This is a genomic window from Comamonas guangdongensis (genome assembly GCF_041079535.1).
GTDB lineage: Bacteria > Pseudomonadota > Gammaproteobacteria > Burkholderiales > Burkholderiaceae_C > Comamonas > Comamonas guangdongensis.
This window is the reverse complement of sequence record NZ_JBFYGN010000008.1, coordinates 167,914-225,584: the sequence shown is the minus strand read 5'-3', so window position 1 is coordinate 225,584 and position 57,671 is coordinate 167,914. Positions and strand designations below refer to the sequence as shown.

General features: G+C 63.1%; 45 protein-coding genes (2 of these 45 only partly in view). 24 read left to right on the top strand and 21 right to left on the bottom strand.

What is annotated here, in order from left to right; all coding sequences use genetic code 11:
• Window positions 1-797, bottom strand: partial view of a recombination-associated protein RdgC gene (locus AB6724_RS09760; protein ID WP_369338322.1) — the 5' portion only. The gene continues 232 nt to the left of window position 1, outside the view; 797 of the gene's 1,029 nt are visible here — the first part of the coding sequence; it begins with the start codon at window positions 795-797; its stop codon lies off the left edge, out of view.
• 261 nt (window positions 798-1,058) lie between these two features.
• Here AB6724_RS09760 and AB6724_RS09755 point away from each other — a divergent pair, with 261 nt between their 5' ends.
• Window positions 1,059-1,595 (top strand): Spy/CpxP family protein refolding chaperone, encoded by a 537-nt coding sequence (locus AB6724_RS09755; protein ID WP_369338321.1) that lies wholly within the window; start codon window positions 1,059-1,061, stop codon window positions 1,593-1,595.
• Between the two features lie 206 nt (window positions 1,596-1,801).
• The gene (locus AB6724_RS09750) at window positions 1,802-2,368 is read left to right on the top strand and encodes an acyloxyacyl hydrolase (RefSeq protein WP_439329847.1); all 567 of its coding nucleotides are present in this window, start codon (window positions 1,802-1,804) and stop codon (window positions 2,366-2,368) included.
• A gap of 1,425 nt (window positions 2,369-3,793) precedes the next feature.
• Here the strand turns inward: AB6724_RS09750 and dinG are convergent.
• Window positions 3,794-5,956 (bottom strand): ATP-dependent DNA helicase DinG, encoded by a 2,163-nt coding sequence (gene dinG / locus AB6724_RS09745; RefSeq protein ID WP_369338320.1) that lies wholly within the window; start codon window positions 5,954-5,956, stop codon window positions 3,794-3,796.
• Window positions 5,957-6,982: 1,026 nt separating this feature from the next.
• On the opposite strand from dinG, the gene AB6724_RS09740 reads away from it, so the two are divergent.
• From AB6724_RS09740 to AB6724_RS09720, 5 genes are all read left to right on the top strand, one after another.
• Window positions 6,983-8,128, top strand: coding sequence for an efflux RND transporter periplasmic adaptor subunit (locus AB6724_RS09740; RefSeq protein WP_439329846.1), 1,146 nt, complete (start codon window positions 6,983-6,985; stop codon window positions 8,126-8,128).
• A 20-nt stretch (window positions 8,129-8,148) separates the two neighbouring features.
• Window positions 8,149-11,262: an efflux RND transporter permease subunit gene (locus AB6724_RS09735; protein WP_369338319.1), complete on the top strand. Its 3,114-nt coding sequence runs from the start codon at window positions 8,149-8,151 to the stop codon at window positions 11,260-11,262.
• Complete coding sequence (locus AB6724_RS09730) at window positions 11,240-12,517, top strand: TolC family protein (protein WP_369338318.1); 1,278 nt, start codon at window positions 11,240-11,242, stop codon at window positions 12,515-12,517. Before AB6724_RS09735 ends, AB6724_RS09730 begins: the two co-directional genes overlap by 23 nt.
• A 72-nt stretch (window positions 12,518-12,589) precedes the next feature.
• Window positions 12,590-13,294 carry a response regulator transcription factor gene (locus AB6724_RS09725; protein ID WP_369338317.1) on the top strand — a complete coding sequence of 235 codons (705 nt, stop codon included), beginning with the start codon at window positions 12,590-12,592 and terminating at the stop codon, window positions 13,292-13,294.
• Entirely contained in the window at window positions 13,294-14,691 is a 1,398-nt protein-coding gene (locus AB6724_RS09720) for a sensor histidine kinase (protein ID WP_369338316.1), read from the top strand. Before AB6724_RS09725 ends, AB6724_RS09720 begins: the two co-directional genes overlap by 1 nt.
• 12 nt (window positions 14,692-14,703) lie before the next feature.
• Here AB6724_RS09720 and AB6724_RS09715 read toward each other — a convergent pair whose 3' ends face one another.
• Window positions 14,704-15,105: a YkgJ family cysteine cluster protein gene (locus AB6724_RS09715; protein WP_369338315.1), complete on the bottom strand. Its 402-nt coding sequence runs from the start codon at window positions 15,103-15,105 to the stop codon at window positions 14,704-14,706.
• A 232-nt stretch (window positions 15,106-15,337) separates the two neighbouring features.
• On the opposite strand from AB6724_RS09715, the gene AB6724_RS09710 reads away from it, so the two are divergent.
• From AB6724_RS09710 to AB6724_RS09690, 5 genes are all read left to right on the top strand, one after another.
• Window positions 15,338-17,050: a methyl-accepting chemotaxis protein gene (locus tag AB6724_RS09710; RefSeq protein ID WP_369338314.1), complete on the top strand. Its 1,713-nt coding sequence runs from the start codon at window positions 15,338-15,340 to the stop codon at window positions 17,048-17,050.
• A 180-nt stretch (window positions 17,051-17,230) separates the two neighbouring features.
• Window positions 17,231-17,848, top strand: coding sequence for a glutathione S-transferase family protein (locus AB6724_RS09705; RefSeq protein WP_369338313.1), 618 nt, complete (start codon window positions 17,231-17,233; stop codon window positions 17,846-17,848).
• A 312-nt stretch (window positions 17,849-18,160) separates the two neighbouring features.
• Window positions 18,161-18,370 carry a ribbon-helix-helix protein, CopG family gene (locus AB6724_RS09700; RefSeq protein ID WP_369338312.1) on the top strand — a complete coding sequence of 70 codons (210 nt, stop codon included), beginning with the start codon at window positions 18,161-18,163 and terminating at the stop codon, window positions 18,368-18,370.
• A 153-nt stretch (window positions 18,371-18,523) separates the two neighbouring features.
• Window positions 18,524-20,902 (top strand): DNA cytosine methyltransferase, encoded by a 2,379-nt coding sequence (locus AB6724_RS09695; RefSeq protein ID WP_369338311.1) that lies wholly within the window; start codon window positions 18,524-18,526, stop codon window positions 20,900-20,902.
• Between the two features lies 1 nt (window position 20,903).
• On the top strand, window positions 20,904-21,458 hold the full coding sequence (locus AB6724_RS09690; RefSeq protein WP_369338310.1) for a very short patch repair endonuclease: 555 nt from the start codon (window positions 20,904-20,906) through the stop codon (window positions 21,456-21,458).
• A gap of 19 nt (window positions 21,459-21,477) precedes the next feature.
• Here AB6724_RS09690 and AB6724_RS09685 read toward each other — a convergent pair whose 3' ends face one another.
• From AB6724_RS09685 to dnaA, 5 genes are all read right to left on the bottom strand, one after another.
• The gene (locus AB6724_RS09685; protein WP_369338328.1) at window positions 21,478-22,740 is read right to left on the bottom strand and encodes an McrC family protein; all 1,263 of its coding nucleotides are present in this window, start codon (window positions 22,738-22,740) and stop codon (window positions 21,478-21,480) included.
• A 24-nt stretch (window positions 22,741-22,764) separates the two neighbouring features.
• Window positions 22,765-24,243, bottom strand: coding sequence for an McrB family protein (locus AB6724_RS09680; RefSeq protein WP_369338309.1), 1,479 nt, complete (start codon window positions 24,241-24,243; stop codon window positions 22,765-22,767).
• 213 nt (window positions 24,244-24,456) lie between these two features.
• On the bottom strand, window positions 24,457-27,027 hold the full coding sequence (gene gyrB / locus AB6724_RS09675) for a DNA topoisomerase (ATP-hydrolyzing) subunit B (RefSeq protein WP_369338308.1): 2,571 nt from the start codon (window positions 27,025-27,027) through the stop codon (window positions 24,457-24,459).
• Between the two features lie 148 nt (window positions 27,028-27,175).
• Complete coding sequence (gene dnaN / locus AB6724_RS09670) at window positions 27,176-28,297, bottom strand: DNA polymerase III subunit beta (protein WP_369338307.1); 1,122 nt, start codon at window positions 28,295-28,297, stop codon at window positions 27,176-27,178.
• A 131-nt stretch (window positions 28,298-28,428) separates the two neighbouring features.
• The gene (dnaA, locus tag AB6724_RS09665; RefSeq protein WP_369338306.1) at window positions 28,429-29,835 is read right to left on the bottom strand and encodes a chromosomal replication initiator protein DnaA; all 1,407 of its coding nucleotides are present in this window, start codon (window positions 29,833-29,835) and stop codon (window positions 28,429-28,431) included.
• A 493-nt stretch (window positions 29,836-30,328) separates the two neighbouring features.
• Here dnaA and rpmH point away from each other — a divergent pair, with 493 nt between their 5' ends.
• The 4 genes from rpmH (at window position 30,329) to yidC (ending at window position 33,069) form a co-directional block, all read left to right on the top strand.
• Window positions 30,329-30,463 carry a 50S ribosomal protein L34 gene (gene rpmH / locus AB6724_RS09660; RefSeq protein ID WP_012207856.1) on the top strand — a complete coding sequence of 45 codons (135 nt, stop codon included), beginning with the start codon at window positions 30,329-30,331 and terminating at the stop codon, window positions 30,461-30,463.
• A gap of 64 nt (window positions 30,464-30,527) precedes the next feature.
• Complete coding sequence (locus AB6724_RS09655) at window positions 30,528-31,085, top strand: ribonuclease P protein component (RefSeq protein ID WP_369338305.1); 558 nt, start codon at window positions 30,528-30,530, stop codon at window positions 31,083-31,085.
• A complete protein-coding gene (gene yidD / locus AB6724_RS09650) occupies window positions 31,082-31,381 on the top strand; it encodes a membrane protein insertion efficiency factor YidD (RefSeq protein ID WP_369338304.1) in 300 nt (99 codons plus the stop codon). The genes AB6724_RS09655 and yidD overlap by 4 nt, the downstream gene beginning before the upstream one ends.
• A complete protein-coding gene (gene yidC, locus AB6724_RS09645) occupies window positions 31,378-33,069 on the top strand; it encodes a membrane protein insertase YidC (RefSeq protein WP_369338303.1) in 1,692 nt (563 codons plus the stop codon). Before yidD ends, yidC begins: the two co-directional genes overlap by 4 nt.
• A gap of 58 nt (window positions 33,070-33,127) precedes the next feature.
• On the opposite strand, the gene mnmE is transcribed toward yidC, so the two are convergent.
• A complete protein-coding gene (gene mnmE, locus AB6724_RS09640) occupies window positions 33,128-34,555 on the bottom strand; it encodes a tRNA uridine-5-carboxymethylaminomethyl(34) synthesis GTPase MnmE (RefSeq protein ID WP_369338302.1) in 1,428 nt (475 codons plus the stop codon).
• 145 nt (window positions 34,556-34,700) lie between these two features.
• On the opposite strand from mnmE, the gene AB6724_RS09635 reads away from it, so the two are divergent.
• Together AB6724_RS09635 and AB6724_RS09630 are read left to right on the top strand one after the other, a co-directional pair.
• The gene (locus tag AB6724_RS09635; protein WP_369338301.1) at window positions 34,701-36,215 is read left to right on the top strand and encodes a sulfatase-like hydrolase/transferase; all 1,515 of its coding nucleotides are present in this window, start codon (window positions 34,701-34,703) and stop codon (window positions 36,213-36,215) included.
• 198 nt (window positions 36,216-36,413) lie between these two features.
• The gene (locus AB6724_RS09630; RefSeq protein WP_369338300.1) at window positions 36,414-38,723 is read left to right on the top strand and encodes an NADP-dependent malic enzyme; all 2,310 of its coding nucleotides are present in this window, start codon (window positions 36,414-36,416) and stop codon (window positions 38,721-38,723) included.
• A gap of 69 nt (window positions 38,724-38,792) precedes the next feature.
• Here the strand turns inward: AB6724_RS09630 and AB6724_RS09625 are convergent, their stop codons facing one another.
• The 3 genes from AB6724_RS09625 to AB6724_RS09615 form a co-directional block, all read right to left on the bottom strand.
• A complete protein-coding gene (locus AB6724_RS09625; protein WP_369338299.1) occupies window positions 38,793-38,936 on the bottom strand; it encodes a lipoprotein in 144 nt (47 codons plus the stop codon).
• Between the two features lie 139 nt (window positions 38,937-39,075).
• Entirely contained in the window at window positions 39,076-39,858 is a 783-nt protein-coding gene (locus tag AB6724_RS09620) for a tyrosine-protein phosphatase (protein ID WP_369338298.1), read from the bottom strand.
• A 126-nt stretch (window positions 39,859-39,984) separates the two neighbouring features.
• The gene (locus tag AB6724_RS09615) at window positions 39,985-42,921 is read right to left on the bottom strand and encodes a DNA topoisomerase III (RefSeq protein ID WP_369338297.1); all 2,937 of its coding nucleotides are present in this window, start codon (window positions 42,919-42,921) and stop codon (window positions 39,985-39,987) included.
• 117 nt (window positions 42,922-43,038) lie between these two features.
• On the opposite strand from AB6724_RS09615, the gene AB6724_RS09610 reads away from it, so the two are divergent.
• The 3 genes from AB6724_RS09610 (at window position 43,039) to AB6724_RS09600 (ending at window position 45,464) form a co-directional block, all read left to right on the top strand.
• Window positions 43,039-43,545: an SET domain-containing protein gene (locus AB6724_RS09610; RefSeq protein WP_369338296.1), complete on the top strand. Its 507-nt coding sequence runs from the start codon at window positions 43,039-43,041 to the stop codon at window positions 43,543-43,545.
• A gap of 153 nt (window positions 43,546-43,698) precedes the next feature.
• Window positions 43,699-44,532 (top strand): biotin--[acetyl-CoA-carboxylase] ligase, encoded by an 834-nt coding sequence (locus tag AB6724_RS09605; protein ID WP_369338295.1) that lies wholly within the window; start codon window positions 43,699-43,701, stop codon window positions 44,530-44,532.
• Window positions 44,533-44,699: 167 nt separating this feature from the next.
• Complete coding sequence (locus AB6724_RS09600; RefSeq protein ID WP_369338294.1) at window positions 44,700-45,464, top strand: SPOR domain-containing protein; 765 nt, start codon at window positions 44,700-44,702, stop codon at window positions 45,462-45,464.
• A 102-nt stretch (window positions 45,465-45,566) separates the two neighbouring features.
• Here the strand turns inward: AB6724_RS09600 and AB6724_RS09595 are convergent, their stop codons facing one another.
• The 4 genes from AB6724_RS09595 to AB6724_RS09580 all read right to left on the bottom strand — a co-directional run bounded on the left by AB6724_RS09595 (window position 45,567) and on the right by AB6724_RS09580 (window position 49,492).
• The gene (locus AB6724_RS09595) at window positions 45,567-46,544 is read right to left on the bottom strand and encodes a tripartite tricarboxylate transporter substrate binding protein BugE (RefSeq protein WP_369338293.1); all 978 of its coding nucleotides are present in this window, start codon (window positions 46,542-46,544) and stop codon (window positions 45,567-45,569) included.
• A 162-nt stretch (window positions 46,545-46,706) separates the two neighbouring features.
• Window positions 46,707-48,149 carry a sensor histidine kinase gene (locus AB6724_RS09590; RefSeq protein ID WP_369338292.1) on the bottom strand — a complete coding sequence of 481 codons (1,443 nt, stop codon included), beginning with the start codon at window positions 48,147-48,149 and terminating at the stop codon, window positions 46,707-46,709.
• A 91-nt stretch (window positions 48,150-48,240) separates the two neighbouring features.
• Window positions 48,241-48,915: a response regulator gene (locus tag AB6724_RS09585; RefSeq protein ID WP_369338291.1), complete on the bottom strand. Its 675-nt coding sequence runs from the start codon at window positions 48,913-48,915 to the stop codon at window positions 48,241-48,243.
• A gap of 109 nt (window positions 48,916-49,024) precedes the next feature.
• Window positions 49,025-49,492 (bottom strand): winged helix-turn-helix transcriptional regulator, encoded by a 468-nt coding sequence (locus AB6724_RS09580; RefSeq protein ID WP_369338327.1) that lies wholly within the window; start codon window positions 49,490-49,492, stop codon window positions 49,025-49,027.
• Window positions 49,493-49,622: 130 nt separating this feature from the next.
• Here AB6724_RS09580 and AB6724_RS09575 point away from each other — a divergent pair, with 130 nt between their 5' ends.
• On the top strand, window positions 49,623-50,924 hold the full coding sequence (locus AB6724_RS09575) for a D-amino acid dehydrogenase (RefSeq protein WP_369338290.1): 1,302 nt from the start codon (window positions 49,623-49,625) through the stop codon (window positions 50,922-50,924).
• A 157-nt stretch (window positions 50,925-51,081) separates the two neighbouring features.
• Here the strand turns inward: AB6724_RS09575 and AB6724_RS09570 are convergent, their stop codons facing one another.
• On the bottom strand, window positions 51,082-51,567 hold the full coding sequence (locus AB6724_RS09570) for a MarR family winged helix-turn-helix transcriptional regulator (protein ID WP_369338289.1): 486 nt from the start codon (window positions 51,565-51,567) through the stop codon (window positions 51,082-51,084).
• A 137-nt stretch (window positions 51,568-51,704) separates the two neighbouring features.
• Between AB6724_RS09570 and recA the strand changes: the two genes are divergently transcribed.
• Together recA and recX are read left to right on the top strand one after the other, a co-directional pair.
• Window positions 51,705-52,823 (top strand): recombinase RecA, encoded by a 1,119-nt coding sequence (recA, locus tag AB6724_RS09565; protein WP_369338288.1) that lies wholly within the window; start codon window positions 51,705-51,707, stop codon window positions 52,821-52,823.
• A 189-nt stretch (window positions 52,824-53,012) separates the two neighbouring features.
• Window positions 53,013-53,489 (top strand): recombination regulator RecX, encoded by a 477-nt coding sequence (recX, locus tag AB6724_RS09560; protein ID WP_369338287.1) that lies wholly within the window; start codon window positions 53,013-53,015, stop codon window positions 53,487-53,489.
• A 49-nt stretch (window positions 53,490-53,538) separates the two neighbouring features.
• Here the strand turns inward: recX and AB6724_RS09555 are convergent, their stop codons facing one another.
• From AB6724_RS09555 to argC, 4 genes are all read right to left on the bottom strand, one after another.
• Entirely contained in the window at window positions 53,539-54,768 is a 1,230-nt protein-coding gene (locus AB6724_RS09555) for an MgtC/SapB family protein (protein WP_369338286.1), read from the bottom strand.
• Between the two features lie 17 nt (window positions 54,769-54,785).
• Complete coding sequence (gene yddG, locus AB6724_RS09550) at window positions 54,786-55,706, bottom strand: aromatic amino acid DMT transporter YddG (RefSeq protein WP_369338285.1); 921 nt, start codon at window positions 55,704-55,706, stop codon at window positions 54,786-54,788.
• 138 nt (window positions 55,707-55,844) lie between these two features.
• Window positions 55,845-57,257 (bottom strand): D-serine/D-alanine/glycine transporter, encoded by a 1,413-nt coding sequence (gene cycA / locus AB6724_RS09545; protein WP_369338284.1) that lies wholly within the window; start codon window positions 57,255-57,257, stop codon window positions 55,845-55,847.
• Window positions 57,258-57,655: 398 nt separating this feature from the next.
• Window positions 57,656-57,671: the final stretch of an N-acetyl-gamma-glutamyl-phosphate reductase gene (argC, locus tag AB6724_RS09540; RefSeq protein ID WP_369338283.1), read on the bottom strand. Its footprint extends 917 nt past the window's final position; only the last 16 of its 933 coding nucleotides appear in the window; its start codon lies off the right edge, out of view; it ends in the stop codon at window positions 57,656-57,658.

Genomic DNA, 57,671 nt, shown 5'->3' with positions numbered 1-57,671 from the left:
CCGTCGTCCTGGGACTGGCCGTCCATCACCGCATCCAGCAGCGCGATCTTCTTGAGCTGCAGGCCTTCGGTGAGCACAAAGCTCACGCGGTCGTCCCAGGTCATGGCCAGCTTGGTGGGCAGCTTGCCATGCTCGATATGCTGGCGCACCTCGTCGATGTCGAGAGGATGGCGCGCATAGCGCACCACGGCCTTGGACTCGTCGGCGGCCTTGAGCTCACATTCGCGATCGACGGAGAAACCTGCGGGCGGCTCCTGCGTGATCAGCCAGTGCGCCATCGCCGCCTGGGGGCTGGTCTGGGTATCCACCAGGGCCAGCGCAAAGCCCGGCAGACCTTCGACCAGCAGGCTCACCACCTCGTCGGCACGGCCCTGGGCGCTGGTATCGAGCACCAGGGTGCGCGCCTGGGGATCGATCCAGACCCACATGCTGCCCTGCTTGGTGAAAGCCATGGGCAGCAGATCCAGCTTGGCCTCGTCCTTGAGCTCCTTTTTCTCCTTCTTGCCGGGCTTGCGGCCCTCGGTTTTTTCGATGTGCTCGGCCTTCTCGTCGACCTTGCGGTTGAGCACGCTGGCCGGCAGCATCTTGGACTCGCTCATGAAGCGCAGCACCCACTGGCCGGCCACGGATTCGGCCAGCGGCCCATGCTGCTCGCCGCGCGGCGGCACCCAACCCACCGAGCGCTCCTGCGTGGCACCGCACTCGGCAAACACCGTCTTTTGCAGCGCCTCTTCGAGCTGCTGCAGATCGCCTTGCCAGCTCTCGGCAATGCGATAAACAATCATGTTCTTGAACATCCAACAAACCTTTGCTAAACCTTTGACCGGTACGCGATCCGCAAGCCGGAGCGCGCAGAAAAAACAGCTGCCCTCGCAGCCCATGGATGCATTGTTGCGCAGCCGCGGCCATGCAAACTTATCAATACTTTACAGAGCGTCTGCAAAACCTCACGTATCAGAAACATGAGCAGCCCACACTGCAGTCATCCGCTGATGCAGGCCCTTGAGGAGCAAAACCTAGCGGCCACCTCTTTCACTTCTTTTGCAAAGGAAACCGACATGATCCGCTTTCGCCAAACCCTGACCGGTGCTGCTGTTGCAACCGCCCTGCTGGCTTCGCTGAGCATGCCCAGCTTTGCACAGACCGCAGCGCCCACGGACAAGGCCGCCCCTACCCAGGCCGCCCCCGATCACTACAAGCACCAGCGCGGCGAACGCATGGAGCACATGAAAAAGCGCATCGAGAAGCTCAAGGCCGACCTGAAGCTGAGCCCCGCCCAGGAAGCCGCCTGGGCCAGCTATATCGACACCATGAAGCCCGCCGAGCGCCCGGCCCCCGGCGACCGCGAAGCCTTTGCCAAGCTGACCACGCCCGAACGCATCGACAAGATGCGTGAGATGCGAGCCAAGCGCAATGCCGAAATGGACCGCCGTGCCGATGCCACCAAGGCCTTCTACGCCCAGCTCAACCCCGAGCAGCAGAAGACCTTCGATGCCGCCACCCTGCGCATGCACCAAGACCATGGCCGCTTCTTCCACGGTCCCCATGACGGTGGCAAGCCAGGCCAGACGCGCCCCGCACCCGCCGCCAAATAAGCAGTCCTGAACTGCGCGAGATCCGCCCCCGGCCAGCAATGGCCGGGGGTTTTTCTTTGGGGCGTCTTACCTCACTCCCCTACTCTTTCCGACAAGACAGTCGTGCACAGGCTTCTAAATTCATATCCACAGGAGAGAACGGGAGCACCCGGGCTTCACAAGCCCCGGACTGCTGGATACATTAAAAACAGTTAAAGGTTTTTAATATGAATAAGCTGCACGTCACCTCATATTGCGCCACCAGCCTGTTTGCAGCACTGCTGTGCACCAGCGTTTCTGCACAGCCTGTGCAAAACTGGACACCCGCCATGTATCTGCAGTACGGCACTGCGGAACACGGCTCGGACGCCGCGACGCTAGGCGTCACCATTCCCTGGAAAAACTGGAACTACGCGCTGGGCCCGGGCGTCGTCACGGGCTACTGGGATGTCTGGGGCAGCCGCTGGTCGGGTGACTACCAGGGCAGCAGCCGCTCAAACTGGGTGGTCGGGGCCAAGCCCACCTTCCGCTGGCGTGCCGCGCAAGGCCAGTCCCCCTGGTTCCTGGAAGCCGGCATAGGCGTGAGCTACGCCACCAATCGCCGCTATGTGACCGACCACAAGGATTTTTCCACCCGCTTCAACTTCGGCAGCCACATCGGGGTCGGTTACCTGTTCGGCGAACAGCAGAAAAACGAAATCAGCCTGCGCCTGGAGCATTACTCCAACGCCGGCATCAAGGAACCCAATCCGGGCGAAAACTTTCTCCAGCTGCGCTTCGCACGCCACTTCTAAAGCCTCCCTCCCACAGACCAGCCACCCACGGGTGGCTTTTTTCATGTCTGCTGCCCCGCAAGCCACATGTGGATAAACATGGTGATAAAAAACCGGGAATTTCCATGTTTTCCACAGCTATGAAAGGCTACGCAAAGTTGTGCCCAAATGCGAGACAGCAGCAGCCCATGCCCGACCACAGGCTTGGAAGAATCTCAAGTTATTGATTTTTATTGATTTTTATATCTTATCAACACTTAAGTAGGGTACTTACTATTACTACTAATTAAAAAGATAAGACTAGCAATAACAACTTAGGCCCAAATTTTCACAGCATCCGGGTCGGCTCTGGATAAAAAAAAGCCCGACATGCATCGATATCGGGCATTCCGCAAGAACTCACATCGACCTCATCGCATGTGTGCAGTCCTGTCATCTACTGTTATTCACTACAAAAAATATAGCTAAAAATGCATGTATAGCTTGAAATAACGCTGATTTCTTTGATTTTTCAGGTATCCACAAAAAATGTGGATAACAGGATGCGAACTTTCATGTTGTCCACAAATTTGATGAAATCACGCAAGTTGTTCAGGATTCGAAGACAGCAGCAGCAGCTCTCTGTCTCCATGTTTATCACCCGAGAAGAAGCTTGATTTGCTTGGGAATTTGATAGTTATCAACAGGAAGATGCGATCCTTACTACTACGACTAAGTTTTTATAAGACTTCTAAAGAACAACCCAAGTCAAAGTCCGATCACGCTCCGAATTGCGTCAGCATCGTCATCAGGTCGCACGCATCAATTGCTCTGCTTCCAGGAATAGATCGCAGAAACGGGGCTTTACGGAAATTGGTTCGTCAACGTCCGGAAATTTGGCGTAAGATGCGCAGCCTTCGCGATCGGCATCTGGGGATAAGATTCAAATCCGAAGGTCGCGAACGCGTAGTTATCAACAGAATGTTATGAACAGCTGGGGGTAAGCTGCACTTCAAAGGGAAGGAGCTGGGCAAAGATCTGCCTCGCAAGCTCGTTCAAAAAAATTCAATGATCAATAAGTGATTGTTTTCAAAGAGATTTTTATGAATCTCTGAAGACAGAGCCTGCAGTGCGCAGGTGGCACAGGCTGTTTCTCGGCAGAACAGGATGGCATTGGCTCTGGTCGCGGACGCCTGGCTGGGCTATGGACCGCTGCATGAAGGTCTGGCCCTGCGGCTATCAACAGCCCGGAGATGGCCGTTCAGCGGGTGTGCGGATTTCCGGGGGGCATGCGCGGGTCGGGCCGGCTGCTGTTAGAAAAATTACAAAAGTCCGCGTCGGCGGACCGTCTTTCATGGCCCATGGGTGGACCGGCCCGCAAGCGCTCGAGCCCCGGGCCATGCAGGCAGGCCGATGCCGCTGAGGCAGGACGTTGGAAGAGACCCTGGACGCCTCTTCGCGCAGGTTTTACACAGGCTGTCGCTGCAATGTGAATGGCGGCAGGCCCTTGATGAGCTGCTGGCCATAGCTGGTGCCCGTCAGACGACGGTCGTAGCAATACACATGGGCCTGGTCTTCCTCGGTGCGGATGGCTCGCCCCACCCACTGCGCCAGGCGAATGGCCGTGGCCGGCACCACCAGCTCGTTGAAGGGGTTGCGGCCGCTGCTGCGCAGCCATTCGGCCCGCGCCTCGCCCACGGGGTCATCGGGCGGAGCAAAAGGCAGCTTGGTGATGAACAGCGACTCGCACAGCGCTCCGGGCAGATCCAGCCCTTCGCCGAAGGACTGCATGCCGAAGATGATGGAGGGCTCGCCCATGGCCACGGCCTCGCGGTGCCGCGCCAGCAGGGTTTGGCGCGGCAAGGCGGTCTGCACCAGCACCTGGTTGCGCATGCTGGTGGACAGAGCGTCCACGGCCTGGCGCATCTGCTCGCGCGAGGTGAACAGCACCAGGGCGCCGGCCTGTATGCGGCTCAGATCGGTCAGCAGGGCCTCGACCATCTCCTCGGTGAAGCGGGCGGCCTCACGTGGATCGGCGGCCGTTTCCCGGGCCACCAGAGTGCCCTGGCGGGCGTAGTCGAAGGGGCTGGGCACTTCGAGCGTGGTGACCGAGGCATCGCCGGCCAGCCCGGCTTCGCGCAGAAAGAAGTCGAAATGGCCGCAGCTGGTCAGGGTGGCCGAGGTCAGCACCGCTCCCCTCACCTGCGACCAAAGGTGCTGGCGCAGCGTGGAGCCCGGCTGTATGGGGCTGGCATGGGCCTTGACCACGATGAACTCGCCATCCATCTCCAGCGTGAACCATTTGGCGTGGGGCACGGGCTGAATGTCGTCGGCTTGCGTGTTCTGCTGCAGCAGCTGCTGCGTGGTGTTGTAGATGGCCTCCAGGCGCGGTGCCAGCGCCCCGACCTGCGCGTAAATGGTGGACAGCCGCCGCGCTTCCTCGGGCTTGTCCTTGATTTCGGCACGCAGGGCCTTGGAAATAGCGCGCAGCGCGTCCAGGAAGCCGTCCGCATGGTGGGCAATGAGGCCCAGAGGCTCCAGAAGCGCCTCTGGCAGCACGCCGCGGGCTGCCCGTACCCTGGCCGGCCCATAGCTGTCCTTTTGCGCTTTGAGGGCCTCTCCGTAGTGCTCCATGACCAGTCGCGCCAGCTCCTGCATCTGCTGGCGCAACTGGCCCGCATGTTTGGGCACGTCGGCCAGTTCCTCGACTTCGGCGACCTGGTTCACGCGCAGCGCACGGCTGGCCAGCTTGTCTATCCAGCCCAGGCGGCTCAGATCCATCTCGCCCGCGAACTGGTCCAGGGCCGTGGACGGCAGGTGATGGGCTTCATCGAGGATCAGCAGGCAGTTGTCCAGCTCCGGAAGCAGCTTGGAGCCCAGCGACGAGAGCAGCAAATCATGGTTGGCAACAATGACTTGCGCTGCCACCAGATCCTTGCGCCGCTCGTAATAGACGCAGTTGCTGAAAGCCGGGCAGTGCTTGCCCGTGCAGGAGGAAGACTCGGCCGCCACAGGGCTCCAGGCCTCGGCTTCCGGCGGCGTCTCCAGTGAGTCCCGGTCGCCGTCCCAGGCCTGGGTGGCCAGCGCATCGGCCATGGATTTGTAGAACTGCATGCGGGCCTGCAGCTCGTGCTGGGGGCGGCTGGCCTTGGCCTGGGCCTGTTCTTCGCCAAACAGGTCGTCCATCTCGTCCTGCACTTCTCCGGTGCTGGCCAGGCGCTCGAGCTTGAGCTTGCAGACGAAGCGGCCGCGCCCCTTGGCCAGGGCGAACTTGAAAGGCTGGTCCAGTTTTTGCGCCAGCGCCGGCAAATCCTTGTTGACCAGCTGTTCCTGCAGCGCCACGGTGGCCGTGGAGATCAGCACCCGCGTGCCGCGCGACAGCGCCATGCCGATGGCCGGAATGCTGTAGGCCAGCGATTTGCCCACGCCGGTGCCGGCCTGCACGACGGCAATGGCGCGCCGCGGATCCGGCTCGCCCTCATCCACTTTTCCGAGCTGGGCCTGGCTCAGCGTTTGCGCGACCTGGGCCGCCATTTTTCGCTGTCCTTCGCGGCTGCGAAATCCCGGCATGGCCCCAACCACGGCATCAAAGGAATTCAGGGCTTCTTGAGCCCACTTTTTTTCATGCATTTCAGCGTTTTTTGAGACGCAAAGACGCTGTGCCTTGGCGTTTTATATGTATTCGTACAGTGATACGTATTAAATAAGATGCTTTTTCTTATGCAATACGGCATACAAACAGCGGGATTTGTATGTTCTACAGAGGTGTTACGGATGCTCCATGCGGAGAACTTTTCCACCAGTTGTATGGACCTTGTTCATTGTAATTGTGGATTGTCTGAGGCGAGGTTCTTCAGAAACTTATCCACATGAAAAGGATGATTGAATTCTGTGCATAATGTGTAGATAAATATGTAGTCATGATTGTTGATATCGTTGTTAAATTTTTATGAATAAAAAACTTTTTCTAGATTTGATCTCTGTCTCCGATGTGGTTGAAGATTCGGGTTTTCCAGTGCTGTGAACAAGCTTGTTCAGCCTGGATATGGCTCTTGAGGTTGGAGGAATATCTTTGTTATCCACAGATCCGATGGCTTGCCGCATGGGCGGCTTGGGCCGGTCTTTTTTCCACCGCTGGTCGGGTTGGGGCATGCTCCCGCGTCCGAAGTGCTTTTTCGCCCGGTGAGCATGAGACCCCGCTCAAGCTATCCACTGCGTGGACAAGTCGACTGCTCTGTTTTTGATAGTAGATATCCAAAGTTCAACAATGGATTGGGTGCTTTTTTTCATGGAAATTGCCGGTGCGGGGATTCGCGAGAGGTAAGCCGGTCAATCAGAAAAACTGGCTACTTTTAGTACTCATGTATGAAAAATTACATGATGATTGCCTGTTTTTTGGGCGAATCGAGCTGGCAGGCCGCGTTTTGCTGAAAAAAACGGCAATCGAGGCCTGGCGGCGAGCGAAAGGCTGAGTTCCGGAGGTCGGGCGCTCCTGGCGCGTGCTTCCCGGCCGAGCCCGCGTTGGATGGCGGCCCTTACCAAACCGTAATGCAGGCGTCACCCACGCGCGCGTGAACGATTCCTAGCATGGCTGCCATCACCGGAAATGGGGCGGCGCCGCCCTTCACTTCCCGGTCGTGGAATAAAGGGTGAACGATGAACAAGAGCCTTGCGGGGTTGCCGAGCTGGACGCTGGCAAGAATGTCTATGGGTGCTGCCGCCATTGCGGTGGCTGGATTGATGGCCGGTTGCGACGCGTCCAAGGCCACGGAAGAGCCGCAGAAGCCGGCCGCCCAGTTGCCCAAGGGCTTTCTCCAGGTCAAGCCCGAGTCCGTGAAGATGCTCGAGATCGCGCCCGTGGCCGATCCCCAGGGCCAGCAGATGGCCTGGGCTCCCGCGCATGTGGCGTTTGTGGAAGACCGCGTGGCCTCGGTCTCCGTGCCCGTGGCGGCACGCGTGGTGGCCGTCAACGCGCATGTGGGTGACATGGTCAAGGCCGGCGATGTGCTGGCCACCCTGGTCAGCCCCGATGCCTTGCGTACCCGCTACGAGGTTGCCGCGGCCAAGACGGCCCATGACGTGGCCGTGGTGGAGGCCCAGCGCCAGCAGAACATGGTGGACAAGGGCGTGGGCGTGGAGGTCGATCTGCGCGCGGCCCAGGCCAAGCTGCGCGAGACCTCGCAGGAGCTGACCCGTGCCCAGGGCACGGCTGCGCTGCTGGGCTCGGGCGGCGGCGACCGCATCGAGCTGCGCGCGCCGCGTGCGGGCATCGTGGCCACGCGCAAGGCCGTGGTGGGCGATGCTGCCGAGCCCGGCTCCGCGCTCTTCATGATCGGCGATCCGCAGGCCATGAACGTGGTGGCCGAGGTGTTCGAGTCCGACCTGCCCGGCATCCGCCTGGGCAGCGCGGTGCAGGTCAACCTGCCGCAGCTGGCCAAGCCGCTCCAGGGCAAGGTGCGCCATCTGGGCGCCACGCTGGACAAGGAGTCGCGCCGCGCGGCCGTGGTGGTGGAGCTCAGCGAACAGAACCCGGCCCTGCGTCCCGGCATGCAGGCCAAGGTGGGGGTGCAGCTGTCCAATCTGCAAGAGATGCTGATCCCCGTCTCGGCGGTGCTGATCAAGGACGAAAGCCACAGCGTGGTCTATGTGCAGCATGAGAGCAACCGGTTCGAGGCGCGCACCGTGACCCTGGGCCGGCCCACGCGCGGCATGGTGCCGGTGATTGCCGGCCTCGAGGTGGGCGAGAAGATCGTGGTGCGCGGTGGCCTGCTGCTTGACGGCGCGGCCAGCCAGTTGCTGTAGTCGCGGCAGGAGTTTCAAGCATGCTGCGTTCATTCATTGCATTCGTCGTGCACCGGCGCCTGCTGGCCGTCTGCGCCACGCTGGCCATCGCCCTGTACGGCGTGTATTCCTATCTGCAGACCGCCATCGAGGCCTATCCCGATGTGACCAATGTGCAGGTGGGCGTGATCACCCAGGCGCCGGGCCTCGCACCCGAGGAGGTGGAGCGCCAGATCACCCAGCCGCTGGAGCGCGAGCTCAACGGCACGCCGGGGCTGATCTCGCTGCGCTCGGAGAGCTATTTCGGTCTCTCCATGATCAACCTGGTCTTCAACGACGACGCCAACAGCTTCAACGCGCGAGCCGAGGTGTCGCAGCGTCTGCCGCAGGCCAATCTGCCGGACGGTGTGACGCCCGAGATGGCGCCCGACTACACGCCGCTGGGCAAGATCTTCTACTACCGGCTGCAAAGCGACCGCCACACGCTGGCACAGCTGCGCACCCAGCAGGAATGGCATGTGGTACGCGTGCTCAAGCAGGTGCAGGGCGTGGCCGATGTGGTGAGCATAGGCGGCTTCGTCAAGGAATTCCATGTCGAGGTTGACCCCGAGAAACTCTACGCCCTGGGCCTGTCTCTCGACGATGTGAGCGAGGCCCTGTCCAAGTCCAACCGCAACGTGGGCGGCGGTCTGATGCGCCGCGGCGAGCAGTCCTTCATCATCCGCGGCATCGGCCTGCTGCGCACGCCGCAGGAGATCCAGGAGGTGGTGGTCACCATGCGCGGCAAGGCCCCGGTGACCATAGGCGATGTGGCGCGCGTGGCGCAGTCGCACACGCCGCGCCAGGGCTCGGTGGGCATGGACGACCAGAACGACGTGGTGCAGGGCATCGTGCTGCTCAAGCGCGGCGCCAATCCCTCCGTGGTGCTGGACGACATCCACGCCCGGGTCGAGACGCTCAACGGCGGCGGCCTGCCCGAGGGCATGCAGATGGTCACCAACTACGACCGCTCCGATCTCGTGGGCCATACGCTCAAGACCGTGCAGCACAATCTGCTGTTCGGCGCCACGCTGATCGTGGCCGTGCTGTGGCTGTTCCTGCGCAGCCTGCGCGGCTCGCTGATCGTGGCCACGGTGATTCCGCTGTCGCTGCTGGTGGCCTTCATAGGCCTGCACTGGCTGGGCATGCCGGCCAACCTGATCTCCATGGGCGCCATCGATTTCGGCATCATGGTGGACGGCGCCGTGGTGCTGGCCGAGAACATCATCCGCAACGCGCGCCAGCGCCGGCCCAAGACCGCCAACGACATGCGCCACATCATCGTGGACTCGGCTGTTGCCGTGGCCAAGCCCACGCTGTTTGCCATGGCCATCGTGATCGCCGCGCTGATCCCCGTGTTCTCGCTGCAGAGCATAGAAGGCCGCATCTTCCGCCCCCTGGCCATGACCTACAGCTTTGCGCTGCTGGGCGCGCTGGTCTTTGCCATGGGCCTGGTGCCCGCGCTGTGCGCGCTGCTGCTCAAACCCAAGCATGTGATGGTGGAGGAGCCCAAGATCTTCGACCGCGCCCACCATGGCTATCAGCACTGGCTGGGCGGGGTGCTGAACGCGGCCGGCCGCCGCTCCACCGTGCTCATTGCCTTCGTGGCCGTGCTGGCCGTGGCCGGGGTGTCCGCCAAGTGGCTGGGCACGGAATTCCTGCCCGAGCTCGACGAGGGCGACGCCTATGTGCTGGTGCAGATGCCGGCCTCGATCTCGCTGGAAAAAGGCCAGGACGTGCTGCGCGACGTGCGCTTGCGCCTCAAGGTCTTCCCCGAGGTGATCTCCGTGACCACGGAGCAGGGCCGGCCCGAATCGGGAACCGACAACGAGACGCTGAATCTGGCCAAGGTGCTGGTGCGCCTCAAGCCCCATGGCGAATGGCGCAAAGGCCTGAGCAAGCCCGGGCTGATCGAGGAAATGCGCAGCACGCTGGGAGAGATTCCGGGCGTGGCCTTCAACTTCGCGCAGCCGATTCGCGACAGCGTGGAGGAGTCCACCTCCGGCGCGCGCGGCCAGGTGGTGCTCAAGCTGTTCGGCCCCGACATCCCCACCTTGCGCGGCATTCTGCAGCAGACCCTGGGTCTGGTGAAGGACATAGACGGCGTGGTCGATCTGGGCCTGTACCGCGATGCCCCCGCGCCGCAGGTGCATGTGGAGTTCGACCGCCAGGCCCTGGCACGCCAGGGCATAGCCATGGAGACCGCGCAGAAGACGCTGGAAGTGGCGCTGGCCGGCAATGTCGCCACCACCCTGTGGGAAGGCGAATACCCGGTGCCGGTGCGCGTGCGCCTGCCCTATGTGGACCGCATGGACGAGGAGCGCATCCGCAACATCGCCATACCGCTGCCCGATGACGGCTCCGTGCCGCTGCACTCGGTGGGCACGGTGAGCATGAAGATCGGCAACTCCTCCATCTTCCGCGAAGGCAATGCGCGCTACATGGCGCTGAAGTTCAACGTCGAGGGGCGCGACATAGGCTCGGTCGTCAAGGACACGCTGGCCACCTTCAAGCAGAACGTGAAGCTGCCCGAAGGCTATCAGGCGGTCTGGGGCGGCGAGTGGGAAAACCAGCAGCGCGCCGCCGCGCGCCTGAAGGTGGTGGTGCCGCTGTCTCTGGTCATAGTCTATGCGCTGCTGTTCGGCGCGCTGGGCCAGGCGCGCAGCGCCGGCATCATCCTGCTGTGCGCGCCGTTTGCCATGGTGGGCGGCATTGCGGCGCTGCATCTGGCGCGTATCGAGCTGTCCATCAGCGCAGCCATTGGCTTCATCGCCTTGCTGGGCCAGGTGGCCCTGGCGGGCCTGCTGGTGATCTCGGCGGTCGAGGAGCTGCGCCGCCAGGGCATGCCCTTGATGCAGGCGCTGATCGAAGGCGCGGCGGAGCGCATGCGCTCCATCGTTCTGGTGGCGCTGCTGGCACTGCTGGGACTGTTGCCCATGGCCCTGTCCACGGGCGTGGGCAGCGAGACCCAGCGCCCGTTTGCCTCGGTGATCGTGGGCGGCATGGTGGTGCTGCCGCTGGTGGCGCTGGTGCTGCTGCCCGTGCTCTATGCCTGGCTGGGCCCCAAGAACATGTTGACGCAGGAAGAACGCGATGAAAGCGCTCAGGATGAATAAGTGGCACTCTCTTGCCGTGGCCGCCGCGCTGTGCTGTGCGGTCTGCAGCCCCGGCCATGCGGCCGATGGTGCCGAAGCCGCCGCCGTCGGCCATGTTGCGGCACCGGCACAGCCGGTGAGTCTGCAGGAATATCTGCGCATCGTGGTGCAGAACCAGCCGGCGCTGGCCGCGGACCGCATGCAGATCGGCCTGGCCAAGGCCGACAGCCGCACGGCCTCGGCCTTCCCCAATCCCGCCGTGCACTACAGCAGCAAGCGCGGCGAAAAGGAATGGGGCGTGGAGCAGCCGATTCCCATCTTCGGCCAGCGCGGCATGCGCATGGAAAACGCGCGCCTGGGCGAGCACGCCGCGCTGGCCAATGCCGATGTGGCCGTGGCGGTCACCATGAGCGACGCCGCCCATGCCTTCAACGAGCTGCTGGTGGCGCAGCAGCGCTACCTGCTCTGGCAGGCCGCGCGGGACGAGCTGGACAAGGCCGGACGCATCGTCAAAGGCCAGATCGAAGCCGGCACGCGCAGCCGCTATGACGGCGCACGCCTGAGCCTGCAGCAGGCCCAGATGGCGATGCAGGTCAGCAAGGCCCAGGCCGCGCTGCAGGACTCGGCCGCACGCGTGGCCGGCATTGCCGCCATGCCGCAGTGGCAGGTGCGCGTGGCCGGCAGCCTGCAGGCCGCCGACACCCGCCTGCAGCCCGGTTACGACCAGCTCTGGAACAGCGCTCAGACCCGCTTGCCGGCGCTGCGCGCCGCGCAGGCCGAGCTGGAGCGTGCGCGCCAGAAGATCAAGCTGGAGCAGCGCGAGGCATTGCCCACGCCGACCGTGGGAGTGGCGCGCGTCCGCAACAGCGTGGACGGCAATTTCAACCAGCTGGGCGTGAACGTGGAAATCCCGCTGTTCGACCGCCGTCAGGGCGCCATAGACCGCGCCAAGGTCGAGGCCGATCAGGCCGAGCTGCGCCGCGATGCAGCCATGCTGGCCGCGCAGTCGGAGCTGCAGCGCGCGCTGCAGCAGCTGGCGCTGCGCCGCAGCGCCGTGCAGGACTACGAAAAAGAAGGCCTGGCGCAGATCGCGCCCCTGCACCAGATGGCGCAGGACGCCTACAAGCTGGGCAAGGGCACGATCCTGGAGCTCATCGACGCGCTGGGGTCCATCAACGAGCACCGGCTGGAGCATCTGGAGCTAGTCAAGGACATGCTGGACGCCGAGTGGGAGGTGCGTCTGGCCAGCGGCGATCTGCCGCAGCTGCAGCCCTGAGTGCGGTCGCCGCAGATGGTGCAGGCAACGGCTTATAGTGTCTGTCCTCCCACGGCCAGAGACAGACACCGCATGTACCGCTACCTCATCATCGAAGACGATGCGCTCAATGCGCGTTACATCGCTGAAGGTCTGCGCCAGCAGGGGGCCCATGTCAGCGTCTGCGGTGACGGCGTGCAGGGCATTGCCCAGGCCGTGGGCGAGAGCTGGGACGTCATCATCCTCGACCGCATGCTGCCCGGCGGCTTCGACGGGCTGCAGATCCTGCAGGCGCTGCGCTCCATGGGCAAGCAGACGCCGGTGCTGGTGCTCAGCGCGCTGTCGGCTACGGACGAGAGAGTGCGCGGGCTCAAGGCCGGCTGCGATGACTATCTGACCAAGCCGTTTGCTTTCTCCGAACTTGCGGCGCGGCTGGAGGCCCTGGTGCGCCGCGCGCAGATCCCGGCGCCGACGCGCGAGATGCAGGTCGCCGATCTGCGCGTGAACCTGATTTCGCGCAGTGCCGAGCGCGCGGGCCAGCCGCTGGCGCTGCAGCCGCGCGAGTTTCGCCTGCTGGCCTTTCTGATGCAGCACGCGCACCAGATCGTCACGCGCACCATGCTGCTGGAGTCGGTCTGGGACTACCGCTTCGATCCGCAGACCAATGTGATCGACGTGCACATCAGCCGCCTGCGCAGCAAGGTGGACAAAGGCTTTGCCACCGCCCTCATACACACCGTGCGCGGCGTGGGCTACAGCCTGTCGGACCGCCCGCAGGACCTGCCCGAGGTCGCCTGATGGTGCACTCCAGGCCCTGGAGTTCGCTGGCCTTCAGGCTGGCGCTCAGCTATGGCGGACTGATGGTGCTGACCATGTGCATCGTGCTGGCGGTGTTCTACGTGCAGACCGTCGGCGTGGTGCGCGTGCGCCTCGACAAGCAGGCGGAAAACCATCTGCGCCGCCTCATGGAGCACTCGGCCAAATACGGCCAGGAGGCGCTGCAAAGCGAGATCCGCCAGACCATTCAGGATGGCGTGGACACCGATACCGAAATCCTGATCCTCATGAGCCCGGATGGCGAGCCCATAGTCAGCAATGCCGAGGTGTTTCCGCACCGCAAGCTGAGCACCATGGGCGTGCGCGAGCTCACGGTCAAGCGCAACGGCCGCCTCATCATCGGTCGCGTGGCCGTGGCCGAGATGCCCAACGGCAATCTGCTGGCGGCCGGCAGCGATATGCAGCTGCAGCGCGATATGGAGGATCTGTTCGGCCAGGCCAGCCTGATGGCGGCCATCGCCGCCTGCATCATGGCCGTGATCGGCGCCATCGTGTTCCGGCGCGTGGTGGACGAGCGCGCCGCCGCCATCCGCAGCACCATGTCGCGCGTGGCGGCCGGCGACCTGCGCCAGCGCATACCGGTCGATCAGCGCAACGACGAATTCACGCTGCTCAACCGCGATATCAACGCCATGCTGGATCGCCTGGAGCATTTGATGGAGGGCATACGCCATGTCTCCAACACCATTGCGCACAACCTCAGAACCCCGCTGACGCGCATTCTGCTGCGCCTGCGCAATGCGCAGCAGGCCGGCGCCAGGGAACAGGCGCTGACGCTGACGCTGGTGGCCGAGGAGGTGGCCGAACTGGGCGTGGTGTTCGACAAGCTGCTGCAGATCGCCGAGGTCGAAAGCGGTGCCAGCCGCAAGAACTTTGCGCCCGTCGATCTGCGCTCGCTGCTGGTGGACGTGGTGGACTTCTACGAGCCGCTGGTGGAGGACACGGGCGGCGTGCTGCGGCTGGCGGTACAGGGCCGCACCCAGGCCTTTGGCGATGGGGATCTGATCGCCAGCGCCGTTGCCAATCTTGTGGACAACGCTATCAAGTACGGAGCATCACCGGACAGCGAACATGGCATGGACGTGCTGCTGCATGCGGGCCCGGCGCAGGAGACAGCCGGCGAGGGCGCCTGGGGGGTGGAGATCACCGTGCGCGACCGCGGGCCCGGCGCCGATGCCCAGACCTTGAAGCATATGAGCACGCGTTTTTACCGTGCGGAATCGGATCGCGAAGGCTATGGCCTGGGTCTGGCCAGCGTGCTGGCCATCGTGCAGCTGCATGGCGGCAAGCTGAGTTTTCACAACCGCCATCCGGGCTTGCTGGCGCGCATCTGGCTGCCCGCCGTGGCCGACGTCTGAGTCGTCCCGAGGCTAGGACAGCGCCTTGTTGCCGTAGGCGCAGAAGCCCGGCTTGGGGCCTTTCTTGGGGTGCAGTCTGCAGGTCTCGGGCCGCTTGTCGTACACCGTGCAGCGGCGCGTGTTCTTGTCCAGAAAATTGCAGTCGCCGCCGGCGCGGCGCGCCATGGTGAAGATGTTGTGCTTGGGGTTGTAGTGGTCGATCAGCCTGGCCTTGAGCAGGCGCTTGGCGATCAGCTTGTGATCGACGTTGTCGACCTCGAACTGGTCGACGAGTTCCAGCCGAACCAGGTCCGACAGCTGCACCTCCAGCGGCATGGTGCAGCAGTTGGCGGCGCAGCTGTCGCACATGCCGGACTGGTACTTGCTCCAGGTCTCAAGGCGGTCTACATCGACGATGCGGATGGAGGATTTCATTGGCGGGCTCGGAACGGCGCATCACAAAGACGGCGATGCTGCCACGGGGCGCGTGCGCCTGCCGGCCGCGAAAAAGATGGACGAGCCGCGGCCAGGGAATTGTCGCGCATGCGGCAGGCGCTTGGGGGGCGATGCGGGGACCGGGCCGGGGCCGGTTCGGGGCACCGGATAATTCCCATATCTGCGGTGTTGCCTTGGCGGCTTCCCGTTCCGATCTTGAAGCAAGGAAATTATGAAAAATATGAATATTGGCACCCGCGTGGGAGGCGGTTTTGCCATCATCCTGCTATTGACGGCCTTGATGACCGTCTTTGGTCTCTGGCGGCTCGGCGCCGTGGCCCAGGCCACGAACGACATGACGCGCCAGCCGCTGGCCGTGGAGCGCATGATCAGCGACTGGTACCGCTACGTCTATACCGGCTCGCGCCGCACCACGGCCATCGTCAAGAGCAGCGATCCGTCGCTGGGCGAATTCTTTGCCGCGGACGCTGCCGCCAGCACGCGCGAATCGGGCGAGCTGCAAAAGCGCATCGAGCCTCTGCTGGAGCGCGCGGATGAGAAAGCCCTGTGGGCCGAGATCATGCTGGCGCGCAAGGCCTATCTTTCCTCGCGCGACCAGGCCGTCAAGGCCAAGCTCGACGGGCAGGTGGAGGAGGCCGAGCGTCTGCTGAATCAGGCCTATCTGCCGGCCACCGATCACTACATTGCCCTCATCCAGCGCCTGCTGGACATGCAGCGCACCAGTATCGACAACACGGCGCAGCAGATTGCCGCCACCTATGTCCAAAGCCGCAGCGGGCTCATCGTGCTGGGCGGCCTGGTCCTGGCCCTGGGCGCGGTCTGCGCCTGGTGGCTCACGCGCGGCATCACGCGGCCGCTGGCGCAGGCCGTGCAGGTGGCGCGCACCGTGGCGGCCAACGACCTGACCAGCCGGCCCGAGGCCCGCAGCCATGACGAAACCGGTCAGCTGCTGAGCGCTCTGGACGAGATGAATGCCAGCCTCTCGTCGGTGGTGGCGCGCGTGCGCTCGGGCGCCGAGAGCATTGCCACCGCATCGGGCCAGATCGACGCGGGCAACCAGGACCTGTCCTCGCGCACCGAGGAGCAGGCCAGCTCGCTGCAGCAGACCGCGGCCTCCATGGAGCAGCTGACCAGCATCGTGCGCCAGAACGCGGACAACGCGCGCCAGGCCAGCCAGCTGGCTTCCACGGCCTCGCAGACGGCCGCCGAGGGCGGGCAGGTGGTGGGCGGCGTGGTCGGGACCATGGACGCGATCAACGCCTCCAGCCGCCGCATCGCGGACATCATCGGCGTCATCGACTCCATCGCCTTCCAGACCAATATCCTGGCGCTCAATGCCGCCGTGGAAGCGGCCCGTGCCGGCGAACAGGGCCGCGGCTTTGCCGTGGTGGCCAGCGAGGTGCGCGCGCTGGCGCAGCGCAGCGCCACTGCCGCCAAGGACATCAAGGGCCTGATCGACGACTCCGTCGCCAAGGTGGAGGAGGGCTCGAGCCAGGTGGCCGAGGCCGGCCGCACCATGGACGCCATCGTGCAGAGCGTGCGTCGCGTCAGCGATCTGGTGGCCGAGATCAGCGTCGCCAGCCAGGAGCAGAGCGCGGGCATCAACCAAGTGAACCAGGCCATCTCGATGATGGACCAGGTCACGCAGCAGAATGCCGCGCTGGTCGAGCAGGCCGCAGCGGCCGCCGGCTCGCTCAAGGCCCAGGCCGGCGATCTGGCCGCTGCCGTCAGCGTGTTCCGCATCAACGGCGGCGCCACCCTGCGCCCGGCCGTCGCCGCGCCGCGCGTCGCGCAGGCTGCCGCAGCCAGGCCCGGGGCCGTGCGCCAGCCGGTGCGTGCGGCAGCCGCTCCCCAGGTGGCGTTGGCCCCGGCCAAGGCCGCCCCCGCGACCAAAGATGCCGAAGGCGATTGGGAAAATTTCTGAAACGATAGCTTCCAGCGCTGAGTCTGCATGGGTTTCAGGCGGATATCGCCTGAAATCCGCGTTGCGAGGCGGACCGGTTTCCGGTCCCCCGCAACCCAAGGCCTGGCGGTTGCAGCTCAGGGGAACGCCGCTGCACCGCACGCTCTACACTGGGCGGCTGATCATCAAAGGAGACGGACCTTGGCTACCCCACTCACGCTGTACTACGCCGCCGGCACCTGCGCTCAGGCCGTGCTCATCGCGCTGCATGAGGCCGGCGCGCAGTTCACGCTCAAGACGCTGAACTTTGCCGACAGCGAGCAGCGTAATCCCGAATACCTGGCCATCAACCCCAAGGCCCGCGTGCCCGCTCTGGTCACCGAGCGCGGCGTGCTGACCGAGGTTCCCGCGCTGCTGCTGTATGTGGCCCAGAGCTATCCGCAGGCCAATCTCGCGCCGCTGGACGACCCGTTCGCGCTGGCGCAGCTGCAGGAGTTCAATGCCTATCTGGCCGCCACCGTGCACATCGCCCACGCCCACCGCCCGCGCGCCTCGCGCTGGGCCGACGACGAGGCCGCCCAGGCCGCCATGCGCGCCAAGGTGCCGCAGAACATGCGCGACTGCTTTGCCGTGATCGAGCAGCATTACCTGGGCGACAAGACCTGGGTGATGGGGGAGCAGTTCACCGTCGCCGACGGCTATCTGTACACCGTGGCCGGCTGGCTCAAGGGGGACGGCGTGGACATCACCGAGTTCCCGCGTGTGGCGGCGCATTTCGAGCGCGTGAAGGCAAGGGCTTCGGTGCAGAGGCTGGGGTGATTGTGCAGGCGTTGTCTAGCTATTCCGAAATGAACAACGTTGGTCGCCAAAGATTGATGTCATTTGGTATCCGAACGGGCTGCGTCTTGTAGCTACTTGTCCTCATACACGGAATAGTTTCCCGGCAACCATCCACAGATGCGGGTCTTGGGGACGGAGCTAGCGAGTGTGGATTGTGGTTGGTTTAAACCCCTCAGTGCAGTGCTATCAGCGCAAAGATTTGCATATTTTAATATTAAATAAATATAAATTTACTTTTTTTTCATGTTATATTAATATTAAAATTCTTCAACATAAAGATGGCGTAGCTCTGTGCTAGTAAAGAAACCCACGAAAGGGCGACCGCCCGCTTCAAAGAAGACAAAGGGTGTATGGAAAGGGGAGCGACTTCAGATATCCCACACGATCACCCCTGATCTTCTTTCCAAGGTCGATCAGCTCGCGGCTGCAATGGGGCAGAGCCGTGCAGCGGTTATCAACCTTGCTATCTATCGATTGCTTGAACAGGAGTTCCACTCATGAACTCTGTTCTGGCGCGATTGCTGTGTCCTTCGCCATCAAGTTGGATCAATCTAATTAGTCGACCGCACGACAAGAGTCTTAAGTCGCGCTTGTTTTTCCACGTCGTTCGATCCAGATCGCACCGACCGTTTCCGATGTCTATCAATGAATGCCATGGCTGATCCAATCATCGAACAACTTCGCCGTCGCATCGAAGCAGAGGCTCTGAGCCTAGGTGAGGCAGCCAGTGCCATTGGTGTTGGGATTACCGTATTAAAGCGCCATCTCTCTGGTGAGTACGCTCGAAGCGACTCTCTCGCCAAATATCGATTGTGGTTGAGTGGGGCAGCCGTTCAACGCACGGGAGTCGCCGCAGCAGTGGAATCCACGTCTCCTGCCTCGGATGTTGAGCCAACATATCCTCAACTGGTGGACTTTGCTCCGCCTCAGCTGATTCCCGCTCAACGACGTTATGTAATAGACCTTTTCTGCGGCTGCGGTGGCATGTCTCTGGGATTTGAGCGCTTCAAAGACGGGCAGGTCTACCAGATCGCGATGGCACTGGACATCGAGGAGCCGATGGTTAGGGTCTTCAATGACAACCATCCCTCTCCCAGCGGGCAATTGCCTATCGCTAGGCGTGGTGACATTGCCGAGTTCATGAACGAGGCAGAGATCCTCGCTTTCTACTTGGATCACCTTGCACGGACGACAGGCGATCAAGGGCTGTCGTCAGCTTTGATGTCCTTGGGTCCCTACAGCATTGGCACGCTACGCCAGACACTTCGGGAGATTGATGCCCGCTTTCAGCGTCAATTGAGTGAGCTCAGAGGCGAACCTGAATACGTAGTTGCACTTCGAAATGCAGGGTCCAGCTCGCTTGGTCAGACTTCTGTGATTGGCTTTCATAGCGCAACAAAGCTTCCGACCACCAGCATCGGATATCCGAAGCTTGGCCCCCTCATTTGGCACGACGATGGACAGATCTCTCCAGACGCAGTACGCGGAGCCATTGAAGCGGATGAGAAGCTTATCAAGTCATGCAAAGCCAAGGCACGCAAGCTCTGGACCTCTGAGCTGAACAAGCTCATTACCCGCGCTGAAGGCTCTGGTAGGGGGCAGTTGGCCTCGGCTGCAGATCGGATCAATCGGTTCATCACTTTGCTGGACACCAAGCCAATGCTGTTGGTGCGCGAGTATTGGATTAGCTGGCGCGCAGCTAGAGAAGCAGTCCGAATTACGTTCCTTGATAACCCGATTGTTCAAAGTCGCCTGCGAGAAATCTACGAGGGCGGGCACCAAGTGTCTGTGCTGCTTGGTGGACCTCCGTGTCAAGGCTTCAGCAGAATCGGTCGGGGCAAGATTCGTAGCCTAAGAGAGCAGAGCGTCCATGTCCAAGAAGATGAAGACTCCGTGGACAGCCGCAATCAATTGATGCACCAGTACGTGCTCTTTGTTTCAGCGCTGGCACCTGAAGTGTTCTTGTTTGAGAATGTTCGACACTTTCAAGCAGTGGTGCGATCTGAAGGTATCGAATTCGATGCTGCAGACATACTTGCGGAGTCCATTGAGGCCGTCTCGGCAAGAGGCTTGGGCTATGCCGTCGCCCGAAAGATTGTTGTTGCGTCCAAGCATGCTGTCCCACAAACGCGAGAGCGCTTTGTCATGGCCGGTATCCGTCGTGATTTGGAGGGGGCTCTTGCAGGAATGAATGCAGCTTCATGGTGCTTGTCACTGCAAGTCAGGGAGCCAGTACCTCTTCAAGTCGCACTTGAGGGTCTTCCTGAGCCGTTGTTTGCGAATCAAGCCGATGTAAGCATGGGTTCCTCAGTCATTGCGTCGTGTCTTCCGATTTCACTGGAAACGGCAACTGCGGCCGATGTGTACAGATCATGGACACACAGTACAAGTTCTGTCGATGGTCACTTGGCGCGTCCGCCACGGCCAGACGATAGCGCTTTCTTTGGTCTGATGGGTCCAGGAAAGCGGTGGATGGACTACCGCTGTGACGAGGCTCCAACATTGAAGTTGTTGTCGCAAATACTGACAACGCTCCAGGCCTCTGTGGCGCAGGAACCGACACTTGCGCAAAAGCTCGGTGTGGATCCAAAGGCGCTTGAGACACTGGTGTCCTCTGTAGATGGCTCTCTCACTCTCCGACTACTTCTGGAGAGCATACAACCGGCGCCTGGCGAAGAACAGCATCATCTCCTGACGCAGACCTATCTACATAAACGCGAAGGTGCTCACGGTGACTGGTTGGCGCGAATGAATGCCTCGCTGCCATCAAAAACCGTTGTGAGCCATATGTCCAAGGACACCTATGCGTACGTGCACCCAACGGTTCCTAGAACCCTCTCGGTGAGAGAAGCCGCGAGAGTGCAGTCCTTTCCCGATGACTACAAATTCGGCAGCGTTGGACTGGTTGATGGCTTCAAGGTTGTCGGTAATGCAGTTCCACCGCTGTTGAGCTTGCAGTTTGCCGAACGGGTCGCAAAGGTTCTGGCACTAGTAGACGCATCGCGGCAGAGCAAGGATCGCAGAAGCGCATAACGTGGATGACCTAGAAACAAAAAAAGTGGCTCTGCGCAGCGCGAACATGTCGCGCATTCGTGGCACAGATACAGGGCCTGAACTCCTGCTTCGAAAAGCCCTTTGGAAGAAGGGCTTGCGATATCGCCTACACAGCAAGATTGAGGGGACGCGGCCTGATATCGTGTTCAAGTCGCGCAGACTAGCCATATTCATCGATGGATGCTTTTGGCACGGTTGTCCCTTGCACTACGTGCGTCCGCGATCTAGATCTGAGTTCTGGGCAGAAAAATTGAGAAGCAATACGGCACGCGATCAAGCTCAGACATCCCTGTTGGTTGAGAAAGGATGGACGGTTCTGCGTTTCTGGGAACACGAGGTCGAAGGGGAACTAAACCAAGTTGTTGCTACAGTGCTGTGTGCGCACAACAGCTCTCCTAGAAGCAATGAAAGCCGATTTGTCGTCACCAGCGTTGATCCGCAATCAGACGATACAGAACTATGGTTGATTGAAGACCTTTTCAATCGAGGCGCCTGTAGATATGAGCATCGTCACCGCAATCCGCTTAAGAGGTAAATCTGCAGTCTTATTAGTACTAGATAACTGTCAGAAGTGCTTGTCGCAAAGCACCACGTGCCGCGGTCTTGGCATCATTCCGATGGCTGACCAGCTTTTCTATGTCTACCCCAATCAAGTGGATTTTTTGCCTGCTGTGGGTCACCTTATAACTACTCACCCACGTAGGTGACATCCACGGTGCTCGAGGCACAAAGACAAAAGAGTTGTCCACCGCGAACGTATCCAAGTATGCGTTGACCTGATAGAAATCTTCTCGACGTGCACCATATGCCCGAGCATTTTCATTGAGTCGCTTCCACTTTGCATCGGCTACGGCGATCAGTTTGCTTTCGCGATGGAACAAGTAGTCAGGTTTCAGGCGTAAGACCTCTTCACCATTGTCATCTCCATGAAGCAGAAACAAAGGCTGTGCCCTGTTTTTCACGACAATCCCGCAGTCACTCAAAGTCTCAACCAAGACTTTTTGCATCGCTCTTTCAAACAAATGCTGCAATGGAAAGAGCATTGTGAATCCGCTGGTATCCCCTGCGTACGTAGGATCGACAAATTGGCCTTGAGAAAGCAGCTTGGCCAAAGATAGAGCGCGCTCCCAATGAACCTCGGAGGGAGAAAGCTGTAGATCGATAAATGAAGATATGGGAACCGGGTGGGCACCTTCCCAAGCTGATTTCAATCTCGTAGATAAAGTTGTGAGCAGCTGCCGGTTGGTACTACTTCGAGTCATCTTGGCTAAAGTTGTAGTCAGCCATAAGAGACAACGTGCCAAATCATTTTGGGTCGTAAGGGGCGTATGCCTAACTGGTAGAACGGTGAGATCACCGGGTAGTTTCGTCGCGAGTCGCGTAAAATCGATGCGACCTCTCAAGGTTCTCGAGTCCTCACGCTTCTCTTGGTAACGACGTGGCACCCCGTCAGTCAACGCCAAACTCAACTCCGCAGCAGCCTCTGAGATTATGACCTCCAGTGGATCGCGAACAGTAGATCGAACAGCCCCTGAGTTTGTGTGTGACCGACGCAGGTAGCCTGCAGCACGAAGAATATTTAACAGAAAGTCTGCATCTCTCGCTTCTTCGGCGGTATCAGTCTTGGGCAGAACGTTGATACGAATGTTGCCTACCTGAATAGTTCCAACAACCTCTGCGGCGCACAGTCTGCCTTTACTCATCCGAAAAGCCGGGAATGGAATTGATTCTGAAACCCTCATTACCCGTGCTTTAAAAGAGTTACTGTCAGTACCCTCGGGTATCTGAATCGGCATGCCTTCCCATGTAGTGAGCACTGTCAAATCCAGGCTCCTAAGAATTCAGGTTCCCGCCGCTAAAGCGGTACAGAAACGAATGAACTTGTGCGCATCCCAATTGACTCCATCCGGATCCCACCAATCGGCAAAAATTGGTGCTTGGGATTCACCCAATTCGTACTCTTCAGGAAGTCTCTCTGCAAAGACGGGATCGGCTTCAACTGAGCTGAACAAGGAGATTAGCTCAGCATCGCTTCGCACTTCACCTGCTATTGCGCGGATTTTTCGCCAGTCATCATGGAAGTATTCTGCAAGAGTTGGAATCAGGGCGGTACGGAATACGCGAGCGAGAGACCGAATCTCAGCATCTGGCATACCCATCCATCCGCGCGATTGAGCAATAGCATCCAGCTTGGCCGACATCAGGTAGGAGTGCCCAAACTCATGCCCTGCACCTAGCAGCATCCGAATTCTCGAGTTCAATCGACCAAGTAGAGCCCTGATGTCAATGCCACCAAGTGCATGGGCAAGCAGCGAGGTCTCAGGTCCAATGTACTCGAACTCAAATCGGCGACGCATAGCGAAATCCAACGCCGTCAAAGATCGATCAACCGTGTTCATGGTCCCGATGATGGAAATGCCCAGGGGTACGGTGAACAGCTCTTTTGAGTATGGCAGCCAGATCCGCTTTTCTTCTGGCATGCCTCGGCGTTTGTCGGCTTCCAACAAGGTCAGTAGCTCGCCGAATACTCGCGATGGCTCCGCACGGTTGATCTCATCAATAACTAGCGCAACAGATGTACCACTTCGTACTCCAGGCGCACGCAGTTGCAAGAGCTTTCTCATGACGGCGCCATAGTGCGAAGAATTTCCTAGATCGATAGTCGAAAACATGCGCGTTCGCACTGAGATGAAGCGTCTTATGACCAATCCATCTCGCGACGTTGCCGTTTCGTCGCCGACTGGAGCGGGAAGGTCCGGATCCGCAGGATCAATTCCAAAATCAGCGAGATCTCTTATTCCATTGCCTGGAATAGAAAAAATCTGGGGCTGAAGCCCCATCGAGATAATCCTCTCAATCACGGATCTTGGAACGTATCTATCGTAGTAAGCCGCAACTTGATCTGCACGCGCAGGCGTGCTTCTTACCGTCCAACCGCCAGCATCCTTGTCAATTACAACTCCTGCTGGTTGGCCCCGCCCGTCGAATAGCTGCTCGCCAATTTGCAGGTCTGTTTCTGATCCCGCTCTTAGACAAAGTGACTTGAATGGCCCATCAACGACACGGTAGGCGAGGCGACCTTCGTCATCAACAATAGGTCGATAGCCTTCGATAAAGTCTTCGTACGAATAGCTTGAGTGAAATGTCACCCAGAGTATTCGTCCTTCGGCTACTAGGCGATCATGCAATCCGCGGATCGCCTCCTCAGAGCTCGCACTCGCTAGTGCTTCAGCAAACCTCTCTGGCTCCAAAACCTTGGCAGCTTCACGTGCTGCTCTGTAGGTCTTCCCTGTACCAGGCGGGCCGCACAGAATCTTCATCGTTGGTCCAACCATTCTGTCTCCCCAGAAACTATGTAATCACCGCGTCAGATTTCAAGTAGACCTTGGTTAGGGTTGGCGCCATCAGCTGACACATCTCGGCACAAATCTATGTCTGGCGACCTAAGGAAACCTAGATAACTGCGCCAGCGATATTTCACTAACTCGACACAGTTTTCACTTTCTCTGTCACCCGACAAATGCCTTGCCAAATCAAACGTCGATATTCCCCGCCCGCAGCGCGTTCGTCTCGATGAAGTCGCGGCGTGGCTCGACCTCGTCGCCCATCAGCATGGTGAACACGCGGTCGGCCTCGATGGCGTCGCCGATCTTGACCTGCAGCAGGCTGCGGACGTTGGGGTCCATGGTGGTTTCCCAGAGCTGCTCGGGGTTCATTTCGCCCAGACCCTTGTAGCGCTGGCGGCCCGTGGTGCGTTCGGCTTCGGAGATCAGCCAGGCCATGGCCTGACGGAAGTCGCCGACCTTCTCGGTCTTGGCCTTGTCGCCTTCGCCGCGCGTGACCTTGGCGCCTTCGGCCAGCAGGCCGACGAAGTTCTGCGCTTCATCGGACAGGGCCGCGTAGTCATGGCTGCGCACGAACTCCTGGGTCAAGATGGAGCTCTTGATATTGCCGTGGTGATGGCGGCTGATGCGCAGGATGGGGTGCTCGCTGTTGGGGTCGATCTCGGCCGTCACATCGGCGGGCACGCCGGTGGTGGTCAGCTCGCGCAGCTTGGCTTCCAGAATCGGGGCGCAGGCCTGGGCTTCCTCGATGCTGTCGAGCTTGATCTGCACGCCGTCGGCGATGGCGCGCAGGGCTTCGGCGTCCATGAAGTTGGACAGGCGCTCGATGACGGTTTCGGCGGCCAGATGCATGTCGGCCAGCTTGGCCAGCTCCTCGCCTTCGATGCTGCGGCCGTTGGCACCGCCGGTGTTCACGCAGGCATGGTTCAGCGCGATCTTGAGCAGGTATTTGTTGAGGGCCGGGCCGTCCTTCAGGTACAGCTCTTCCTTGCCGTTCTTGACCTTGTACAGCGGCGGCTGGGCGATGTAGATGTGGCCGCGCTCGACCAGATCGGGCATCTGGCGGTAGAAGAAGGTCAGCAGCAGGGTGCGGATGTGGGCGCCGTCCACGTCCGCATCGGTCATGATGATGATGCGGTGGTAGCGCAGCTTGTCGACGTTGTAGTCGTCGGCGCCGCTCTTGCCGTTGCCGTCTTCGCTGGCCTTGCCGATGCCGGTGCCCAGGGCCGTGATCAGGGTGATGATTTCCTGGCTGGAGAGCAGCTTTTCGTAGCGGGCTTTTTCCACGTTCAGGATCTTGCCGCGCAGCGGCAGGATGGCCTGGAACTTGCGATCGCGGCCCTGCTTGGCGGAGCCGCCGGCGGAGTCACCCTCGACGATGTAGATTTCGCACAGCGACGGGTCTTTCTCCTGGCAGTCGGCCAGCTTGCCGGGCAGGCCCATGCCGTCGAGCACGCCCTTGCGGCGCGTCATTTCGCGGGCCTTGCGTGCGGCCTCGCGCGCACGCGCGGCTTCCACGATCTTGCCGCAGAGGATCTTGGCGTCGCCCGGCTTTTCCTCGAGGTATTCGGTGAGCAGCTTGCTGACGATGTCTTCCACGGGCGCGCGCACTTCCGAGCTGACCAGCTTGTCCTTGGTCTGGCTGGAGAACTTGGGCTCGGGCACCTTGACCGACAGCACGGCGCACAGGCCTTCGCGCATGTCGTCGCCGGTCACTTCGACCTTGGCCTTCTTGGCCAGCTCGTTGTCGGCGATGTACTTGCCGATGACGCGGGTCATGGCCGCGCGCAGGCCGGTCAGGTGGGTGCCGCCGTCACGCTGGGGAATGTTGTTGGTGAAGCACAGCACCTGCTCGGCATAGCTGTCGTTCCACTGCATGGCGACTTCCACGCCGATCTCGGTGCCGGGAATGCCGCCGTAGCTGTCGGCAGGGCGGGTGCCCATGGCATGGAAGGTCGTGGGGTGCAGCACCTTCTTGGCGCCGTTGATGAACTCCACAAAGCCCTTGACGCCGCCGGCGCCCGAGAAATCGTCCTCGCGGCCGTCGCGCTCGTCCTTGAGGCGGATGCGCACGCCGTTGTTCAGGAAGGAGAGTTCGCGCAGGCGCTTGGCCAGGACTTCGTAGCGGAACTCGAAGTTCTCCTTGAAGATTTCCTGGTCGGGCAGAAAGTGCACCTTGGTGCCGCGCTTGTCGCTGGGGCCGACCACGCGCATGGGCGAGATTTCCACGCCGTCCGCGACCTCGATCAGGCGGTTCTGCACAAAGCCGCGCGAGAAGTCGATCTCGTGGCGTCGGCCGTCGCGGCTGACGGTGAGCTTGAGCCAGACGGACAGCGCGTTCACGCAGGACACGCCCACGCCGTGCAGACCGCCCGAGACCTTGTAGCTGTTCTGGTTGAACTTGCCGCCCGCGTGCAGCTCGGTCAGCGCGATTTCGGCGGCCGAGCGCTTGGGCTCGTGCTTGTCGTCCATCTTCACGCCGGTGGGAATGCCGCGGCCGTTGTCGATGACGGACAGCGAGCCGTCGGCGTGGATGGTGACCAGGATGTCGTCGCAGTAGCCGGCCAGGGCCTCGTCGATGGAGTTGTCCACGACCTCGAAGACCAGGTGGTGCAGGCCGGTGCCGTCGGAGGTGTCGCCGATGTACATGCCCGGGCGCTTGCGCACGGCTTCCAGGCCTTCAAGGATCTGGATCGCGCCCTCGCCATAGCCGCCTGCATCCGCGGCGGTCTGGGTGTCTGGCTTGTTCTCTTCGGTCATGAAATTACCTTGCTGCTACAAAGTCAGAAGCTGTTGGCGCCTGACCTGCATAACTTTCAAATGAATACTTGCCCGAAATCGTTACAGGACGAGCGGTAGCTGCTCCTGTTATTCCGGGCAATGAAATGGCTGGCTGCGTTCGGTCCACTCAGATGCGCATGGGCATCACGACATACTTGAAGCTCTCGTTCTCGGGGATGGTGATCAGCGCCGAGCTGTTGCCGTCCTGCAGATCGATCTTCACCATGTCCTGGCCCATATTGGTGAGCACGTCGATCAGATAGGTCACGTTGAAGCCGATCTCGATGGTGTCGCCACCGTAGTCGATATCGAGCTCGTCCATGGCCTCTTCCTGCTCGGCGTTGTTGGACGCCACGCGCAAGGTGCCGGGCTCCACCGACAGGCGCACGCCCTTGAACTTGTCGCTGGTCATGATGGCCGTGCGCTGCAGGCTGGCCAGCAGCGGGGCGCGGCCCAGGGTCACGCTGTTGCTGTGGTTGCGCGGGATGACGCGGTTGTAGTCGGGGAACTTGCCCTCGACCAGCTTGGTCACGAACTCCATGCCGCCGAAAGTGAACTTGGCCTGGTTGCTCGCGAACTGCATCTCGATCACGGGCTGGTTGTCGCCGCTGGCATCGGAGAGCAGGCGCTGCAGCTCCAGCACGGTCTTGCGCGGCAGGATCACTTCCTGCTTGATGGGTACTTCCACATCCAGCGTGGCGCTGGCCCAGGCCAGGCGGTGGCCGTCGGTGGCCACCAGGCTCAGGGTGTTGCCTTCGGCCACGAACAGAATGCCGTTGAGGTAGTAGCGGATGTCCTGCACGGCCATGGAGAACGAGACCTGGCCCAGCAGGTCCTTGAGCACCTTTTGCGGCACGCTGAAGGCCGGGCCGAAGGCCGCCGATTCCTGCACCAGCGGGAAGTCCTCGGCCGGCAGGGTCTGCAGCGTGAAGCGGCTCTTGCCGCCCTTGAGAATCATCTTGGACTGCTGGGTCTCCAGGCTCACGGTCTGGTCGCCGGGCATGGTCTTCAGGATGTCGATCAGCTTGCGGGCACCGATGGTGGTGGTGAAGTCTCCCGTGTCGCCACCGAGTTCGGCCGTGGTGCGGATCTGGATTTCCAGGTCGCTGGTCGTCAGCTGCAGCGCATTGCCCGTCTTCTTGATCAGCACATTGGCTAGGATGGGCAGGGTGTGGCGGCGTTCGACGATGCCGGCCACTGATTGCAGAACCGCTAGAACTTTGTCTTGTGTGGCTTTCAGGACGATCATGTCAACCTCAGTGATTTAAGTGCGCATTTGTTTTGACGCGGCGGCGTCCGCAGGGTGGGGCGGACTCTCCCTCATGCCGCGTGAATCCCCCATTTTGCCGCTTGTGAGTGACATCCATGGGGGAGTTTTCATCAACCTTTGAGCGTCTGCTCCAGCACATGCAACTGCTGGTTCAGCTCGGTCAGCTGCTGGCGCTCGCCCGCAATCTTGCGCACGGCATGCAGCACGGTGGTGTGGTCGCGGCCGCCGAACAACTCGCCGATCTCGGGCAGGCTTTTCTGCGTCAGCTCCTTGGCCAGGTACATGGCAATCTGGCGCGGCCGCGCAATGCTGGCCGGGCGCTTCTTACTGTACATGTCGGCGACCTTGATCTTGTAGTAGTCGGCCACCGTCTTCTGGATGTTTTCCACAGAGATCTGGCGATTCTGGATCGACAGCAGATCGCGCAGCGCCTCGCGGGCCAGCTGGATCGAGACTTCCTTCTGGTTGAAGCGCGAGTAGGCCAGGATCTTGCGCAGCGCGCCTTCGAGCTCGCGCACGTTGGAGCGCACGTTCTTGGCCACGAAGAAGGCCACTTCCTCGGGCATCTCGGCGTTCTCGGCGCGCGCCTTGTTGATCAGGATCGCCACGCGCATCTCGAGCTCGGGCGGCTCTATGGCCACCGTCAGGCCCGAATCGAAGCGCGAGACCAGGCGCTCGTGGATATTCGTCAGACCCTTGGGGTAGGTGTCCGAGGTCATCACGATATGGCTCTTCTTGGCCAGCAGGGCCTCGAAGGCGTTGAAGAACTCTTCCTGCGTGCGGTCCTTGTTGGCGAAGAACTGCACGTCGTCGATCAGCAGCAGGTCCAGCGAGTGGTAGCGCTCCTTGAATTCGTCGAAGGTGCGGCGCTGGTAGGCCTTGACCACATCCGAGACGAACTGCTCGGCATGGATGTAGAGAACCTTGGCGTCGGGCTTGTCGGCCAGCAGCTTGTTGCCCACGGCGTGCACCAGGTGGGTCTTACCCAGGCCGACCCCGCCGTAGATGAACAACGGGTTGTACAGATGGCCGGGCGAGCCCGCCACGTGCATGGCGGCCGAGCGCGCCATGCGGTTGGCCGTACCTTCGACCAGGGTCTCGAAGGTCAGGGCCGGGTTCAATCGGGTGCGGAAAACCGGGGCGCTGGCTTCCTCGCTGGTGACCGTGGGCACGGCGACGTTGAGGGTCTCGGGTGCCGTCTGCTGCACGGCCGATGGCGGGCGCACATAAGTGCGCACCACGCTTTCGCGCTGAGCAAGCGCTAACTCAAGGGTGACCGGCTGGCCGTAGAGGGACTCCAGCATGGCCGAGATGCGGCCTGCGTACTGGGCTCGGATCCAGTCCAGCTTGAAGCGGTTGGCCACATAGACGGTGACCTTGGAAAAATCTTCAGCAACTTGTGCCGTCAGCGGCTTGATCCAGGTGTTGAATTGCTGCTCCGGCAGCTCCTGACCCAGTTGCTCAACGCAGACCTGCCACAGGGCCTGGCCTGCATCGTTGGTTGGTTCCTCTGTCATTGTCGAAAGTCTTGTTGTGGATAGGAGGAACAGTTGCGGGGCTTGTATTGTAGCTTTTGCGGAAGTTATCCACAAAATATCAGGAGGCTGTCCCCCGACTCGAGTGCGGGATAGGATGCACATCCTAATGGATTGGCGGGCCGCTGTTCGTAAAGAATTGGCTGGCCGGACCCGCACTGGAGCCATGGCCCGGAGCGTTCCTAATGAATTCAAGGGTCATTGCATCAAAGGCCCAACGCTGTGATAATCGCGGGTTTCCCTGAATGTGTTCAGGGTGATATGAGCCGGGCGCCCTTTTTGTGCGCGCGCGCCCAGGGCTAAATGCGCTGTGGCGGGTGCTCTGTTCCGCTTGTTGCCTTCTTGCCAGAGCACATGCCCCGCATGTGAAAAAATTCGGGCTTGGCGGTGACGGTGTGCGGCGCAGAACCTGGATGGTCGGGCGCAGACATGGCGCCTTGCCGACGCAAATACTGAACCTTCTCAAGGAACCAACATGAAACGTACTTACCAACCTTCCAAGACTCGCCGCGCCCGTACCCACGGTTTCCTGGTCCGCATGAAGACCAAGGGTGGCCGTGCCGTGATCAACGCACGCCGCGCCAAGGGCCGCAAGCGTCTGGCCGTCTAAGGCCAGCATTGGTTAGCGGTCTGCTCCTTCGCTGCGTTGAAGGCCTCTGACCCGAGGCGCTCCTATGCAACGGCTGAAAACGCGTCCGCAATTCCAGGCCACCATGTCCGCGGGCACCATTGCCCGCACCCAGCATTTCGCCTTGCACCGTATGGAGCTTGTGCCCGTGCTGCAGGACATGGCAGCCAACCCCAGCACAGGGCCCGGATCCAGCGATCCGCAGGCCCTGTTTGGCATTGGTGCCGTGCGCGAGCAGGCCTGGCTGGGTGCCATGGTGCCCAAGCGCTGGGCGCGCCGCTCGGTCACGCGCCACACCATCAAACGGCAGATCTATGCGGTGGCCGCGGATCACGAGGCCGCACTGCAGCGCGCAGCGCATGTGGTGCGCCTGCGTTCGGGCTTTGACCGTAAGCAATTCGTCAGTGCGACTTCGGACCTGCTCAAGGCGGCCGTGCGCAAGGAATTGCAGCAGCTGTTTGCCTCGGGCGTGCGCCGCCTGAAGCAGGAGCGGCAGGCCCCGGCCGAGGCCCGGGACTTGAAGCCAGATCCCGTCCAGGCCATTGATGGCGATGCGCCAGCAGCTCCCGATCCGATAGCGAATCGGGCGGAGATACGGCCATGATGCAGCGGCTGCTCATGGCCCTGGTGCGCGGCTACAGGCTGCTGCTCAGCCCCTGGCTGGGCTCGGCCTGCCGGTTCGAGCCGACATGCTCGGCCTATTCCCTTCAAGCGCTGGAGCAACACGGCGCTGCGGTAGGCTCTTATCTGACGGTGCGCCGGCTGGCGCGTTGTCACCCGTGGTGTGACGGAGGGCATGATCCCGTGCCACAGCAAAAGCCCAGGCTGTTTTCCTTTCTGGACGATGCCTCGGACTCTTCCGCGACCACCCAACCTTCCTCACCTAAGAAGTCTTCATGAACGATATTCGCCGCACCATACTGTGGGTGATATTTGGCTTTTCCATGGTTTTGCTCTGGGACAAGTGGCAAATCCATAACGGCAAAAAGCCCACCTTCTTCCCCACGCCGCAGACGGTCAGTGCGCCTGCGGCCAACGATGCCAAGCCCGCCGACGTCAGCGTGCCCCAGGCCGCCGCTGCCGCTTCGGCAGGCGATGTGCCCGGCGCCGCCGCGGCCCAGCCCGCCGCATCCGCCGTGCCGCGCCAGGACGTGACCGTGGCCAGCGACGTGATGCGCCTGACCTTCGACAGCGAAGGCGGCACGCTAAAAGCTTCCGAGCTGCTCAAGTACTCCGACACGGCCGACAAGAGCCAGCTCATGCAGGTGTTCGAACAGAATGCCAAGCGCGTGTACCTGGGCCAGACCGGTCTGATCGGCGGCAACTTCCCCACCCACAAGACGCCCATGACCGTGGTGCCCGGCGAGCGCGAGCTCAAGGACGGCCAGGACAGCGTGCAGGTGCGCTTCGAGTCGGCGGAGCAGGGCGGCGTCAAGCTGGTCAAGACCTTCACCCTCAAGCGCGGCGCCTATGACATCGGCGTGCAGTACGACGTGGTCAACACCGGCACGGCCGCAGTGAACCCGCAGCTGTACATGCAGCTGGTGCGCGACGGCAACAAGCCCGAGCACGAGTCCACTTTCTATTCCACCTTCACGGGCCCGGCCGTCTATACCGACGCCAAGAAATACCACAAGGTGGAGTTCAAGGACATCGAAAGCGGCAAGGCCGAGGTCGACAAGTCCTCCACCAGCGGCTATGTGGCCATGGTGCAGCACTACTTTGCCAGCGCCTGGCTGCTGGCCGACGGCACGCAGCGCGACAACTTCGTGCGCAAGGTCGGCGACAACCTTTATGCCGTGGGCATGATCACCCCCGTGGGCAATGTGGCGCCCGGCCAGACCAAGACGCTGAGCGCACGCCTGTTCTCGGGCCCGCAGATCGAACCCATGCTGGAAAAGCTCTCGCCGGGCCTGGAACTGGTCAAGGACTATGGCTGGCTGACGATTCTGGCCAAGCCTCTGTACTGGCTGCTGTCCGAGCTGCACCAGTTCATCGGCAACTGGGGCTGGTCCATCGTGGCCCTGGTGCTGCTGCTGAAGATCGCTTTCTACTGGCTCAACGCCAAGGCCTACTCGTCCATGGCCAAGATGAAGGCCATCAACCCCAAGATTCAGGAAATGCGCGAGCGCCTGAAGGACAAGCCCCAGCAGATGCAGCAGGAGATGATGCGCATCTACCGCGAGGAGAAGGTCAACCCCATGGGCGGCTGCCTGCCCATCGTGATCCAGATCCCGGTCTTCATGGCCTTGTACTGGGTGCTGCAGTCCAGCGTGGAAATCCGCAACGCACCGTGGATCGGCTGGATCCACGATCTGTCCTCGCCCGATCCCTTCTTCATCCTGCCGCTGCTGATGACCCTGTCCTCGCTGCTGCAGACGGCGCTGAACCCCGCTCCGCCCGACCCCATGCAGGCCAAGATGATGTGGATCATGCCGCTGATGTTCAGCGTGATGTTCTTCTTCTTCCCGGCCGGCCTGGTGCTGTACTGGCTGACGAACAACATCCTGTCCATCGCCCAGCAGTGGATCATCAACAAGCGCATGGGCGTGCCGCCCCAGTTCAACCTGCCCAAGTTCGGCAAGTAAGCTGCGCAAACCAAAACGCCACCTTTCGAGGTGGCGTTTTTTTATGTCCGCAGGAGGCTTATTTGCCGATGCAGAAGCTCGAGAAGATCACGCCCAGCAGGTCGTCGGAGCTGAACTCGCCGGTAATGGAGTTCAGCGCAACCTGAGCCAGGCGCAGCTCCTCGGCCAGCAGATCCAGATGGGCGGCCTGGGCTGCCAGCTGTTCGTCGGCCATCTCCAGATGGGCTTGCACGGCCTGCAAAGCCTCGACATGGCGGGCGCGGGCCAGGTATAGGCCTTCGGGGGCCGACTGCCAGCCCGCGACCTCCAGCAGGCGTTTGCGCAGCGCATCGAGGCCGTCGCCGGTACGCGCCGACAGACTGACCTGGGCGGAGTCCGTAGCGGCCGCATGGCGGGCCCGCAGCTCGGCGCTCGCCATATCGGTCTTGTTCCAGACCTGGATGACGGGCACCTGGGCCGGCAGCTTCTGCTGCAGCGTGGCCGCGATCTCGGCGTCCGCGGCCGCGTAGTCCGCCTGCTCCACGCGCGTGAGGTCGTGGAGAAAGAGCACGGCATCGGCCGCAGCGATCTCGTCCCAGGCGCGCGCTATGCCTATGCGCTCCACCTCGTCCTCGCTGTCGCGCAGGCCTGCGGTGTCGATCACATGCAGGGGCACGCCCTCGATCTGAATCGTCTGCTGCACCTTGTCGCGCGTGGTGCCGGCGATGGGGGTGACGATGGCCAGCTCCGCACCGGCCAGCGCGTTGAGCAGAGAGCTCTTGCCCGCATTGGGCTGGCCAGCGATCACCACCTTGATGCCTTCGCGCAGCAGCGCACCCTGATGCGCGCGGGCCAGCACGGTGGCCACCTGGGCGCGCAGGCGCTCGAGCTGGCCGAAGGCATCGGCCTTCTGCAGAAAGTCGATTTCCTCTTCGGGAAAGTCCAGCGTGGCCTCCACCAGCATGCGCAGATGGACCAGGGCTTCGCGCAGCACCTGAATCTCCTGCGAGAAAGCCCCGGACAGCGATCGGCTCGCGCTGCGCGCCGCCGCCTCGGTGCTGGCGTCGATCAGGTCGGCAATGGCTTCGGCCTGGGCCAGATCGATCTTGTCGTTGAGGAAGGCGCGCTCGGTGAACTCGCCGGGCTGGGCCAGGCGCAGCCCGGCCAGCACCGGCTTGCCCTGTGCATCGGGGGTCTGGGCCGCTTCCAGACAGCGCGCCAGCAGTAGCTGCAGCACCACGGGGCCGCCATGGGCCTGCAGCTCCAGCACATCCTCGCCGGTATAGCTGTTCGGACCCGGAAAGAAGATGGCCAGACCATGGTCGATGGGAGAGCCCTGGCCATCCCGGAATGGCAGATAGCTGGCCTCGCGCGGTTTCAAATCCCGGCCGCAGAGCGTGCGCACCAGGGGCGCGATGCTCTTGCCCGACACCCGGACTATGCCCACGGCACCGCGCCCCGGAGCGGTGGCGATGGCGGCGATGGGATCGTTGTGGCGGGGCAGCATGGGGCGGACTTTCAGCGATGACAGGAAACAAGACTGCGGATCATAGCCTTGCAAGTCAAGAGCCTGCGGTATGAGGCGATGTTGGCGGCGACCTGTAACAGAAAGAGGAGATTTGTAAAATTGTCATAAAAATGACATCGAAAAAATGAAAAAGTCTTTCGTCTTGAGAATCGGCTATCTGCTGGCCTGGGTCTTGCTTTTCACCCCCCCGTTCCTGATTCAGACCACTGCCCGACAGGCCGGCTATATCCTGCTCTCGGCACTGTTTTTCTTCCCGCTGGCGCTATATCGGAAATCCCTGGCGATCAGCGCCGGCGTGCTGATCTTCCTGGGCAGCCTCAATATCTTCCATGCCCAGTTTCTGGGCAGTCTGATCGATGAATTTGCCATCGCGACGGTCATGCGCACCGAGTCGCATGAGGTCATGGAGTTTCTCGATCTGATCGATTTCACGATGATTCTGTCGCTGCTGGCCTGGGTGGTCGTCAGCAGCGCCTGCGGCCTGTTCCTCTGGCGTCACCGTGATTCCCAGCTAATGGCTTTTCCGAGGCAGAACCGGTTCATGAAGGCCGGCGTCGGGCTGCTGTGGGTCGGCTTTTTCCTGTTCGGCATGGCCACGCAGTCCCGCGCCAAGGATTACCTCTACCGGCTGCGGAACTTCTATCCCGTTCCCATGGTGCAGGCAGGCGTCCGCTATGGCGAGATAACCCATTCGATTTTCTACACGCCACAGCTGCCCGCCGCGGCCCCGGAAAAATCGCCGGTCAGGACTCTGGTCGTGGTGATTGGCGAGAGCGCCAGCGGCCAGCGCTGGTCCATGCTGGGTTATGACGGCGAGGACACCAATCAGGCGCTGAGGAATATCGAGCACCTGCAGGTTCAGAAGGTTCTGGCCAATGGCACGAATACCGCCCAGGCCCTGCCCTATATATTGACCGGGCAGTCCGCGGCCGACAGCCTGCGCAATGCCGCGCCGTCATTTCTGGATCTGGCCAGACATGCGGGCTACAAAACCTTTGTTTTTTCCAACTCCAGATTCTTCGACAAGGCCGAAGACCTGTACGCGCAGATCTTGCGCCGTTCCGCCGATGTCTACCGCAAGGCCGGCAATGGTGCGCATGACGAGGTGATGACGCCTTTGCTGGAGCAGGCGCTGGCCGACACCGCACCTTACAAGCTGATTGTTCTGCACACCTATGGCAGCCACCCGGATATTGCCAAGCGCTATCCGGCGTCCCGCTATCCGGGCGCGGATGCCTATAACAATTCCATACGCTACAGCTCCGACCTGCTGGCCCGCTGGATAGGCCTGATCGATGCGGCTTCGGATGCGCCCAGCGCCATGCTCTATGTCTCGGACCATGGGCTCAGCGTGCCGCCCTGCGTGGACAGCCCGCGCCACGGTCGGGACCGTGCCGTGTTCGAGGTGCCTATGGCGTACTGGGCGAACGCTGCGCTGAGCAAGATCCAGGGCCAGGACTGGCTGGAGCACGCCGACGGCCGGCTCGAGCACAGCACTACCCTGGCTCCCGCGCTGCTGGCCCGCGCCCAGGGTTATGAGGTGCAGGCCGCCATGCCGCAGCTGCAGGATAGCCGCCAGCTCCAGATCGAAGGCCGGCCCTATGCGCAGCTGTTCCGGCAGGACAGCTGCAAGCCTTGAGTCCGCCCTGGCCCGACCAGGGAAATATGTCACAGCTGTTTGACCTGCCGTGCTGTGCTACTACCCCTCTTTTTTTGATAGCGCTCGGCCTACAATCCAAAATCCGATTTCATCGTCCGCAAGAGCACAGGGGCCGGGTAGTGCGCCCATAGAGAGTCCTTACTGCGGATGACTTACTTTGCGAGCTGGAGACCGCTGATGTCCGACACCAAGCCCATTACCTCGATCGATAAACGTGCGCTGCTGCGTCAGGCGGCACTGGAGTATCACGAGTTCCCCAAGCCCGGCAAGGTGGCCATCACGGCAACCAAGCCCATGGCCAATCAACATGATCTGGCCCTGGCTTACTCGCCCGGCGTGGCTGCGCCCTGCGAAGAGATCGTCAAGGACCCGGCTGCCGCCTTCAAATACACCAGTCGCGGCAACCTGGTGGGCGTGATCTCCAACGGCACGGCAGTGCTGGGCCTGGGCGACATCGGCGCGCTGGCCTCCAAGCCCGTGATGGAGGGCAAGGGCGTGCTGTTCAAGAAGTTCGCCGGCGTCGATGTGTTCGACATCGAGATCGACGAGAAGGACCCGCAGAAGCTGGTGGACGTGATTGCCGCGCTGGAGCCCACCTTCGGCGCCATCAACCTCGAGGACATCAAGGCGCCCGAGTGCTTCTTCGTGGAGCGTGAGCTGCGCAAGCGCATGAACATCCCCGTCTTCCACGACGACCAGCATGGCACGGCCATCACCGTGGCCGCCGCCATGGTCAACGCCCTGAAGGTGGCGGGCAAGAAGATCGAAGAGATCAAGCTGGTGGCCTCGGGCGCCGGTGCTGCGGCTCTGGCCTGCCTGAACCTGCTGCTGGAAGTGGGTCTGAAGCGTGAGAACGTGTTCGTGACCGACATCGCCGGCGTGGTCTACGAGGGCCGTACCGAGCTGATGGATCCCGACAAGGCACTGTTCGCGCAGAAGACCGAGCTGCGCACGCTGGGCGAGGTGATCGAAGGCGCCGACGCCTTCCTGGGCCTGTCCGCCGGCAATGTGCTCAAGCAGGACATGGTCAGGAAGATGGCGGCCAAGCCCATCATCTTCGCGCTGGCCAACCCGAATCCCGAAATCACGCCCGAAGACGTGAAGGCGGTGCGCGACGATGCCATCATCGCCACGGGCCGCACGGACTACCCCAACCAGGTCAACAACGTCCTGTGCTTCCCCTATATCTTCCGCGGGGCGCTGGACTGCGGAGCGACCACCATCACCACCTCGATGGAGATCGCCTGCGTCCACGCGATTGCCGAGCTGGCCCAGGCCGAGCAGTCCGAAGAAGTGGCCGCCGCCTATGTGGGCGAGGTGCTGAGCTTCGGCCCCGAGTACCTGATTCCCAAGCCCTTCGATCCGCGCCTGATGCTGATCGTGGCGCCCGCCGTGGCCCAGGCTGCGGCCGATGCCGGTGTGGCCAAGCGCCCCATCCAGGACATGGACGCCTACCGCGAGCATCTGAAGACCTTTGTCTACGCTTCCGGCACCATGATGAAGCCCATCGTGATGGCCGCCAAGAAGTCCGCCAAGAAGCGCGTGGCCTATGCCGAGGGCGAGGAAGAGCGCATCCTGCGCGCGGCCCAGATCGTGGTCGACGAGCGCATCGCCCGCCCCACGCTGATCGGCCGCCCCGCCATCATCGCCCAGCGCATCGAGAAGTTCGGCTTGCGCCTGAAGGAAGGTGCCGACTACGATGTGGTCAACGTCGAGCATGACGAGCGCTACCGCGACTTCTGGAAGACCTACCACCGCATGACGGAGCGCAAGGGCATCACCGAGCCCATTGCCAAGATCGAAATGCGTCGCCGCCTGACGCTGATCGGCTCCATGCTGCTGCACAAGGGCGAGGTCGACGGCCTGATCTGCGGTACCTGGAACAACACCAATGTGCACCTGAACTACATCGATCAGGTGATTGGCAAGCGCGCCGGCGTGGCCACCTATGCCTGCATGAACGGTCTGCTGCTGCCCGAGCGTCAGGTCTTCCTGGTTGACACCCATGTCAACTACGACCCCTCTGCCGAGCAGCTGGCCGAGATCACCATCATGGCCGCCGAGGAAATGATGCGTTTCGGCATCAAGCCCAAGGCCGCGCTGCTCTCGCACAGCAACTTCGGCTCCAGCAACCAGCCCAGCGCCGTCAAGATGCGCCAGACCCTGGACCTGCTGCGCCAGCAGGCCCCCTGGCTGGAAGTGGATGGCGAAATGCACGGCGACGTGGCCCTGGACGGCAAGAGCCGCGCCAAGCTCATGCCCAACAGCACGCTGCTGGGCGATGCCAACCTGCTGGTGCTGCCCAATATCGACTCCGCCAACATCAGCTACAACCTGCTCAAGCAGGCGGCCGGCGGCGGCATTGCGATCGGCCCGGTGCTGCTGGGTGCGGCCAAGCCCGTGCATGTGCTGACACCCAGCACCACGGTGCGCCGCATCGTGAACATGACCGCGCTCACCGTGGCCGATGCCAATGTGAGCCGCTGAGCGCCCGACCATTAAAAAGCCCGCAGTGCCTTGGCACTGCGGGCTTTTTTGCGTCCGGACGACGCTGTTCTACCAGGTGCGGCTGACGCCCGTATCCACGGTGCCGAAGACCTCGACGCCGTTGGCGCTGCCGGAACTCGACGAGGACGGCATGGTGCCCGAGCAGGCCGTCAGCGCCAGCATGGCGGCGGCCGCGATAAGCCATTTGCGCATAGTGCATCTCCCTGCCCGCGACCTGCGGCGGGCCATGGCCCATGGTAGCGGCCGCGGGATTTCCCAGTCTCGGCAGCGGTTATGCCGAAAAACACGCTCCAGGCAAGCTGCAGAGAGCGTCTGCAGCTATCAATTTCTCTTAGGCTTCCAGATACAGCTCGGCCAGGCGCGCGCGCGCCGCGCCGTCCACGCCCAGAACCCGGGTGAGGTAGCTGTCCACGCTGCCATGCTGGGCGCGCACGGCATCGACCGAGGCCATCAGATACGAGGGCTGGACCCGCCACAGCGCATCGAGCACCTCTTCAGACATATCGCCATACAGCTGCGTGGGACGCTTGAACAACTGGTTGGTCAACAGATAGTCGTCCATGATCTGCTCCTCGTCCACGCCCAGCGCCGTCAGCAGCAGGGCCGCGGCCCAGCCCGTGCGGTCCTTGCCCGCCGTGCAGTGGAAGACCAGCGGCGCATCGCTGACCTGCAGCAGCTCGAAGAACTGCGCAAAGCGCTGGCCGTAGACATGCACAAAGCTGCGGTAGGTGTCGTGCATCAGCTCCTCGGTATCGCGGGCCGTGAGCGCCCGGCCCTGGCCCAGCATGGACTGGGCGCGCTGCACCACCGTGGGCTCGACCACCAGCGCATGGCGCTCGATATGGGGCCAGGCATAGGACAGATGCTGGCTTTCGCCCAGGCCGCGAAAGTCCGCGCTGCGCGTGACGCCCAGGGAGCGCAGCCGGGCCAGATCTTCTGCCGTCAGATGGGCCAGGTGGGCGGAGCGGTACAGCTTGCGCCATTGCAGGCTGCGGCCGTCCAGGCCTTTGTAGCCGCCCAGATCGCGGAAATTCGAGGCTCCCGAGAGCGCGATGGGGCGGCTGTGGTTCGTGGCCGGCACGGCGGCCGCAGGCAGGTCGTTCTGAGTGTGCATAACATGCTTATAGCGGATTGCCGCGGCCCGGCCATGTCATGGGTGTTACCCGGAGCGACGCAGCCATGAAAAAGCCTCCGGCTTGGGTCGCAAGCGGAGGCTTGGCGGTTCATGACGTCGCCGGACTCAGCTCACATGCTTGCCGACGATACCGGCCAGCTCGAACATGCTGATCTGGTCCTTGCCGAACACCGGCTTGAGCTTGGCATCGGCATTGATGGCGCGCTTGTCCTTGGCATCCTGCAGGCCGTTGGCCTTGATGTAGTCCCAGAGCTTCTTGATCACATCGGGGCGCGAGGTGGGCTCGTTGCCGATCACCGTGGCCAGTTCGGCGCTGGGCTTGAGCGTGGCGCTCACGGTGCGCGGCTTTTTGACGGCAGCGGTCTTGGTCGCTGCAGTTTTGGCCGCTGTTTTTGTCGTGGTCTTTTTGGCTGCTGCGCTGCTCTTCTTTGCGGCGGCTGTGGTTTTGGTAGCGGCCGCGCCAGCCGTTTTGCGCGCCGGGTACTTGCTCTCGCGCTGCTCGAACTCGAAGTTGACCTTGCCTGCGGCGGCATCCCAGACCAGGAAGGCCTTGAAGTTGCGGCGCGTGCGGTTGGAGACGAACTTCTCGAGCAGGTCGGTCTTGCCGGTCTGCAGCAGCTTGTTCATCTGCTCGCGCTCAATGGGCTGCTGCAGGATGATCTGGCCGCTCTTGAAGTCGCAGCTGGGCGTGGTCTGTTCCAGCGTGGGCACGGCCTTGGAGCAGACGTAGTTGGCGCCATGCTCGAACACCGGTGCACCGCACTTGGGGCAGGGGCCCAGGGACTGCTGCTGGCCGAAGTCCACGATCTCGCCCGTGTCCTCGGAGTCCTTGTCGTCGCCGAAGTCGAATTCGAGCTTGTAGTTGCCGGCTTCCTCATCGCGAGCGATGGTGACTTCTGCCGTAAAGGGCCAGCCGGCCTTGGAGCGGAAGCCCTCCAGCGGGCCGATGCGGCGCTCGCGCAGCAGCTGCTCGGCCTCGGCCGTCTCGAAGGTGCGGCCCGCGGGCGACTTGGTGAAGGAGAAACCGCAGCCCTCGCCCGCGCCGTTGGCGCCCGTGCAGGCATAGCGGCGGTAGTTTTCCTTGACCACGCCGCCGCAGTTGGGGCAGGGCGTGGAAAGCGTCGCATAGTCGCCGGGCACGGTGTCTCGGTCGTACTCCTTGGCCTTCTTGACCAGCTTCTCGGTCATGGCCTGGATCTGCTGCATAAAGGCTTCGCGCGAGAGCTGGCCTTTTTCCATCTGCGAGAGCTTGTATTCCCACTCACCGGTCAGGTCGGCGCGGCACAGCTCCTCGACCTCCAGGCCGCGCAGCAGCGTCATCAGCTGGAAGGCCTTGGCCGTGGGGATGAGCTCGCGGCCTTCGCGCAGCATGTATTTCTCGGTCAGCAGGCCTTCGATGATGGCCGCGCGCGTGGCTGGCGTGCCCAGGCCTTTTTCCTGCATGGCTTCGCGCAGCTCGTCGTCGTCGATCTGCTTGCCCGCGCTTTCCATGGCGCCCAGCAGCGTGGCTTCGGAGTAGCGCGCGGGCGGCTTGGTCTTCAGGCTCTTGACGTCGGCATGGTGGGTGCGCGGCTGCTCGCCGGGCTTGACGGCCACCAGCGGCTGGCCCTTGTCGCCTTCCTTGGCGTCTTCCACCTCGTTGGCGGCTTCCTTGCCGTAGATCGCCAGCCAGCCCGGCTTGACCAGCACCTTGCCCTCGGTCTTGAAGGAATGCTGCTCCACCTTGCTGATGCGTGTGGTGACCTGGTATTCGGCGCTGGGGAAGAACACGGCCATGAAGCGGCGCACCACCAGGTCGTACAGCTTTTGCTCGGCCTCGGACAGGCCCGAAGGCGCCTGCGTGGTCGGGATGATGGCGAAGTGATCCGAGACCTTGCTGTTGTCGAAGATGCGCTTGGTCGGGCGGATGTAGTTGTCGTTGATGGCCTGCTGGGCGAACGGCGCCAGATGGCGCATGCCGCTGCCGGCCAGCATGTCGAAGGTCTGGCGTGCCACGGGCAGATAGTCCTCGGGCAGGGCGCGCGAGTCGGTACGCGGATAGGTCAGCGCCTTGTGGCGCTCGTACAGGCTTTGCGCCAGCGCCAGCGTGGTCTTGGCCGAGAAGCCGAACTTGCCGTTGGCCTCGCGCTGCAGGCTGGTCAGGTCGAACAGCAGCGGCGAGGCCTGCGTGGTGGGCTTGCTTTCTTCGGTGACGGTGGCGGGCTTGCCCTGGACGGCGGCGGCAATCGCCTCGGCCTCGGCCTTGTGCCACAGGCGGTCGGCACGGGCCTCGGCGTCGTCCGACTTCTTCCACTGCGGGTTGAACCACTTGCCCAGGTACTGGCCGGCCTGGGCGTCGAAACTGCCATGCACCTCCCAGTAATCGCGGCTCACGAACTTGCGGATTTTTTCCTCGCGCTCCACGACCAGGGACAGCGTGGGCGTCTGCACGCGGCCCACGGTGGTCAGGAAGAAGCCGCCGTCGCGCGAGTTGAAGGCCGTCATGGCACGCGTGCCGTTGATGCCGACCAGCCAGTCGGCCTCGGAGCGGCTGCGCGCGGCGCTGGCCAGGCCCTGCATCTGCTGGTCGCTGCGCAGATTCTTGAAGCCGTCGCGGATCGCCTGCGGCGTCATGGACTGCAGCCACAGGCGCTTGATGGGCTTGGCTAACGTGCCCTTGGCGCCGCCCGCGTACTGCTCGATCAGGCGGAAGATCAGCTCCCCTTCGCGGCCCGCGTCACAGGCGTTGATGAGTTCGGTCACGTCCTTGCGCTTGGCCAGCTTGACCACGGCGCCCAGCCGGCTCTTGGTCTTGTCCACGGGCTTGAGGTCGAAATGCGGCGGGATCACGGGCAGGTGCGCGAAGCTCCATTTGCCGCGCTTGACGTCGTACTGCTCCGGAGCCTGGATTTCCACCAGGTGGCCGACCGCACTGGTCACCACATAGCTGTCGGATTCGAAATGGTCATCGTGTTTTTCGAACTTGCCTGCCACCGGGGTCAGTGCACGGACGATGTCCTGTGCGACAGAAGGCTTTTCTGCAATCACCAGGGTTTTAGTCATTGTGTGTTCTCGTCGTCATTAACCACCTGAGCCGCTACATGGGCTCAGACTCATACAATTCGCTTCTCGCGCGCACGCACGCGCACATGTGTGCACATTCAAAGTATCAGAGAAAACATGTCCCGCACATCCCTGGCCCCTTCAACGGGCCGCCGCATCCAGACCCGGCGCTCCGGCGTGCATGGCAAAGGTGTTTTCGCCGTGCAGGATATTGCGGAAGGCGAAACCATCATCGAGTACGTGGGCGAGGTCATCAACTGGCAGCAGGCCCAGGACCGGCATCCGCACGATCCCAGCCAGCCCAATCACACCTTCTACTTCCAGGTCGACGAGGAGCGCGTGATCGACGCCACGCACAGCGGCAACTCCTCGCGCTGGATCAATCACAGCTGCGACCCGAACTGCTACACCGATGAGCAGGACGGCCGTATCTTCATCGTGGCGCTGCGCAATATCGCGGCCGGCGAGGAACTCAGCTACGACTACGGCCTGATGGTGGAGGAGCGCTACACGCCCAAGCTCAAGGCCGAATATGCGTGCCACTGCGGCGCCAGTAACTGCCGCGGCACCATGCTGGCGCCGAAAAGGGGCTGGAAACCGCCGATGCCGGCCGGAACCCCCTGAGGCGCTGCGCGCCTTCCCCCTCTCTCTTCGGGAAGGGGGCGACAGCCTCGCTGCGCGGCGGCGGGGGCCGCCTAGGTCTTGCTCGCTGTCTCTGATTTCAGGGCGCGCCGGTTTTGGAGTGCGCTGACGGTTTTTAGATTTGGATAGATAAAAATGACCCAGCCGATTCACTGGAATGCCGAAGCCTTGTGGGAAGCCATTGCGCCGCAGCTGCCGGGCTTTACGGTCGAGGTCCTGCCGACCATAGACTCCAGCAACACCGAACTCATGCGCCGCGCGCGCGATGGGCTGACGGAGCCGGTGCTGCTGATTGCCGAGCAGCAGACGCAGGGCCGTGGCCGGTTGGGGCGCAACTGGGTCAGTGGTGTTGGCGATTCGCTGATGTTCTCGCTGGGCCTGCCGCTGGCGCCGCGCGACTGGTCGGGCCTGTCGCTGGCGGTTGGCGTGAGCGTGGCCGAGAGCCTGCAGCCCAAGCTGCCCGCCGTGGGCAGCGGCACTCCCAAGATCGGCATCAAATGGCCCAATGACCTCTGGCTGGAAGGCGACCGCAAGCTGGCCGGCATTCTGATCGAGACCGCCAGCTTTGTGGGCAGCCACCAGCACGATATGAGCGCGCCGCGCTATGTGGTGATCGGCGTCGGCATCAATGTTCGTCCCCGCCCCGGCGACGGCATGCGCACGGCCCCGGCCTGCCTGCAGGAGCTGGATGCGGCGCTGGACGCACCCACGGCCCTGGCCTGCATTCTGCCGGCGCTGGTCGCCGAGGTTCAGGCCTTTGCGCGACACGGCTTTGCGCCGTTGCTGCCGCGCTTTGCCCAGCGCGATCTGCTGGCGGGCCGCGAGGTCCATCTGAGCGACGGCAGCCGCGGTCTGGCCCTGGGCGTGGCCGACGATGGCGGCTTTCTGGTGCGCACCGACAATGGCGTGCAGGCCGTGACCAGTTCCGAGATCAGCGTGCGCCCGGCCGACAGCCCGCTGCAGGCTTGAAATGCGGCACCTCCTGAGGCGCTTTGCGCCTTCCTGCGCGCTAGGGGAGGAGGACGCAGCCCTCGCTGCGGGGCGGCCCTTGCTCGGCTGCCCGCGATTGGAATGCGCCGGGTTCACAGGCTATGTAGGGGCTGTAACCTGGCGGATAACATTGATATGAGAACGCCATGCTGAGAATCGTCTTTCTGCTGCTGCTACTGGCCAATGCCGGCTATTACCTGTGGAGCCACGGCTATCTGGCCAATATGGGGCTGCAGCCATCGGTGCAGTCCGAACCTCAGCGTCTGCAAGAGCAGATCAAGCCCGATGCCTTGACGCTGCAAGCGCCCGAGCCTGCGACCGAGCAGGCCGAGGAGCCTGTGCAGGAAGAGCCCAAGCCCGAGGAAAAAACGGAGCCCAAACCCGAGGCAAAGCCTGAACCCAGGCTGGAAAAGGCCGACAAGCCCGAGACCGTGGCAGCCAAGGAGGTGAAAGAGCCAGAGAGTTGCTATCAGGCCTCCGGCATCGAGGAAAAGCAGGCCGAGACCATTCGCCGGGCCCTGGCGGCAGGCAAGCTCAAGAGCGAATGGGATCTGGTCGCCAACCACCAGGGCGGCCGCTGGATGGTCTATATGGGCAAGTTCCCCGACACCGAGTTTCTGGACCGCAAGCGCGGCGAGCTGCGCCTGATGAACATCGACTTTGACCGTGCGGGCGGCGGCTTCGAGCCCGGTCTGTCGCTGGGGCGTTTTTCCACCGAGGAGGCGGCCCAGCGCCAGCTGGCCACCTTCACGCGCCAGGGCGTGCGCACGGCCCGCGTGGTGCAGGAGCGCCCCGAGGTGACGACCTATGTGCTGCGCCTGCCCAAGGCCACGGCCAGCTTCCGGAACGAGGTGGCCGTGCTGGCCGGCAAGAATCTGCTGCCCAAGGCGCTGCAGGCCTGCCCCAAATAAGCGCGAGCTCCTGATTGAGGAGCGTTTAACGCACAAAAGGCCTGCAGATGCAGGCCTTTTGTGTTTGCAAGCATGACGCGACGGGCGCTACATGCTCCTGTTTTAATCCAGATGGATGTCGGCGGAGGCCGCGACCTTCTTCATCTTGGCCACTTCGCTGGCGATCTGCTTGGTGAATTCGGCGCTCGAGGTGCCCGAAGGATAGAGGCCCTGGGCGGCCATGCGCTGCTTGACGGCCGGGTCCTTGAGTGCGGCCACGATGGCCTTCTGCATGCGCTCCACCTGGGCCGCTGGCGTGCTCTTGGGAGCCACCAGGCCGAACCACGAGGGATCGTTGAGGTCGGGGTGGCCGGCCTGGGCATAGGTCGGCACATCGGGCAGCACGTCCAGGCGCTCGTGCCAGGACACGGCCAGGGCGCGCAGCTTGCCCGACTTGATATGGGGCAGGGACGAGGCCACCTGGTCGAAGTACACGGGCACCTGGCCGCCCAGCACGTCGTTGATGGCCGGGCCGGCGCCGCGGTAGGGGATGTGGTGCATGTCGGTGCCCGTGCTCTTGATGAACTGGGCGCCCCACATATGGCCGATGGTGCCGTTGCCGGGCGTGGCAAAAGACACCTTGCCGGGGTTGGCCTTCAGATAGGCCACGAATTCAGCGAAGTTCTTGGCCGGCACCAGCTTGGGGTTGATCACGATCACGCCCGGAGCCTTGACGATTTCCGTCACGCCCACGAAGTCGTTGAGCGCGTCATAGGGCAGCTTCTTGAACACCGCGGGGTTCACGCCATGGGTGGACAGGGTGGCGATGCCGAAGGTCACGCCGTCGTTGGCACGGGCCACTTCGGCCATGCCGATGGAGCCGCCGGCGCCGGCCTTGTTCTCGATCACCACGGCCTGGCCGCCCAGCAGCTTGGGCAGCACGTCCTGCATATTGCGCGGCACCATGTCGGTGGAGCCGCCGGCCGGGAAGGGCACGACGATGCGCAGTGGGCGCGCCGTGTCCTGGGCCTGGGCCAGGCCGGAGAAAGAAGAAGCCACTGCGGAGGCAGCGGCGGTGCAGATGAATTGACGACGTTGCATCAACAAAACTCCCGGATCCATTTCCAAATCTGCTGCACCAGCCGCACGCGAGCGCTGACTTTTGGGGCAGTCCATGTGAAATTGATTTTAGGGGCCTGAGGAATTTGCAAAATACGCAGTTTCCGATACCAGCGCTGCAATAAAGCGAACACCGGGTACGAATCAGCTTTGTCCGGGCAGCGGCGTGAAGCGCACGGTAAACAGCGCGCCCGGCGGGGTCTGGCCCTGGCGCGCATCCTCCAGCAGCACCTGGGCGCCGTGCTGGCGCGCGATTTCCATGACGATGGGCAGGCCCAGGCCCGAGCCGTCGGCCTCGGTGCCCAGGGTGCGGTAGAAGGGCTGGAAGACCAGCTCCCGCTCGGCCGGCGGCACGCCGGGGCCCGAGTCCTCCACCTGCAGCAGCAGCACCTGGCCGAAGCGGTCGGCCTGCACGCGCACCGTGACCATGCCGGGCAGCGCGCTGGACGAGGGCGTGTAGTTGATGGCGTTGTCCACCAGATTGCGCACCAGCTCGGCCAGCAGCGTGGCATTGCCGTTGAGCCAGACGCCGGGGGTGGCGGAGCTCGCGCCTTCATAGCCCAGGTCTATGTGCTTGTCCATGGCGCGCGGCAGGCAGTCCTGCACCACGTCGGTGACGATGCGCACCAGATTGCAGGCCTGCATGGTGGGCACGGCGCTTTCGGCCCGCGCCAGTGCCAGCAGCTGATTCACGGTATGGGTGGCGCGCATGCTGGAGCGCCCGATCTGCGCCAGCGAGCGCTTCAGCTCCTCGGTGTTCGTGCCCTCGCGCTGGGCCAGGTCGGCCTGCATGCGCAGGCCCGCCAGCGGCGTCTTGAGTTGGTGGGCCGCGTCGGCCAGAAAGCGCTTTTGCGTGGCGATGGAGTCGTCGAGCCGCTCCAGCAGGTCGTTGACGGAGTCGACCAGCGGCACCACCTCCAGCGGCACCTCCTTGTGGTTGATCGGCGAGAGGTCCTCGGGCTTGCGCGCGCGTATGCGCTCCTCCAGCCGGTGCAGCGGCTTGATGCCGCGCGCCAGCGCCAGCCATACCAGCAGCGCGGCCAGCGGCAGGATCACGAATTGCGGCAGCATCACGCCCTTGATGATCTCCGTGGCCAGCACGCTGCGCTTCTCGCGCGTCTCCGCGACCTGGACCAGGGCGCTGGGCTCGCCGGGCAGGGGCATGCGCACCCAGATATAGGCCACGCGCAGATCGATGCCCTTGTATTCCTCGTCGCGCAGCAGCACCGTGCCCGTGGGCGGAGCCTCGTCGCGCTCGGGAGGCCGGGGCAGGTCGCGTTCGCCGGCCAGGTATTCGCCCTTGACGCCGCTGACCTGGAAGAACACCGTGTCCGATTCGTCGGCGCGCAGGATCTCGCTGGCCGACTGCGGCAGATTGAACTGCACCTTGCCGCGCTGCACGATGACCAGCTGGGCCAGTGCCTGGGCGTTGTATTCGAGCGCGCGGTCGAAGGGCTTGTTGGCCAGTCCCTGGGCCACCAGCCAGGTCAGGGCCAGGCTCACGGGCCACAGCAGCAGCAGCGGCGTGAGCATCCAGTCCAGGATCTCGCCGAAGAGGGAACGCTGCTCGCGCTGGAATATTTTCACGACGGCCGTCCGCTATGGATTGGAGGTTGCCGGCCTCAGCGCCCTGGTGTTCGGGCGCCCGAGGCCATGGATAGAGGAGTGACGGCGGCTCTCAGCTCGGGATTTTTTCCAGGCAGTAGCCCAGGCCGCGCACCGTGGCGATGCGTATCGGGCCTTTCTCGATCTTCTTGCGCAGGCGGTGGATATAGACCTCGATGGCGTTGTTGCTCACCTCGTCGCCCCATTCGCAGAGCCGGTCCACCAGCTGGTCCTTGCTGACCAGGCGGCCTGCGCGCTGCAGCAAGACCTCCAGCAGGCCCAGCTCGCGCGCGGAGAGTTCCACCATCTTGCCGTCTATGGTCGCCACGCGCCCGGCCTGGTCGTAGACCAGCGGGCCGTGCTTGATGGTGGAGCTGGCGCCGCCCATGCCGCGGCGCGTGAGGGCGCGCACGCGCGCCTCCAGCTCGGACAGGGCAAACGGCTTGGCCATATAGTCGTCGGCGCCCAGGTCCAGGCCCTGCACGCGTTCCTCGATGGAATCGGCGGCCGTGAGGATCAGCACCGGCAGCGCGTCGCCGCGCCCGCGCAGGCGCTTGAGCACTTCCAGGCCGTGCATGCGGGGCAGGCCCAGGTCCAGGATCAGCAGGTCAAACTCGCTGCTGGTCATCAGCGCCGCGTCGGCCTCGCTGCCGTTGGCCACATGGCTGACCACGGCGCCCGAGCTGCGCAGCGTGCGCAGCAGACCGTCGGCCAGCACCTGATCATCTTCGGCAATCAGTATGCGCATGTTGTCTCCTAGAAGCTTTCTTTATGCGTGGATTCTAGGATGCGGAAACCGTACTCAGAGTAAGGGGGCAAACTGCTCCGGCCAGTTATTCCTGGAAGGTCCAGCCGCCTCAGCGATCCAGCGGCAGGATCTGGGTGTCCTTGACCTCTTCCATCACCACATAGCTGTGCGACTCGGCCGGCACGGGCAGCTTTTTGAGTATGTCGCCCAGCAGGCGCCGGTACTCGCGCATGCCGCCCAGCCGGGCCTTGACCAGATAGTCGAAGCTGCCGGACACCAGATGGCACTCGAGCACGTCGGGCACATGCAGCAGCTCCTTGCGCACCTTGTCGAAGACCTCTTCGGACTTTGACGACAGCTTGAGCTCCACGAATACCAGCAGCGTCTTGCCCAGGGCCTCGGGCGAGAGATGCGCGTGGTAGCCCGTGATCACGCCAGCGCGTTCCATGCGCTTGATGCGCTCCGAACAAGGGGAGGCGGACAGGCCGACGCGCTCGGCCAGCTCGGTGATCGCGATGCGGCCCTCGCGCTGCAGTATGTCGAGGATTCGGCGGTCCGTGCGGTCAAGCGCGTGAATTTCGCTGGTAGAGGCCATGGCAATGCATTCGATTCAGTGGATACAGCTGCACACAGCCAATTTTTCAGTGTAATTTTCTGGTACGCAAGCCATAACCTTTGTCAATCCACTTTGCGGAGCGAGGGTTTCCATGAAAGTCATTGTTCTTGGTAGCGGTGTGATCGGTGTGAGCAGCGCCTACTACCTGGCGCGCCAGGGCGCGGAGGTCATCGTGCTCGACCGCCAGGACGGTCCGGCACAGGAAACCAGCTTTGCCAATGCGGGCCAGGTCTCGCCCGGCTACTCCACGCCCTGGGCCGCGCCCGGCATTCCGCTCAAGGCGCTTAAGTGGATGGTCCAGCAAAAGCATGCGCCGCTGGCCGTGCGGCTCGACGGCAGCCTGTTCCAGCTGAGCTGGATGGCGCAGATGCTGCGCAACTGCACGCCGCAGCGCTATGCCGTCAACAAGGAGCGCATGATGCGCGTGGCCGAGTACAGCCGCAGCTGCCTGCAGCAGCTGCGCGCCGAAACCGGCATCGCCTACGAGCAGCGCACCGGCGGCACGCTGCAGCTGTTCCGCACCCAGGCCCAGCTCGATGCCGTGGAGCGCGACATCGCCGTGCTGCAGGAGTGCGGCGTGCCCTATGAGCTGCTGACCCGCGACGAGCTGGCCCGCGTCGAGCCCTCTCTGGCCCAGGCGCGCGACCGGCTCAGCGGCGGCCTGCGCCTGCCCAATGACGAAACCGGCGACTGCCATCAGTTCACGCGGCAGCTGGCCGACATCGCCCGCGGCCTGGGCGTGGATTTCCGCTTCAACCAGCAGGTCGAGGGCCTGGTCATCGAGGGCGACCGCGTCACCGGCGTGCGCGTGGGCGGCCAGCTGCTGCAGGCCGACCGCTATGTGATGGCCTTCGGCAGCTATTCGCGCGAGGCGCTGGCGCCGCTGGGCCTGGACCTGCCCGTGTATCCGGTCAAGGGCTATTCGCTGACCGTGCCGCTGCTGGACCCGGCGCTGGCGCCGCAGTCCACGGTGCTGGACGAAACCTACAAGATCGCGGTCACGCGTTTCGACCAGCGCATCCGCGTCGGCGGCATGGCCGAGCTGGGCGGCTTCGACCTGCGCCTGGACCCGCGCCGGCGCGCCACGCTGGAGATGGTGGTGAGCGATCTGTTCCCCGGCGGCGATCTGCCGCGCGCCAGCTTCTGGACCGGTCTGCGCCCCATGACGCCGGACGGCACGCCCATCATCGGCGCCACGCGCTACGCCAATCTGTTCCTCAACACCGGCCACGGCACCCTGGGCTGGACCATGGCCTGCGGCTCGGGCCGGCTGATCGCCGATCTGGTCGGCGGACGCCGCCCGGAAATCAGTACCGAAGGCCTGGCTCTGGAGCGCTATGCCCGGCCCTCGGTGCGCCTGGCTCCCCAGACCCCGGCACCCACGACGGCCTGAGCCATGGCCTGCGGCCCATGGTGACGCCGGCCGGCACCATTGCCTGCGAGCTGCTGTGCAATGTCATACGCGTGCCGCTGCATACAGCGCGGCCGACATCGAAACATCGCTGCCGACGCTTGCACCGCCAGCATTTGACGCGGCTCTGGCTCAGGGCTTAGCTCGCATAGGCCTCCAGACCCAGCGCCACCACGGTGGCCACATCCTCGCCCACGGCTTCGCGGAACTCGGCCTCGGCCTGGCTCACGGCATCGTGAAAGGCCTGCAGCCAGGCCAGGCCGGCCTCGGTGAAGCGCACGCGCTTGGCTCTGGCGTCATGGGCATCGGCCTCGCGCGTGACCAGGCCCCAGGCCTCGCACTGGGTCACCAGATCGGCCATGGCCTGCTTGCTCATGCCGGCCTTCTCGGCCAGATCGGTGAGCCGGTCTCCGGCCAGCGACAGATGCCGCGTGATGTGGATATGTGCGGCCCCCACCTTGTCGCGGGCGGCGAGATTGGACAGGGCCAGCGGCACCTCCACGGCGCGCGCCATGAGCTGCAGCACGCGCGCATCGAAGCGGCGCATGGCATGGCCTAGCAGGCGGCCCAGATGGGTCTGGCGCCAGGCGTCGGCGGCCGGGGTGACCGGGGAAATATCGCTCATGCCAAATAGTAAGGCAAACTGACTAAATAATTCAATGCGTGAGCGACACAAGCCCATAAACTACTGTTCAAGCATCCAGCCTGAATGCAAAAACAGGTCTGGCCACAGACCGTCACCAACCTTTCCGGGAGCCTGATATGAACGCCAATGCCAAGACCACCGCCGACAACAGCGAAAAAGCCAAAGCCCTGGCCGCAGCGCTGGCCCAGATCGAAAAGCAGTTCGGCAAGGGCACCATCATGAAGCTCGGCGAGGGCGAGGCCATGGATGACATCCAGGTGGTGTCCACGGGTTCGCTGGGCCTGGATATTGCGCTGGGCGTGGGTGGCTTGCCGCGGGGCCGCGTGGTCGAGATCTACGGCCCCGAATCCTCGGGCAAGACCACGCTGACCCTGCAGGTGCTGGCGGAAATGCAGAAACAGGGCGGCACCTGCGCCTTCATCGATGCCGAGCATGCGCTGGACACCAGCTATGCCCAGAAGCTGGGCGTGAACCTCAACGAGGTGCTGATCAGCCAGCCCGACACCGGCGAGCAGGCGCTCGAAATCGTGGACAGCCTGGTGCGCTCGGGCGCCGTGGACCTGATCGTGGTGGACTCGGTGGCCGCTCTGGTGCCCAAGGCCGAAATCGAAGGCGAGATGGGCGATGCCCTGCCCGGTCTGCAGGCCCGATTGATGAGCCAGGCGCTGCGCAAGCTCACGGCCACCATCAAGAAGACCAACTGCATGGTCATCTTCATCAACCAGATCCGCATGAAGATCGGCGTGATGTTCGGCTCGCCCGAAACCACTACCGGCGGCAATGCGCTGAAGTTCTATGCCTCCGTGCGCCTGGACATCCGCCGCACCGGCACCATCAAGAAGGGTGACGAGGCCATCGGCAACGAGACCAAGGTCAAGGTCGTGAAGAACAAGGTCTCGCCTCCGTTCAAGACCGCCGAGTTCGACATCCTGTTCGGCGAAGGCATCAGCCGCGAAGGGGAGATCCTGGACATGGGCGTGAACGCCAAGATTCTGGAAAAGAGCGGCGCCTGGTATGCCTACAACGGCGAAAAGATCGGCCAGGGCCGCGACAACTCGCGTGAATTCCTGCGTGAGAACCCCGCGCTGGCCGTCGAGATCGAAAACAAGGTCCGTGAGAGCCTGGGCATTGCCCTGCTGCCCGTAGCAGCCGGCGAAGAAGCCGCCAAGCCTGCCAAAGGCAAGAAGGCTGACAAGAGTGCCAATGTCGATGAAGACGGTGTGATTCAGGCTTGAAGCTCTTCAGTGCTCCCTTGAAAGAACGGGGGAGCACGGCAGATACACGGCGCCAGAAATGGCGCCAGCCCCGCAGCAAAGACCGTCGTCCCCCTTGGGTAAAGACGCGAAGCGGCCCAGGGGGAGCTAGTTTTGCCATCTTTGCGCAGGCGGTCCCTGCGCATTTTTTTATTCGGGATAGATCCGCGCATGAGCTTCGCCAGGCTCTCACTCAAAGGCCGTGCCCTCAAGCTGCTGGCGCAGCGCGAGCATTCGCGCCTGGAACTGCAGCGCAAGCTGGCGCCCTATGTGGAAGAGGGCGACGACCTGCCGGCCGTGCTCGACGAGCTGGAACGGCGCGGCTTCATCAATGTGGAGCGGGTCGTGGAGTCGGTGCTCCACAGCAAGGCCGGCCGCTATGGCTGTGCGCGCCTGCTGCAGGAGCTGCGCAGCAAGGGCCTGGACGATGAAACCCTGCGCCAGGCCGGCGAGCAGCTGCGCGACACCGAGCTGCAGCGCGCGCGCGAGCTGTGGTGCAAGCGTTTCGGCACGCCGCCCGCAGATGCCAAGGAAAAAGCCAGGCAGCTGCGCTTCATGGCCTCGCGCGGCTTTTCCGGGGCCGTGGCATCGCGCGTGCTGCGCGATGCACCCTATCCGGACAGCGACGAGGATCTGGATCAGGGCTGAGCACCCGGGCCGGCGCACCCCCGGCGTGCGCGCTCCAGGGATGAGGTCCCTAGTTCGATAGCAGCAGACCCAGCCATGCGGCCGACGGCATGGCGATGAGTCCCGTGGCAACGGCCGCGCCATAGCGTGTGCCACCGCTGGCAAAAGCCAGCACGGTCTTGGCCAGGCAGCTGGCGCCGAGCACGGCCAGAACACCCCAGCGCGCGAGCTCCAGGGGCACGGCGCCCGAGATTTGCAGCTGCGCCACGCCGGCCGCCGCCGCATGGACCTCGGCCAGCGCCACCAGCGTGGTGGTGACCAGCACTCCGGCGCTGCCGAAACGTTGGCCCAGCCAGGCGGCCAGCAGCGACACCCCGGCGATCAGTGCCGCGATCAGCAGAGCCTGGCTGAGCGCGAAGGCGCGGCCGGAGTCCGCAGCGGGCGGCATGTCGGTCTGGTTGGCGCGCCACAGCCAGAAGCCGGCGACGGTCAGCAGGGCCAGCACGGCGGCGGCCAGAGCGGGCAGGGCCGCGCTCAGCAGCGGCGGGGAGACCGTGCCCACCACGGCCACGAACAGCAGCAGCGAAGCCAGATTGGCCAGCAGCGCCGCCGCTGCGCAGGCCGCGGTCCGGGCGCGGTTGTCGCGCGCGCTCTGTCCCATGCCCGTGACCGCGGCCGACGAGGACACGAAGCCGGCAAAAAAGCCCGCCAGCGGCAGGCCCCAGCGCGCACCGAACAGGCGCTGCGCCACATGGCCGAACATGCCCACGGCCATGACCAGCACCACGATGCGCCAGACCGTGGTGGGGCTGACGGCCCCCCAGGGGTCCAGCGGCTCGGTTGGCAGCAGCGGCATGACCACCAGGGCCGCGGCGCCCAGCATCAAGGCATCCTGCAGCTCGCTTTCGCTGATCAGCTCGCGGCTGAGTTTTTGCATCGGGGCCTTGGCCAGCAGCAAGATCGCCACCAGCACGCCCAGGGCCGCGGCCAGCGAGGCATCGACGGCGGCCAGAGCCCCCAGCAGCACGGTCAGAAGCAAGGCCACCTCGCCGGTCAGGCCCGGGTCTTGGCTGGCGGTCTGCCGGTAGGAGGCAATGGTGAGCCCGCCCACCAGCAGCAGGCCGACGGCAAAAGCCGGTGCGCCCAGCATCCAGGCCACGCAGCCCAGCAGGCAGGCCAGGGCATGGGTGCGCGTGCCCGCGGCAAGTTGCGGCTGGCCATGCATGCGCTCGCGCACCAGGCCTATCATCAGGCCCATGCCCAGGGCGGTCAGCAGGGCGTGCAGGGTTTCGTCGCTCATCATCTTCGGCCTTCTCCTCAATGGCTGGGGGAACGCGTGGCCCACCAGCAGATCAGCGAACCCAGCGTGACCAGGGCCACGCCCTGCCAGAAGCTCCAGCCCGGCAGCACCTGCAGCAGGGCGCTGGCCACGAGCGCCGACAGCACCGGTGTGAAGTAAGAGGCCGCGGCCAGCACGGCCAGTCTGCCATGCTGGATCCCGTGTTCCCAGCAGCTGTAGCCGAGTGCGGTCAGGGCCCCGGCCAGCAACAGCTGCCAGGCGGTGAGCCAGGACCAGTGCAGGGCGGGGGCCGCATCCTGCATGAGCCAGTGCAGCCACAGGGCGGCGGCCGTCCAGCTCACGAACAGGCCCACGGCATTGAAGCCGACGCCATGGCGGCGCGCCAGCAGCGAGTAGGCGGGCCACAGCAGGGCTGCCGCAAACCCCATGCCATAGGCCAGAGGATTGTTGCGCACATGGCCCCACATGGCCTGTGCGCTGAAGGCATCGCCGCCCAGCACGCGTGCCAGGCCCCACAGGCAGATCAGCAGGCCGGGCCACAGCCACCAGCGTGCCACCTGCTGGCCGCAGAGCACGGCCAGCGCTATGGTGAGGCTGGGCCAGAGGTAGTTGATGAGGCCGATTTCCATGGCCTGGCTGCGGTCATGGGCCAGGCCCACGGCCACGGACAGGCAGATCTCATAGATCATGAACAGCGCGCCGCAGCCCCAGAGATACATGGGCTGCATGCTGCGCCAGCGGGCCAGTTCCCGCCAGCCCTGGCGGCCGCGCGCCAGGGCGATGCAGAGCGCCGCCATGGTGTAGAGGCAGGCCGCTCCGCCCACGGCGCCCAGCGGCTCGGCCAGGGCGCGCATCAGGCCCACGGTGCAGCTCCAGCACAGCACGGCCAGCAGTCCGATCAGGGTGGCGCGGTGCTGCGGGTTGGAATTCTGGGACATGGAGGCAGGCAGGGTTATCAGAACGATAGCTGCCTGCGCCCGTCAGATAAGGGGTTCCGGATGAAATGCCGGAAACCTCATGGTGGGAATGCGCCAGCTGCTATCTAAAACAAGCATGCTGCGCATTGTGCGCGCAGCTTACTGGATTGCCACCACGCCTGCCACGGCGCGCCTGCGCACGAACTGGTAGGCCACGCCCAGCAGCACAAACCACAGCGGCGTGACGATCAGCGCCTGGCGCGTATCGTCCTTGAGCGTGAGCAGCACCAGAATACCCGCAAAGAAGGCCAGGCAGGCCACGCACATGGGGACGCCGCCGGGCATCTTGAACCTGGACGCCTGGTGCAGCGCTGCGCGCTGGCGGCGGTAGGCGATGTAGGACAGCAGAATCAGCGACCAGACAAACATGAACAGAATCGCCGACACCGTGGTCACCAGGGTGAAGGCTTCCATGAGGTCGGGAATCATCCACATCAGGAAAGCGCCCGCCAGCAGGCAGATGCACGAGAACATCAGGCCGCGCGAAGGCACGCTGCGCGAGGACAAGGTGCCGAAGGACTTGGGCGCATCGCCCTTGAGCGACAGGCCGTAGAGCATGCGGCTGGTGGAAAACACCCCGCTGTTGGCCGAGGATGCGGCCGAGGTCAGCACCACGAAGTTGATCACGCCGGCCGCGGCGGGCAGGCCGGCCAGCACGAACAGCTCCACGAATGGGCTCTTGCCCGGCACCACGTCGCGCCAGGGCGTGACGGCCATGATGGCCACCAGCGCCAGCACATAGAAGACGATGATGCGCACGGGAATCGAGTTGATGGCGCGCGGCAGCGTGCGCTCCGGATCCTTGGCCTCGGCGGCGGTCGTGCCCACCAGCTCGATGCCGACAAAGGCGAACACCGCAATCTGGAAGCCCGCGAAAAAGCCCATCAAGCCGTTGGGGAACATGCCGCCGTCATTCCACAGATTGGCCAGCGAAGCCTGGCGGCCCGCGGGCGATACAAAGCCCGAGAACACCATGCACAGGCCCACGCCGATCAGCGTCACGATGGCCACGATCTTGATCATGGCGAACCAGAACTCGGTCTCGCCAAACAGCTTCACCGTCAGCAGGTTCAGGCCCAGCAGCACCAGCACGCAGGCAATCGCAGGCAGCCACTGCGGGATGTCCGGGAACCAGAACTGCGCATAGCCGGTGATGGCGATCACATCCGCAATGCCGGTGACGATCCAGCAGAACCAGTAGGTCCAGCCCGTGAAAAAGCCCGCCCAGGGGCCCAGCAGATCGGCAGAGAAATCGATGAAGGAGCGGTACTGCAGATTGGACAGCAGCAGCTCGCCCATGGCCCGCATCACGAAGAACAGCATGATGCCGATGGCCATGTACACAAAGACGATGGACGGCCCGGCCAGGCTGATGGTCTTGCCCGAGCCCATGAACAGGCCCGTGCCTATGGCGCCGCCGATGGCGATCAACTGGATATGGCGGTTGGTGAGATTGCGTTGCAGGTCGTCATGGCCATCCTGGCCCGGCGCGCCTGATGCCTTGCGAGTCATCTGAGGGAAACCTTTGCAAAAGCTGCCGTCGCCACGGTCGGCAACGCCGCCGCTGCGGCGCCGGACCGCAATGGCTGGCAGGAAACCTGAAATCCTAGGAGCCAGCAAGGATAAACCAAGCCGACAAATGTCATCCGGGGTGCTGGAATCCGGGCTCGGGCGGCAGCCCGAAGCCGCGCCGGCGAGGCCTTTTGTCGGCCGGGGTACCCGCGCCGGGCCGTTTTCCGCGGCACCATGGAAGCACGGCCTGGAACTTGCCGCTATCGGGCCTGCTCCTGCGGGCGGCCGACTACGGTCGGTGCAGGGCGGGGGCGGCATGCAGGCTGCTGGCACTTTGTTGGACAAGCGCCGGCAGCTATCGGAACAGTGGTGAAGCGGAGCGCAGGCCGGGGCTGCGCTTACAGACCCAGCATG

Coding starts and splice junctions, on each gene's coding strand:
- AB6724_RS09720 (WP_369338316.1), top strand. CDS start 13,294: ATGGTGCACTCCAGGCCCTGGAGTTCGCTGGCCTTCAGGCTGGCGCTC.
- AB6724_RS09715 (WP_369338315.1), bottom strand. CDS start 15,105: ATGAAATCCTCCATCCGCATCGTCGATGTAGACCGCCTTGAGACCTGG.
- AB6724_RS09610 (WP_369338296.1), top strand. CDS start 43,039: ATGTCCCGCACATCCCTGGCCCCTTCAACGGGCCGCCGCATCCAGACC.
- AB6724_RS09630 (WP_369338300.1), top strand. CDS start 36,414: ATGTCCGACACCAAGCCCATTACCTCGATCGATAAACGTGCGCTGCTG.
- AB6724_RS09585 (WP_369338291.1), bottom strand. CDS start 48,915: ATGCGCATACTGATTGCCGAAGATGATCAGGTGCTGGCCGACGGTCTG.
- AB6724_RS09555 (WP_369338286.1), bottom strand. CDS start 54,768: ATGAGCGACGAAACCCTGCACGCCCTGCTGACCGCCCTGGGCATGGGC.
- yidC (WP_369338303.1), top strand. CDS start 31,378: ATGAACGATATTCGCCGCACCATACTGTGGGTGATATTTGGCTTTTCC.
- dnaN (WP_369338307.1), bottom strand. CDS start 28,297: ATGATCGTCCTGAAAGCCACACAAGACAAAGTTCTAGCGGTTCTGCAA.
- AB6724_RS09755 (WP_369338321.1), top strand. CDS start 1,059: ATGATCCGCTTTCGCCAAACCCTGACCGGTGCTGCTGTTGCAACCGCC.
- gyrB (WP_369338308.1), bottom strand. CDS start 27,027: ATGACCGAAGAGAACAAGCCAGACACCCAGACCGCCGCGGATGCAGGC.
- AB6724_RS09740 (WP_439329846.1), top strand. CDS start 6,983: ATGAACAAGAGCCTTGCGGGGTTGCCGAGCTGGACGCTGGCAAGAATG.
- AB6724_RS09605 (WP_369338295.1), top strand. CDS start 43,699: ATGACCCAGCCGATTCACTGGAATGCCGAAGCCTTGTGGGAAGCCATT.
- AB6724_RS09625 (WP_369338299.1), bottom strand. CDS start 38,936: ATGCGCAAATGGCTTATCGCGGCCGCCGCCATGCTGGCGCTGACGGCC.
- AB6724_RS09695 (WP_369338311.1), top strand. CDS start 18,524: ATGGCTGATCCAATCATCGAACAACTTCGCCGTCGCATCGAAGCAGAG.
- AB6724_RS09615 (WP_369338297.1), bottom strand. CDS start 42,921: ATGACTAAAACCCTGGTGATTGCAGAAAAGCCTTCTGTCGCACAGGAC.
- AB6724_RS09635 (WP_369338301.1), top strand. CDS start 34,701: ATGAAAAAGTCTTTCGTCTTGAGAATCGGCTATCTGCTGGCCTGGGTC.
- AB6724_RS09570 (WP_369338289.1), bottom strand. CDS start 51,567: ATGAGCGATATTTCCCCGGTCACCCCGGCCGCCGACGCCTGGCGCCAG.
- AB6724_RS09750 (WP_439329847.1), top strand. CDS start 1,802: ATGAATAAGCTGCACGTCACCTCATATTGCGCCACCAGCCTGTTTGCA.
- dinG (WP_369338320.1), bottom strand. CDS start 5,956: ATGCATGAAAAAAAGTGGGCTCAAGAAGCCCTGAATTCCTTTGATGCC.
- cycA (WP_369338284.1), bottom strand. CDS start 57,257: ATGACTCGCAAGGCATCAGGCGCGCCGGGCCAGGATGGCCATGACGAC.
- AB6724_RS09600 (WP_369338294.1), top strand. CDS start 44,700: ATGCTGAGAATCGTCTTTCTGCTGCTGCTACTGGCCAATGCCGGCTAT.
- AB6724_RS09710 (WP_369338314.1), top strand. CDS start 15,338: ATGAAAAATATGAATATTGGCACCCGCGTGGGAGGCGGTTTTGCCATC.
- recA (WP_369338288.1), top strand. CDS start 51,705: ATGAACGCCAATGCCAAGACCACCGCCGACAACAGCGAAAAAGCCAAA.
- AB6724_RS09620 (WP_369338298.1), bottom strand. CDS start 39,858: ATGCACACTCAGAACGACCTGCCTGCGGCCGCCGTGCCGGCCACGAAC.
- rpmH (WP_012207856.1), top strand. CDS start 30,329: ATGAAACGTACTTACCAACCTTCCAAGACTCGCCGCGCCCGTACCCAC.
- AB6724_RS09735 (WP_369338319.1), top strand. CDS start 8,149: ATGCTGCGTTCATTCATTGCATTCGTCGTGCACCGGCGCCTGCTGGCC.
- AB6724_RS09725 (WP_369338317.1), top strand. CDS start 12,590: ATGTACCGCTACCTCATCATCGAAGACGATGCGCTCAATGCGCGTTAC.
- AB6724_RS09655 (WP_369338305.1), top strand. CDS start 30,528: ATGCAACGGCTGAAAACGCGTCCGCAATTCCAGGCCACCATGTCCGCG.
- AB6724_RS09680 (WP_369338309.1), bottom strand. CDS start 24,243: ATGAAGATTCTGTGCGGCCCGCCTGGTACAGGGAAGACCTACAGAGCA.
- mnmE (WP_369338302.1), bottom strand. CDS start 34,555: ATGCTGCCCCGCCACAACGATCCCATCGCCGCCATCGCCACCGCTCCG.
- dnaA (WP_369338306.1), bottom strand. CDS start 29,835: ATGACAGAGGAACCAACCAACGATGCAGGCCAGGCCCTGTGGCAGGTC.
- yddG (WP_369338285.1), bottom strand. CDS start 55,706: ATGTCCCAGAATTCCAACCCGCAGCACCGCGCCACCCTGATCGGACTG.
- recX (WP_369338287.1), top strand. CDS start 53,013: ATGAGCTTCGCCAGGCTCTCACTCAAAGGCCGTGCCCTCAAGCTGCTG.
- AB6724_RS09575 (WP_369338290.1), top strand. CDS start 49,623: ATGAAAGTCATTGTTCTTGGTAGCGGTGTGATCGGTGTGAGCAGCGCC.
- AB6724_RS09730 (WP_369338318.1), top strand. CDS start 11,240: ATGAAAGCGCTCAGGATGAATAAGTGGCACTCTCTTGCCGTGGCCGCC.
- yidD (WP_369338304.1), top strand. CDS start 31,082: ATGATGCAGCGGCTGCTCATGGCCCTGGTGCGCGGCTACAGGCTGCTG.
- AB6724_RS09595 (WP_369338293.1), bottom strand. CDS start 46,544: ATGCAACGTCGTCAATTCATCTGCACCGCCGCTGCCTCCGCAGTGGCT.